Annotated in this window: 53 protein-coding genes (1 of these 53 cut by a window edge); 31 read left to right on the forward strand and 22 right to left on the reverse strand. The window is 52.7% G+C overall.

Features of this window, described 5'->3' with window-relative positions; genetic code table 11:
* Window positions 1–119: 119 nt before the first annotated feature.
* Window positions 120–356 (reverse strand): DUF1435 domain-containing protein, encoded by a 237-nt coding sequence (locus OGV98_RS20585; RefSeq protein ID WP_003845617.1) that lies wholly within the window; start codon window positions 354–356, stop codon window positions 120–122.
* A gap of 255 nt (window positions 357–611) precedes the next feature.
* Between OGV98_RS20585 and OGV98_RS20590 the strand changes: the two genes are divergently transcribed.
* Both OGV98_RS20590 and fhuF read left to right on the forward strand, forming a co-directional pair.
* On the forward strand, window positions 612–1,688 hold the full coding sequence (locus tag OGV98_RS20590) for a GGDEF domain-containing protein (protein ID WP_003845616.1): 1,077 nt from the start codon (window positions 612–614) through the stop codon (window positions 1,686–1,688).
* 108 nt (window positions 1,689–1,796) lie between these two features.
* Window positions 1,797–2,585 (forward strand): siderophore-iron reductase FhuF, encoded by a 789-nt coding sequence (gene fhuF, locus OGV98_RS20595; protein ID WP_003837247.1) that lies wholly within the window; start codon window positions 1,797–1,799, stop codon window positions 2,583–2,585.
* A 29-nt stretch (window positions 2,586–2,614) separates the two neighbouring features.
* On the opposite strand, the gene OGV98_RS20600 is transcribed toward fhuF, so the two are convergent.
* Complete coding sequence (locus OGV98_RS20600) at window positions 2,615–3,958, reverse strand: PTS sugar transporter subunit IIC (RefSeq protein ID WP_164563149.1); 1,344 nt, start codon at window positions 3,956–3,958, stop codon at window positions 2,615–2,617.
* Window positions 3,959–4,324: 366 nt separating this feature from the next.
* On the opposite strand from OGV98_RS20600, the gene OGV98_RS20605 reads away from it, so the two are divergent.
* Window positions 4,325–4,783: a YbaK/EbsC family protein gene (locus OGV98_RS20605; RefSeq protein WP_003019114.1), complete on the forward strand. Its 459-nt coding sequence runs from the start codon at window positions 4,325–4,327 to the stop codon at window positions 4,781–4,783.
* Window positions 4,784–4,840: 57 nt separating this feature from the next.
* Here OGV98_RS20605 and bglJ read toward each other — a convergent pair whose 3' ends face one another.
* Together bglJ and OGV98_RS20615 are read right to left on the reverse strand one after the other, a co-directional pair.
* Entirely contained in the window at window positions 4,841–5,518 is a 678-nt protein-coding gene (gene bglJ / locus OGV98_RS20610) for a DNA-binding transcriptional activator BglJ (protein ID WP_048997871.1), read from the reverse strand.
* The gene (locus OGV98_RS20615) at window positions 5,479–6,204 is read right to left on the reverse strand and encodes a helix-turn-helix transcriptional regulator (RefSeq protein ID WP_003837239.1); all 726 of its coding nucleotides are present in this window, start codon (window positions 6,202–6,204) and stop codon (window positions 5,479–5,481) included. Before OGV98_RS20615 ends, bglJ begins: the two co-directional genes overlap by 40 nt.
* A 462-nt stretch (window positions 6,205–6,666) precedes the next feature.
* On the opposite strand from OGV98_RS20615, the gene OGV98_RS20620 reads away from it, so the two are divergent.
* The 6 genes from OGV98_RS20620 (at window position 6,667) to opgB (ending at window position 12,395) form a co-directional block, all read left to right on the forward strand.
* Window positions 6,667–7,443, forward strand: coding sequence for a threonine/serine exporter family protein (locus tag OGV98_RS20620; RefSeq protein WP_003019122.1), 777 nt, complete (start codon window positions 6,667–6,669; stop codon window positions 7,441–7,443).
* Window positions 7,434–7,907 carry a threonine/serine exporter gene (locus tag OGV98_RS20625; RefSeq protein WP_003019127.1) on the forward strand — a complete coding sequence of 158 codons (474 nt, stop codon included), beginning with the start codon at window positions 7,434–7,436 and terminating at the stop codon, window positions 7,905–7,907. Before OGV98_RS20620 ends, OGV98_RS20625 begins: the two co-directional genes overlap by 10 nt.
* A 123-nt stretch (window positions 7,908–8,030) precedes the next feature.
* Window positions 8,031–8,570, forward strand: a complete 540-nt coding sequence (dnaT, locus tag OGV98_RS20630; RefSeq protein ID WP_003019130.1) for a primosomal protein DnaT — start codon at window positions 8,031–8,033, stop codon at window positions 8,568–8,570.
* A 2-nt stretch (window positions 8,571–8,572) separates the two neighbouring features.
* Window positions 8,573–9,310, forward strand: a complete 738-nt coding sequence (gene dnaC / locus OGV98_RS20635; protein ID WP_003019133.1) for a replicative helicase loader DnaC — start codon at window positions 8,573–8,575, stop codon at window positions 9,308–9,310.
* A 70-nt stretch (window positions 9,311–9,380) separates the two neighbouring features.
* The gene (locus OGV98_RS20640) at window positions 9,381–9,872 is read left to right on the forward strand and encodes a YjjA family protein (RefSeq protein WP_003830016.1); all 492 of its coding nucleotides are present in this window, start codon (window positions 9,381–9,383) and stop codon (window positions 9,870–9,872) included.
* A gap of 231 nt (window positions 9,873–10,103) precedes the next feature.
* A complete protein-coding gene (gene opgB, locus OGV98_RS20645) occupies window positions 10,104–12,395 on the forward strand; it encodes a phosphatidylglycerol--membrane-oligosaccharide glycerophosphotransferase (protein ID WP_138828165.1) in 2,292 nt (763 codons plus the stop codon).
* Window positions 12,396–12,438: 43 nt separating this feature from the next.
* On the opposite strand, the gene OGV98_RS20650 is transcribed toward opgB, so the two are convergent.
* Both OGV98_RS20650 and OGV98_RS20655 read right to left on the reverse strand, forming a co-directional pair.
* Window positions 12,439–13,884, reverse strand: a complete 1,446-nt coding sequence (locus OGV98_RS20650; protein WP_202580796.1) for a tagaturonate reductase — start codon at window positions 13,882–13,884, stop codon at window positions 12,439–12,441.
* A gap of 13 nt (window positions 13,885–13,897) precedes the next feature.
* Window positions 13,898–14,920 carry a zinc-binding alcohol dehydrogenase family protein gene (locus OGV98_RS20655; RefSeq protein ID WP_003837229.1) on the reverse strand — a complete coding sequence of 341 codons (1,023 nt, stop codon included), beginning with the start codon at window positions 14,918–14,920 and terminating at the stop codon, window positions 13,898–13,900.
* A gap of 136 nt (window positions 14,921–15,056) precedes the next feature.
* Between OGV98_RS20655 and OGV98_RS20660 the strand changes: the two genes are divergently transcribed.
* The 3 genes from OGV98_RS20660 to OGV98_RS20670 all read left to right on the forward strand — a co-directional run bounded on the left by OGV98_RS20660 (window position 15,057) and on the right by OGV98_RS20670 (window position 18,113).
* Window positions 15,057–15,971: a GntR family transcriptional regulator gene (locus OGV98_RS20660; RefSeq protein WP_003019148.1), complete on the forward strand. Its 915-nt coding sequence runs from the start codon at window positions 15,057–15,059 to the stop codon at window positions 15,969–15,971.
* 212 nt (window positions 15,972–16,183) lie between these two features.
* Window positions 16,184–17,545: an MFS transporter gene (locus tag OGV98_RS20665; protein ID WP_003845612.1), complete on the forward strand. Its 1,362-nt coding sequence runs from the start codon at window positions 16,184–16,186 to the stop codon at window positions 17,543–17,545.
* 52 nt (window positions 17,546–17,597) lie between these two features.
* Window positions 17,598–18,113 carry a GNAT family N-acetyltransferase gene (locus OGV98_RS20670; RefSeq protein WP_202580797.1) on the forward strand — a complete coding sequence of 172 codons (516 nt, stop codon included), beginning with the start codon at window positions 17,598–17,600 and terminating at the stop codon, window positions 18,111–18,113.
* On the opposite strand, the gene tsr is transcribed toward OGV98_RS20670, so the two are convergent.
* A complete protein-coding gene (gene tsr, locus OGV98_RS20675) occupies window positions 18,110–19,771 on the reverse strand; it encodes a methyl-accepting chemotaxis protein (protein WP_048227144.1) in 1,662 nt (553 codons plus the stop codon). The two genes, OGV98_RS20670 and tsr, sit on opposite strands and share 4 nt — an antisense overlap.
* 248 nt (window positions 19,772–20,019) lie before the next feature.
* Between tsr and OGV98_RS20680 the strand changes: the two genes are divergently transcribed.
* The 9 genes from OGV98_RS20680 (at window position 20,020) to symE (ending at window position 31,772) form a co-directional block, all read left to right on the forward strand.
* On the forward strand, window positions 20,020–20,568 hold the full coding sequence (locus OGV98_RS20680) for a hypothetical protein (protein ID WP_003845610.1): 549 nt from the start codon (window positions 20,020–20,022) through the stop codon (window positions 20,566–20,568).
* A 242-nt stretch (window positions 20,569–20,810) separates the two neighbouring features.
* Window positions 20,811–22,961, forward strand: coding sequence for a pyruvate/proton symporter BtsT (gene btsT, locus OGV98_RS20685; protein ID WP_003845609.1), 2,151 nt, complete (start codon window positions 20,811–20,813; stop codon window positions 22,959–22,961).
* A gap of 110 nt (window positions 22,962–23,071) precedes the next feature.
* The gene (locus tag OGV98_RS20690) at window positions 23,072–23,266 is read left to right on the forward strand and encodes a YbdD/YjiX family protein (protein ID WP_003830038.1); all 195 of its coding nucleotides are present in this window, start codon (window positions 23,072–23,074) and stop codon (window positions 23,264–23,266) included.
* A gap of 12 nt (window positions 23,267–23,278) precedes the next feature.
* A complete protein-coding gene (gene yjiA / locus OGV98_RS20695; protein ID WP_003837219.1) occupies window positions 23,279–24,235 on the forward strand; it encodes a GTPase in 957 nt (318 codons plus the stop codon).
* 132 nt (window positions 24,236–24,367) lie between these two features.
* Complete coding sequence (locus OGV98_RS20700; RefSeq protein ID WP_115455105.1) at window positions 24,368–25,534, forward strand: restriction endonuclease; 1,167 nt, start codon at window positions 24,368–24,370, stop codon at window positions 25,532–25,534.
* A gap of 95 nt (window positions 25,535–25,629) precedes the next feature.
* A complete protein-coding gene (gene hsdR, locus OGV98_RS20705) occupies window positions 25,630–28,059 on the forward strand; it encodes an EcoAI/FtnUII family type I restriction enzme subunit R (RefSeq protein WP_202580798.1) in 2,430 nt (809 codons plus the stop codon).
* Between the two features lie 74 nt (window positions 28,060–28,133).
* Window positions 28,134–29,603: an N-6 DNA methylase gene (locus OGV98_RS20710; protein ID WP_202580799.1), complete on the forward strand. Its 1,470-nt coding sequence runs from the start codon at window positions 28,134–28,136 to the stop codon at window positions 29,601–29,603.
* Window positions 29,603–31,213, forward strand: a complete 1,611-nt coding sequence (locus OGV98_RS20715; protein ID WP_286552023.1) for a restriction endonuclease subunit S — start codon at window positions 29,603–29,605, stop codon at window positions 31,211–31,213. Before OGV98_RS20710 ends, OGV98_RS20715 begins: the two co-directional genes overlap by 1 nt.
* 214 nt (window positions 31,214–31,427) lie before the next feature.
* Window positions 31,428–31,772, forward strand: coding sequence for an endoribonuclease SymE (symE, locus tag OGV98_RS20720; RefSeq protein WP_202580801.1), 345 nt, complete (start codon window positions 31,428–31,430; stop codon window positions 31,770–31,772).
* An 86-nt stretch (window positions 31,773–31,858) separates the two neighbouring features.
* Here symE and OGV98_RS20725 read toward each other — a convergent pair whose 3' ends face one another.
* From OGV98_RS20725 to OGV98_RS20740, 4 genes are all read right to left on the reverse strand, one after another.
* A complete protein-coding gene (locus OGV98_RS20725) occupies window positions 31,859–32,923 on the reverse strand; it encodes a DUF2955 domain-containing protein (RefSeq protein WP_130715195.1) in 1,065 nt (354 codons plus the stop codon).
* The gene (locus OGV98_RS20730) at window positions 32,913–33,980 is read right to left on the reverse strand and encodes an HlyD family secretion protein (RefSeq protein WP_003837201.1); all 1,068 of its coding nucleotides are present in this window, start codon (window positions 33,978–33,980) and stop codon (window positions 32,913–32,915) included. The genes OGV98_RS20725 and OGV98_RS20730 overlap by 11 nt, the downstream gene beginning before the upstream one ends.
* Window positions 33,981–33,986: 6 nt before the next feature.
* Window positions 33,987–34,451, reverse strand: coding sequence for a MarR family winged helix-turn-helix transcriptional regulator (locus tag OGV98_RS20735; protein ID WP_049016537.1), 465 nt, complete (start codon window positions 34,449–34,451; stop codon window positions 33,987–33,989).
* Between the two features lie 145 nt (window positions 34,452–34,596).
* Complete coding sequence (locus OGV98_RS20740; protein ID WP_003019180.1) at window positions 34,597–34,761, reverse strand: DUF1127 domain-containing protein; 165 nt, start codon at window positions 34,759–34,761, stop codon at window positions 34,597–34,599.
* A gap of 177 nt (window positions 34,762–34,938) precedes the next feature.
* On the opposite strand from OGV98_RS20740, the gene OGV98_RS20745 reads away from it, so the two are divergent.
* Window positions 34,939–36,351 (forward strand): aminotransferase-like domain-containing protein, encoded by a 1,413-nt coding sequence (locus tag OGV98_RS20745; RefSeq protein WP_003019183.1) that lies wholly within the window; start codon window positions 34,939–34,941, stop codon window positions 36,349–36,351.
* Between the two features lie 51 nt (window positions 36,352–36,402).
* Here OGV98_RS20745 and OGV98_RS20750 read toward each other — a convergent pair whose 3' ends face one another.
* Window positions 36,403–37,353, reverse strand: coding sequence for an Rpn family recombination-promoting nuclease/putative transposase (locus OGV98_RS20750; protein WP_202580802.1), 951 nt, complete (start codon window positions 37,351–37,353; stop codon window positions 36,403–36,405).
* 230 nt (window positions 37,354–37,583) lie between these two features.
* Between OGV98_RS20750 and OGV98_RS20755 the strand changes: the two genes are divergently transcribed.
* The 3 genes from OGV98_RS20755 to mdtM all read left to right on the forward strand — a co-directional run bounded on the left by OGV98_RS20755 (window position 37,584) and on the right by mdtM (window position 40,665).
* Window positions 37,584–38,399: a helix-turn-helix domain-containing protein gene (locus OGV98_RS20755; RefSeq protein ID WP_202580803.1), complete on the forward strand. Its 816-nt coding sequence runs from the start codon at window positions 37,584–37,586 to the stop codon at window positions 38,397–38,399.
* Between the two features lie 48 nt (window positions 38,400–38,447).
* Window positions 38,448–39,098: a LysE family translocator gene (locus OGV98_RS20760; RefSeq protein WP_200082714.1), complete on the forward strand. Its 651-nt coding sequence runs from the start codon at window positions 38,448–38,450 to the stop codon at window positions 39,096–39,098.
* Window positions 39,099–39,423: 325 nt separating this feature from the next.
* On the forward strand, window positions 39,424–40,665 hold the full coding sequence (gene mdtM, locus OGV98_RS20765) for a multidrug efflux MFS transporter MdtM (protein ID WP_096878602.1): 1,242 nt from the start codon (window positions 39,424–39,426) through the stop codon (window positions 40,663–40,665).
* An 80-nt stretch (window positions 40,666–40,745) separates the two neighbouring features.
* Here mdtM and metC read toward each other — a convergent pair whose 3' ends face one another.
* Entirely contained in the window at window positions 40,746–41,936 is a 1,191-nt protein-coding gene (gene metC / locus OGV98_RS20770) for a cystathionine beta-lyase (RefSeq protein ID WP_003019195.1), read from the reverse strand.
* Between the two features lie 30 nt (window positions 41,937–41,966).
* Window positions 41,967–43,199 (reverse strand): dicarboxylate/amino acid:cation symporter, encoded by a 1,233-nt coding sequence (locus OGV98_RS20775; RefSeq protein WP_202580804.1) that lies wholly within the window; start codon window positions 43,197–43,199, stop codon window positions 41,967–41,969.
* Window positions 43,200–43,418: 219 nt separating this feature from the next.
* Here OGV98_RS20775 and OGV98_RS20780 point away from each other — a divergent pair, with 219 nt between their 5' ends.
* The 5 genes from OGV98_RS20780 to OGV98_RS20800 all read left to right on the forward strand — a co-directional run bounded on the left by OGV98_RS20780 (window position 43,419) and on the right by OGV98_RS20800 (window position 48,055).
* Window positions 43,419–44,345 (forward strand): LysR family transcriptional regulator, encoded by a 927-nt coding sequence (locus OGV98_RS20780; protein ID WP_003845596.1) that lies wholly within the window; start codon window positions 43,419–43,421, stop codon window positions 44,343–44,345.
* A gap of 75 nt (window positions 44,346–44,420) precedes the next feature.
* Window positions 44,421–45,701 (forward strand): DUF445 domain-containing protein, encoded by a 1,281-nt coding sequence (locus OGV98_RS20785; RefSeq protein ID WP_048233973.1) that lies wholly within the window; start codon window positions 44,421–44,423, stop codon window positions 45,699–45,701.
* Window positions 45,702–45,714: 13 nt separating this feature from the next.
* Window positions 45,715–46,179, forward strand: coding sequence for a GNAT family N-acetyltransferase (locus OGV98_RS20790; protein WP_202580805.1), 465 nt, complete (start codon window positions 45,715–45,717; stop codon window positions 46,177–46,179).
* 97 nt (window positions 46,180–46,276) lie between these two features.
* Window positions 46,277–47,464, forward strand: coding sequence for an MFS transporter (locus OGV98_RS20795; RefSeq protein WP_202580806.1), 1,188 nt, complete (start codon window positions 46,277–46,279; stop codon window positions 47,462–47,464).
* 228 nt (window positions 47,465–47,692) lie between these two features.
* On the forward strand, window positions 47,693–48,055 hold the full coding sequence (locus tag OGV98_RS20800; RefSeq protein ID WP_237665906.1) for a hypothetical protein: 363 nt from the start codon (window positions 47,693–47,695) through the stop codon (window positions 48,053–48,055).
* Window positions 48,056–48,117: 62 nt separating this feature from the next.
* On the opposite strand, the gene OGV98_RS20805 is transcribed toward OGV98_RS20800, so the two are convergent.
* From OGV98_RS20805 to uxuA, 5 genes are all read right to left on the reverse strand, one after another.
* Entirely contained in the window at window positions 48,118–49,125 is a 1,008-nt protein-coding gene (locus OGV98_RS20805) for a porin (RefSeq protein WP_202580807.1), read from the reverse strand.
* Between the two features lie 192 nt (window positions 49,126–49,317).
* On the reverse strand, window positions 49,318–49,521 hold the full coding sequence (locus tag OGV98_RS20810; RefSeq protein ID WP_008322159.1) for a hypothetical protein: 204 nt from the start codon (window positions 49,519–49,521) through the stop codon (window positions 49,318–49,320).
* A 648-nt stretch (window positions 49,522–50,169) separates the two neighbouring features.
* On the reverse strand, window positions 50,170–50,943 hold the full coding sequence (gene uxuR / locus OGV98_RS20815; protein ID WP_003033268.1) for a Uxu operon transcriptional regulator: 774 nt from the start codon (window positions 50,941–50,943) through the stop codon (window positions 50,170–50,172).
* A gap of 132 nt (window positions 50,944–51,075) precedes the next feature.
* The gene (locus OGV98_RS20820; protein ID WP_003837172.1) at window positions 51,076–52,551 is read right to left on the reverse strand and encodes a fructuronate reductase; all 1,476 of its coding nucleotides are present in this window, start codon (window positions 52,549–52,551) and stop codon (window positions 51,076–51,078) included.
* Window positions 52,552–52,629: 78 nt separating this feature from the next.
* Window positions 52,630–53,814: a mannonate dehydratase gene (uxuA, locus tag OGV98_RS20825; RefSeq protein ID WP_003837169.1), complete on the reverse strand. Its 1,185-nt coding sequence runs from the start codon at window positions 53,812–53,814 to the stop codon at window positions 52,630–52,632.
* A gap of 259 nt (window positions 53,815–54,073) precedes the next feature.
* Between uxuA and gntP the strand changes: the two genes are divergently transcribed.
* Window positions 54,074–55,417 carry a gluconate permease GntP gene (gene gntP / locus OGV98_RS20830; RefSeq protein ID WP_003033260.1) on the forward strand — a complete coding sequence of 448 codons (1,344 nt, stop codon included), beginning with the start codon at window positions 54,074–54,076 and terminating at the stop codon, window positions 55,415–55,417.
* Window positions 55,418–55,471: 54 nt separating this feature from the next.
* On the opposite strand, the gene OGV98_RS20835 is transcribed toward gntP, so the two are convergent.
* The 3 genes in view from OGV98_RS20835 to OGV98_RS20845 are tightly spaced (at most 10 nt apart) and all read right to left on the reverse strand, a layout consistent with a single transcriptional unit that may run on beyond the window.
* A complete protein-coding gene (locus OGV98_RS20835) occupies window positions 55,472–56,167 on the reverse strand; it encodes a LutC/YkgG family protein (RefSeq protein WP_003837166.1) in 696 nt (231 codons plus the stop codon).
* Window positions 56,160–57,587: a LutB/LldF family L-lactate oxidation iron-sulfur protein gene (locus OGV98_RS20840; RefSeq protein ID WP_202580808.1), complete on the reverse strand. Its 1,428-nt coding sequence runs from the start codon at window positions 57,585–57,587 to the stop codon at window positions 56,160–56,162. The genes OGV98_RS20835 and OGV98_RS20840 overlap by 8 nt, the downstream gene beginning before the upstream one ends.
* A gap of 10 nt (window positions 57,588–57,597) precedes the next feature.
* Window positions 57,598–57,671, reverse strand: the 3' end of a protein-coding gene (locus OGV98_RS20845) for a (Fe-S)-binding protein (RefSeq protein WP_003845579.1). The gene runs 646 nt beyond the window's last position; the window shows 74 of its 720 coding nt (coding positions 647–720); its start codon lies off the right edge, out of view — the gene reads right to left on this strand; its stop codon occupies window positions 57,598–57,600.

Below are 57,671 nucleotides of genomic sequence, written 5' to 3' on the forward strand. Positions count from 1 at the left end.
TGGCGGAATTGGTAGACGCGCTAGCTTCAGGTGTTAGTGTCCTTAGGATGTGGGGGTTCGAGTCCCCCCCCTCGCACCAATTATCTTATTTCCCTCTCGATTTCCTTCTCTAGTTTTGTTCATCCCTGATTCCAGTTCATTATTACCAGAACAATGCCACCAATCAGCGCCGCGCATGAAGGTAACAAAACAAAGTGCCGTAAACGCTTGTGGTACAACATGAGCGAAGTCAGTAGTAATCCTAATACAATCATCACCTTCCATACGTAGACCGACAGGTCGCTATATGCCATCCCGGCAATCAGCATTCCCGGCAGCAGAACACCCCATCCACTGCCCAGCGTACGTTGCAACATGATTCCACCTATGACACTGATAATGATAACCAATATCATATGATAAAACTTCTCATTTGTCAGCCGTGAAGCACTATCAATTATATGAGTTTTACTTAACGATTGATGACATGAATAACCCAAGGTGATAAATTGCTCACCGGTTAGCTCTTCAACTAAAAACAATAAAAACCTCTGCGAATGATACCCCGTTCGTTATTTGTTTTATTTACCAACACACCTTCGTACATTGCAGATAACTAACAATATTTACCTATGACAGTACAATCCTGGCGAACTCTGCGCACCAAAAAATACCAACTCTCTTTACGACTGTTTCTGCTGCTCAACGCAGTCTCCGCGCTGTTTACGCTTTTTTTCCCACTGTTTGCGGTCAAAGCCTTATCAGTATCGGCGTTGCTGATACTGGTGATGAGTACACTGCTGCTGGTATGGCATGGGAAATACGCAGATAAAAGAATTAATCTCCCTTTTATTTCAATCGTTTTTGGCTTGTTATGGGCGTTACACATATTATTGAAATATAATGCTTTAGGTCAGAATGATTATTATTTCCTGTTAATAGCGCTTCTCAGCGTACTGTTTATTGGCTCTATCGCTTTTGCCAATAATATCATCGCGTTTACGCTCCACTCACTCCCCTCCGTCGCCGTTTGTTTATGGCTTAACGGCAGCGAGCATGGTTTGCGGATTTTCTATTTTATGGCGCTGCCTATGGCCGGTATCGCCATCCAGCATGTGATACAAAAGCGCTACGATGGGTTCGCTCAGCAACTGATGTACAAACTGCTGGAAGAACGAGAAACCCTGAACGGGCTCAGCATGCTCGACCCGCTAACCGGTTTGTATAATCGCCGGGGGCTGCAACACCGGCTCGATACGCTGTTGGCCCTAAGTAATTCGAGACACTTCGTTCTGCTGCTGGATATCGACCATTTCAAATCCTATAACGATCATTACGGACATATGATGGGCGACCAGGCGTTGATCCGTGTTTCTGCCGCCATCCGAGACTCCGTCCGCTCCAGGGATGTGGTGGCGCGTTTTGGCGGTGAAGAGTTTATGATTTTGCTGACCGCAGTCGATCCACAGCAGGCCCAGGCTGCCGCCGAACGTATCCGCCAGAAAGTGTACGACCTTAAAATCCCTCACATGTTTAATGAGAGCGTGGCAACCAACGTAACCGTCAGTATCGGCATTGCACCTCTGGTCGAACAGGATATTGATGCTGCTATTGCCAAAGCGGATAAAGCCCTTTACGAGGCCAAGAATCTTGGGCGTAACAATACTCTGGTCAGCGATGAGCTACGGGTAAACTGCCCTTCTACCTGAGCTTTCTGTGCGGTGCCACCCGAGATGGCGACAAAGATCTTGCTATCGCCTAACACCAATTATAGGATTAGCAATCATTATCATTAAGATTAACATCCTTATATCGACATGGCTTATCGTTCCGCACCGATCGTTGAAGATGTCATCTGGCGTAGCCATCTCCCCTCAGAGATGCCCTCGCTGGCTGCTGCCGTACGCGCAACGATAGCCAAAACTCGCGAGCACTTGCTGGACTTCATTCGTCTTGACGAAACGCCTGTGCCAGGTGCAATGACGCTGCATGAATGGACGCAACCGACGACGCTAAGTTCATTGCTCGCTGTTTATTCAGACCATATCTATCGCAACCAGCCCACGCTGCCCCGCGAAAATAAGCCCCTGATATCTCTTTGGGCGCAATGGTATATCGGCCTGATGATGCCTCCGTTAATGGTGGCCCTGCTGACGCAAAAAGAGGCTATAGACGTCTCTCCTGAACACATGCACGTAGAATTCCACGAAACGGGCCGAGCAGCCTGCTTCTGGATCGATGTCCATCAGGATCATCTGGCTACAGCCCTGTCTCCTCAACAACGCATGGAAACACTGATTCTCTCAGCGCTAACGCCGGTTGTGCAGGCGCTGGAAGCAACGGGTGAGATCAACGCAAAGCTTATCTGGAGCAACACCGGATACTTAATTCACTGGTATTTAACGGAAATGAAGCCGTTGTTAGGTGAAGAACTGCTGACCACGCTGCGCCAGACCTGCTTTTTTGAGAAACAACTTTCCTGCGGTCAGGATAATCCTCTATGGCGTACCGTTGTTCCGCGTGAAGGGCTGTTAGTGCGCAGAACCTGCTGCCAACGCTATCGCCTGCCTGACGTTCAGCAATGCGGAGACTGCACGCTGAAGTAAGCGAGGAGCCGTAGCCCCTCGCCAGATATTTATGCAACCTGCTGGTTTTCCTCTTCCATACGCTGCGCTTCTTCTTTTTCCTGCGCTAATAACTGCTTTTCGTAGACCTTAAAGAACGGGAAGTAGATAACGGCCGATACCAGCGCCAACAGCACCACCAGGATAGCCGCACGATAATCCCAACCTAACGCCCATGCGGCGCCAACCGGTGCCGGGGCCGTCCATGGAACCACTGAAATTACCCGCCCAATTAAATCCAGTTTCATCGCCGCCCACGCCAGTACCGCATTCACCATCGGAGCCAGCAGGAAGGGGATAAAAAACACCGGGTTCATGACAATCGGCGTACCAAATATCACCGGTTCGTTAATATTAAAAATGCTGGGGACCACGCTCAGACGCCCAATCGAGCGTAGATGAGCTGAACGACTCCGCAGATAGCAAATCACCAACCCCATCGTCGCGCCGGAACCACCAACCACAATGAAGAACGTCCAGAACGCTTCCATAAAGATATGCGGTAACGGCACACCCTGCGCCAGCGCCGACTGGTTCATCCCGAGATTGGTGAGCCAGAACATTTGCAGCATTCCCGACACAATAGCCGCGCCGTGAATACCGGCAAACCACAGCAGATGGCCGATCAATACCGCCAGCAGGATCGCCGGGAGAGAATCTGCAGCCGACACCAGTGGTTTGAAAATGGCCATAATGGCCTGCGGGATCAGCATGTCAAACTGCGACTGTATCACCAGGCTTAGCGGGTACAGCGTTAGCACCACCACCAGCACCGGGATCAGCAGATCGAAAGAGTTTTTGATCATCGGCGGCACCTGATCGGGTAAACGGATGCCAATGTTGTGCGCCTTCAGGAAGCGCATCATTTCAACGCAGTAAATGGCTACCAGGATGGCGGTGAAAATCCCCGTTCCTCCCAGACTATCAACCGGCATCGTGCCTTTGGTTTTTGGCGCGGCAATCAGCAAAAAAGCCATGATTGATAGCATCGCACACATAAACGGATCTAACTGATGCGACTTCACATAGTGCTTGCCCAGGTTATAAGCAATAGCCGCACATATGTAGACCGACATGATCCCCATCGTCATATCAAACGGTGTGAGGATTTGGCCTTCAAACTGTTTTGCCAAATCCAGCCACGCACGGGCGAATCCCCAGGTGGTATCCGGAGAAAATGGCGGATAGGCAAAAACCAGCAGAAAAGAGCCTACAATCATAAAAGGCATCGCCGAAATAAAACCGTCACGAATAGCCATGACATGACGTTGTGAAGAGATGCGCCCGGCAACAGGGCTAACATAGTTTTCAACAAAGCGGAAAATCACGTTAAAGACAGCATGGTTAGTAGACATAGCCGTTCTCCCGTTGTGCAAAACCTTGCAACCGTGTTGGCATCAACACCACCACGTAAATCCCATTACCACTTTTCGCAACCGTGCCGGGGGGAACACCAGCACTACCGCTATTCGAGTTAAGTTTCATAGATGGCTCTTATTATGTGATACAGAGGAAGTGACAACTTCAGTATTAATCGTCATTTCAGCATTCTGCAACCGGTTACTGTAACCGGTTTCTTTGATTGTGAAGACGATCGAAAAACTGCTAATGTTGCTATATTGTTACAATAAAATATTTACAGTGCGGTTGCCCCTATGACAAATTACATCCTGCATGTTTTCTGCTGTGCAGGGTTATCTGTAAGCGATAGGGAGAGAAGAATGAGTTTGCAATCAGTACGTCAATTCCTGGCGCAACATGCACCAGATATTGAGATTATCGAATTAGATCAGAGCACAGCAACCGTTGATCTGGCAGCAAAAGCCCATAACGTTGAACCTGGCCAGATAGCGAAAACACTTTCGCTAAAGGTGAAGAACGACATCATCCTGGTCGTGGCAAAAGGTGATGCCCGACTGGATAATAAAAAGCTAAAGAGTACGTTCGGTGCCAAAGCCCGTATGTTGAGTAGCGATGAGGTCGTGAGCGCGACGGGGCATCCCGTTGGCGGCGTTTGCCCCTTCGGATTAGAAACACCGATTTCAGTGTACTGTGATGTTTCTCTGAAGCACTACGCTGAAGTGTTGCCTGCCGCAGGTGCCATCCACAGCGCGGTTCGCATCACGCCTGAGAGGATGGCTGAACTGACTTCTGCCACCTGGGTTGACGTGTGTCAGTAATGCTTCACGCGCCAAATCGGCGACCAAACCCGGCACAAAGCACGTCAACGTTGCCTGTCACGAAGCCGCCTGCATAAAAGGCGCTGGCTCGCCAGCACGCAGGTACAGCAGGATATCGGCAGCATCCAGTAACCCGGCATCTGAGCTTACTCCCAGTTTGGACATCACATTAAATTTGTGTGCCCGAATGGTTTTAATGTTCCGTTCAAGCTGAGCGGCAATCTGTGGCATCGAATAGCCATTTGACATAAAGCGCAGTATTTCTCGTTCTGTCGGACTGAGCATGCGGCTTTGATTAATATACCAATGGTTTTTCGTGCTTTCGGTTCCTCGGCTTGGGCTGCTTAACGCCGTTAATAAAGCGTCCTGTAGCACCGTTAACGAAGAAGCTTTACTCACAACGCCATCCAGCGGCAAGGGGGACAAGGAGCCAATTAAACGCGCTTCAGCGTCATCATCGGCAATCACCACGCGGCGAATCCGTGGAAAATTTATCGCCAGTTCCGTTAAATAGGCCAACCCAGCTCTGCGATCGCTTCTGATTGCAGAGAGAGAAAAAATAACTGCCGAAAACGACATCTTTAACATTGCCTGACTAAAAGTGGGCTGGCTAGAAAAGAGATGAAGTTTATATTGGTCATCTGGCATGGTATTAAATAAACTATTAATACCTACACTGCTCATTGTACACTTTTCTACCAGTGCAACGTTTCTTTTGATGATTCTGCTTTCCATTCCGTGGTTTCTCCATAAACTGAAGGTAAATTAAGTTCTCGCGATCCTTGAGAACTATTTATCCAGGCATACATTTCTGCATTGCTATTTATCGACAAGCGACGCATAGCGCTATTCTTTTGGGCACTGATTGTTTTATTGCTTTTCTTCAGCAACATCGCAATCTGATTAATTCCCCAGCCTTTCCCAAGGAGGCGCAGCACTTTCCTTTCAGAGAGAGTGAGGACTATTGAGCGCGCGCTATGATCTAACAATTGCGGCATAGCAGGTGGAGAAAGTAGTGTCTTACTTATTCTTTCTGCTCGCGCATTTCCTGCGTGAATGACGCTCACTAAACTTTCTATCGGCTCTGCATCAGAGAGCAGCGAACTGACAGGACACATCAGTAGCTCAATAGCCAAAGGATAGAAAATACGAGAGACGAGAAAGACCCAGTGAATATCACGGTATTGAGATAATAAAGAATAATATTGTTCGCAGACTGAACGAGGATAATTGCAGTCTCCAGTTAAATCAGCAATCACCAAATCAGCGTACCGTAGTTGTAATAATGTTAGTTCTTCAACAGAACAACAGTATGTAAGTTCGTAATCGGCAAACTGCGCCTGTATTATACCTTTAAGCCCGGTCTGTATAATCGGCGATTTACTAATAATAATTGCGTTTTTGCAGCGTCCTTGCAACATATCCCCTCCACACTCACCAGTCCGTAATCGTACTTAATTCAGTTCTCCCGAATAAATTAATAGCCATTAATTCACGGGAAAATACTCCGAACAATAAACGGGGTGAATTGCTTATCCTTGGCGTTTATTAAAATAAAAGTATTGGCACTACAATCCAGATAAAGCCAAACTGTCAAGCTATTATTACATGATTACGCATAAATACGTTATTTGTAAAATTAAAATAACTACAATAGATCGTTAGCATGGCTTATGTATTTGCCATCCGGGTAAATAACGCTACATTACAGTCATGCGCCCTCTCATACCTCGGCGAGTGGGGAGTGTTAATATGCCATAACCGTATCGTCGGTGTCTTTTTTCGACACAAAGATTGATCTTAGCCAGAGCCAGCGGGCTCATGCTTCATGATAAAAGTAAACATTCGTCACTCAAAGAGATCCTTATCAGTCAGAGCGAACCATGCAAACAGAGCAGTCGTCACAGCGAACGGTTACACGGTTATGTATTCAATGCGGTCTTTTTTTACTTCAGCATGGGGCAGAAAGCGCGCTGGTTGACGAGCTATCCACCCGCCTCGGGCTGGCGCTTGGCATGGATAGTGTAGAAAGCGCTATCTCCTCTAACGCTATCGTCCTGACCACCATTAAAGACGGGCAATGCCTGACATCAACGCGAAAAAATCAGGATCGCGGCATTAATATGCACGTCGTGACGGAAGTGCAGCACATTGTCATTTTGGCGGAACATAAACTGCTGGATGTTAAAGGCGTAGAGAAACGCTTTAGCCAGATTAAACCACTGCGCTATCCAAGATGGCTGGTCGCCCTGATGGTCGGTTTATCCTGCGCCTGTTTTTGTAAACTCAATAACGGCGGATGGGATGGTGCGGTGATCACCTTTTTTGCCAGCATGGTGGCGATGTATATCCGCCAGATACTGGCATCCCGGCATTTACATCCGCAAATAAATTTTTGCATCACCGCCTTTGTGGCGACCACCATTTCAGGTTTGCTGCTGACGTTGCCGACCTTTAGCAATACTCCGACTATCGCTATGGCCGCCAGCGTGCTACTGCTGGTTCCGGGCTTTCCGTTGATCAACTCCGTCGCGGATATGTTTAAGGGACACATTAATACCGGACTCGCTCGCTGGGCTATTGCCAGTCTGCTTACGTTGGCGACCTGTATTGGCGTGATCGTGTCGATGACCTTATGGGGGCTGCGCGGATGGGCGTGATCGATTTCATACTGGCGCTGATGCAGGATATGATCCTGTCGGCGATCCCGGCGCTTGGCTTTGCCATGGTATTCAATGTCCCCCATCGGGCGCTCCCATGGTGCGCATTACTCGGCGCACTCGGTCACGGCTCACGAATGGTGATGATGACCGCAGGGTTTAATATTGAATGGTCAACATTTATGGCGTCGCTGCTGGTCGGCTGCATTGGGATCCAGTGGTCGCGCTGGTATCTGGCGCATCCGAAAGTCTTCACCGTCGCGGCAGTGATCCCCATGTTTCCCGGGATCTCCGCCTACACCGCCATGATCTCAGCAGTAAAAATCGGCCATTTCGGTTACAGCGAAGTGCTGATGATTACCCTACTGACCAACTTCCTGAAAGCCTCATCGATTGTCGGTGCGCTCTCCATCGGTCTGTCCGTGCCAGGATTATGGCTGTATCGCAAACGTCCACGCGTTTAACGGTGTACTTTCTTTAATACCGTGCAGAGAGGGGAATCTCCCCTCACCTGCTGCTCTCCTTCTTCTCTGTGTTACTATAAAAGCAGTCCCCTTCTCGGTTGTTGTTCAGTATTGAGAAACATTATGCCCTGCAAAATTTTGACGCCAGACGTCACGAGCATTGACGCCTTACTACACGATCACCACGCTGTGCTGGCCAAGTCTGCGGGTGGCGCCGTAGCCGTATTCGCTAACAATGCACCAGCGTTTTACGCGGTGACGCCTGCGAGACTGGCTGAGCTTTTGGCGCTTGAGGAGAAACTGTCACGCCCGGGAAGCGATGTGACATTGGATGATCAATTTTATGAAGAGCCGCAAACCGCTCCCGTTGCCGTGCCAATGGGGAAATTTGCGATGTACGCGGCCTGGCAGCCTGATGCCGACTTTCAGCGTCAGGCCGCTTTATGGGGCGTAGCGTTGCGAGAGCCGGTTACTGCTGAAGAACTGGCCTCATTTGTTGCCTACTGGCAGGCTGAAGGCAAAGTCTTTCACCATATTCAGTGGCAGCAAAAACTGGCGCGCAGCATTCAGATTGGACGGGCCAGCAATGGCGGAATGCCAAAGCGCGATGTGAACAGCGTCAGTGAACCTGACAGCCACATTCCACCGGGTTTTAGAGGATAACGATGAAAAACGTTGGCGACCTGATGAAACGTCTGCAAAAAATGATGCCACCTAATGTCGAGCCCGCCTTTAAAACGGGCGAGGAGCTGCTGGCATGGCAAAAAGAGCAAGGTGAAATTCGTGCCGCAGCGCTGGCCCGCGAAAACCGGGCCATGAAAATGCAGCGCACATTCAACCGATCCGGTATCCGTCCGCTGCATCAGAACTGTTCGTTCGAAAACTATCGGGTAGAGTGCGAAGGTCAGATGAACGCCCTGAGCAAAGCCCGCCAATACGTTGAAGAGTTTGACGGCAACATCGCCAGCTTTATCTTCTCCGGCAAACCCGGCACCGGCAAAAACCATCTGGCCGCCGCCATCTGCAACGAACTGCTATTGCGCGGCAAGTCGGTACTGATCATTACCGTGGCCGATATCATGTCGGCGATGAAAGAAACGTTCAGCAATCGTGAAACCAGCGAAGAACAGCTACTCAACGATCTGAGCAATGTGGATCTGCTGGTGATCGACGAGATCGGCATGCAGACCGAATCCCGCTATGAAAAAGTGATTATTAATCAAATTGTCGATCGCCGTTCATCCTCAAAACGTCCGACCGGCATGTTAACTAACAGCAATATGGATGAAATGAACAAGCTGTTGGGCGAGCGCGTGATGGATCGTATGCGCCTTGGCAACAGTCTGTGGGTCATTTTTAACTGGGAAAGCTACCGTAGTCGGGTCACCGGTAAAGAGTATTAACGTATTAGGACCACTCCTAAGACTGCCAGCGCTATACTGCGCTGAAAAGGCATAACACGAGTTGCATATAATGATGAAAACTACCAAACGTCTGCTGTGCTGTGCGCTTGCCGCCAGCACGCTCATCTCCACCAGCGTTTTTGCCGCCTCCTGGCAGGATTCGCTCTCCAGCGCAGCCAGTGAGCTAAGCAAACAAAGCTCCGGCTCGCAAAGCAGCTCGTCGCTCTCTTCCCTGACCAGCCTGCTGAATGGCAGCAATCAGTCGTTGACCTCCAGCAGCATGAATAACGCCGCCGGGATCCTGGAATATTGCGCGAAACAGAAGCTGGCCTCGGTCACCGACACGCAAAACGTCAAAAACCAAGTGCTGGATAAACTGGGGCTCAGTGCTCCTGAGCAGAAGCAAGACACCAACTATATGGACGGGATTCAGGGTCTGCTCAACGCCAAAGATGGTCAACAGCTGGACCTGAACACGATTGGCAACAGCTCGCTGGCGAAACAGGTTAAAACCAAGGCCTGCGATCTGGTGTTAAAACAGGGCATGAACTTCATTTCCTGACGCACGACACGCCGCGTATAACCTGCGCGGCATCTATTTATTTCCGTCAATGCATTCACATTTCAAATAAATAGTAATTCCCCACAAAAACGCGCATATCTAAACCAATTCTGAATAACAACGTAATTTAATGTCACTACAATTGCAGCAATGTAACAACGCTATTACATTGTGCTTTCCCCCTAATGATTAGCCTGCCAGGCATGTGCCCGGTTTACTGAGGATCGACCGTTGTCAGAATTAATCTCCATCACTCTGTTTCTCGCTTCAGTGCTGATTTACGCCTGGAAAGCGGGTCGCAACACCTGGTGGTTTGCCGCCACGTTATCGGTGCTGGGGATTTTTATTGTTCTGAATATCACGCTGTACGCCAGTGACTATTTCACCGGCGACGGGATCAATGACGCGGTACTCTACACGCTGACCAACAGTCTGACCGGCGCGGGGATTGGAAAATATATTTTGCCGGGGGTCGGCATCGCGCTGGCGCTGACGACGGTTTTTGTCGCGCTCGGCTGGATCCTGCGCCGCCGTCGCCATCACCCGCATCATGTGGGTTACAGTCTGCTGGCCCTGCTGCTGGCGCTGGCCTCCGTTGACGCAAGCCCGGCGTTTCACCAGATAACCGAACTGGTGAAGTCGCAGTCGCGCGATGGCGATCCGGATTTCCCGACGTATTATAAAGAGCCATCGAAAACCATTCCCAACCCGAAGCTGAACCTGGTGTATATCTACGGCGAGAGCCTCGAGCGCACCTATTTTAATAATGACGCGTTCCCGGAGCTGACCCCGGAACTCGGCGCGTTAAAAAATGAAGGTCTGGATTTCAGCAATACCATGCAACTACCGGGTACTGATTACACCATCGCTGGCATGGTCGCCTCCCAGTGCGGTATTCCGCTGTTTGCGCCATTTGAAGGCAACGCCTCGGCGTCGGTCTCAAGTTTCTTCCCTAACAATATCTGTCTGGGCGATATCCTGAAAAACTCCGGCTATCAGAACTACTTTGTGCAGGGTGCCAACCTGCGCTTTGCCGGCAAAGACGTGTTCCTGAAATCTCACGGCTTTGACCATCTGTACGGTGCGGAAGAGTTAAAAAGCGTGGTGGCGGACCCGGCCTATCGTAACGACTGGGGCTTCTACGACGATACCGTGCTGGACGAAGCATGGAAAAAATTCGAAGAGCTTTCGCGCTCGGGCCAGCGTTTTTCACTGTTTACCCTGACCGTGGACACCCATCATCCGGATGGATTTATCTCACGTAGCTGCAACCGTAAACGTTATGACATCGACGGGAAGGCCAACCAGTCGTTCAGCGCGGTCAGCTGCAGCCAGGAAAACATTGCCGAATTTATCAATAAAATCAAAGCATCACCGTGGTTTAAAGATACCGTTATCGTGGTTTCTTCCGATCATCTGGCGATGAACAACACCGCATGGAAGTATCTGAACAAGCAGGATCGTAACAACCTGTTCTTCGTGCTGCGCGGCGACCAACCGCAACAGGACACGCTGGCGGTAAAACGTAATACGATGGATAACGGCGCAACGGTACTGGATATTCTCGGCGGCGATAACTTTATCGGTCTTGGCCGTAGCAGCTTGTCTAGCGAATCCGTGTCGGAAGTATTCCTGAACATTAAAGAAAAAATGCTGGCGTGGAAGCCCGATATCATTCGTCTGTGGAATTTCCCGAAAGAGATGAAAGAGTTCACCGTCGACCAGGACAAAAATATGATCTCCTTCTCCGGCAGCCATTTCCGCCTGCCATTGCTGCTGCGTGTATCGGACAAACGCGTAGAGCCGCTGCCGGAAAGCGAATACTCGGCCCCGCTGCGCTTCCAGCTGGCGGATTTCGCCCCGCGCGATAACTTTGTCTGGGTCGATCGCTGCTACAAAATGGCGCAACTGTGGGCGCCGGAGCTGGCGCTTTCTACCGACTGGTGCGTTTCACAGGGTCAGTTAGGCGGGCAGCAAATTGTGCAGCACGTCGACAAAGCCAAATGGAAAAGTAAAACCGTATTTAAAGATACGGTGATCGACATGGAGCGCTACAAAGGTAACGTCGATACGCTGAAAATTGTCGATAACGACATTCGCTACAAAGCAGATAGCTTCGTTTTCAACGTGGCGGGCGCGCCGGAAGAGGTGAAACAATTTAGCGGTATTTCACGCCCCGAATCCTGGGGACGCTGGTCCAATGCGCAGCTCAGCGAAGAAGTAACGATTGAGTACAAAGCCCCGCTACCGAAGAAATTCGATCTGGTCATTACCGCGAAAGCCTTCGGCGACAACGCTAATCGCCCTATTCCCGTGCGCGTTGGCAACGAGGAACAGACGCTGGTGTTAGGCCATGACGTCACCACCACCACCTTACATTTTGATAACCCGGCGGACGCCGATACGCTGGTTATTGTTCCACCCGATCCGGTCGCCACCAACGAGGGCAATATTCTCGGTCACTCGCCGCGTAAGCTGGGGATCGGGATGGTTGAAATCAAAATAGTGGCTGCTCAGGGATAAAAAAAACAGCGCCCAACACCACACCGGGCGCTGCATGGCAACCTTATTCCAGACCGTTCACCGCCTGGCGCATACCCTGCACCAGAATCATCTCCAGGTTGGCCGTCACCTGCCCGGCAAGCCCAGGTAACAACGTCAAATCCTCTCCCCAGTGCGCCGCATCGCCAAGCACTGCATCCACCAGTTCACGCAGCGTTAAATCATTGCCAACTCGCGGCCACAGGCTGGCATAGAGTCTTACCCACTGCTCATCATCCTGTATCGGATAGCGTTCCCCGTTACGCTCTGCGCGATAAAACGCCAGCAGCGCAGCGAGGGCAAACGTTAACCGCACTGGCCAGCGTCCATTTTGCTCACCCGCCAACAGCTGCGGCAAAATTCGGGTGCGGAATTTAGTCATTCCGTTAAGCGCAATGGAAAGCAACTGGTGGCGAATGTAGGGGTTCTGAAAACGCCCGCTCACCGCGTCGGCAAATTCTCGCAGTTCGTCCGCCGGGAGATCCAACACCGGAATAATCTCCTCACTAATCGCCCGCTCGACAAAGCGGCGGATATCAGCATCCTGCATCGCCTCGCCAACGGTCTCCAACCCGCACAGCCACGCCACCGGCACCAGCGCCGTATGCGCGCCATTGAGAATAGCGACTTTGCGCTCTTTGTACGGTTTGATATCGCTCACTACACGGATATTCAGCGGACACTGCGCCAGCTTCAGCTCCTCTGCCAGCCACTGCGGCCCCTGGATCACAAACAGGTAAAAATGCTCCGCGGTATCGAGAAACGCATCGTGATAGCCAAGTGTAGCCTCCAGCGCAGCGGCTTCTTCGCGCGGGTAGCCGGTGACAATACGGTCAACCAGCGTGGAACAGAACGTGTTTGCCGTCTCCACCCAGTCGGCAAATGCCGGAGGAAGCTGCCACTCCTGCGCATACCGCAGCACCAGGGTTTTGAGCGCCTCACCGTTATAGTCGATAAGCTCGCACGGAATAATTACCCAGCCCTTATCCACCGCGCCCTCAAAGTGGTTAAAGCGCTCCATCAGCAGGCGCGTCAGTTTGGCCGGAAAGCTCACCGGCGGCGCATCATCCACACAGTCTGCCGCGTGATAGCTAATTCCGGCTTCGGTAGTATTTGAAAACACAAAACGGATATCCGCATTGTGCGCCAGCGTCAGATACGCCGCGAAATCCTGGTACGGGTTGATTTCGTTATTCACCGACCGGATAAGCCGCGCCTCACTCACCGCCTCACCCTGCTCGTTTAGCCCGCGAATAAGCGTGGTATACAGCCCGTCCTGGGTATTCAGCGACGGCGGGAAATCGGTATTAATTGGCCGAACGATGGTCACGCCAGCGTTCAGATCGGTATGCTCGTTGAGGATATCCAGTTGCCAGTCGACAAACGCCCGCAGAAAGTTACCTTCTCCAAACTGGATCACACGCGTTGGGTAGCTGGCTCCCGGAAAATCACGTCGATTCAATGTTTTCATCCTGTTTTCCCTCTCAGAACGTGATCACGCCTTTAATCAGTTCACGGTTGTTGATCACATCCCGCTCGTAGATTTCAGCCAGTGTGGCAAACGCGTAACGGTGCGTAAGCATCATGTCGGCGGTCAATTTGCCTTCCGACATCAGGCGGCCCACTTTGGCGAAATCTTCCGGCGTGGCGTTGCGACTGCCCATCATGGTGGTCTCTTTCTTGTGGAACTCAGGGTCAGAGAACTGCAAATCGCCTTTAAACAACCCAACGAAAACGATGCTGCCGCCATGACGAATCAAATTCACCGTGTTATTCATCGCATGTTGATTCCCCGTGGCATCAATGACCTTTTGCGCCAGCGAACCGCCAAACTGAGCGCGCAGCTGCGCATCAAAATCTTCAGCGGATGGGTCGATAACCGGAAGTCCCAGGCGGGAAACCACATGGTCTCGGCGTGCGGGACTGGTATCGGCGACCACCACCTGTGCGCCATCGGCTTTGGCAATCGCTGCAGCCCCCAGGCCAATCGGACCAGCGCCGACCACCAGCACCTGCTCACCCGGCGCCACCGCCGCCCGGCGTACCGCATGCGCGCTGATGGCATAAGGCTCAATCAGCGCCGCCGCCTGCGGGTCAATCCCCTGCGCATCCAGCAGGTTGGTCACCGGAACGGACAAATATTCACTGAAACCGCCATCCTGGTGCACGCCAATTACTGAAATCTTCTCGCAGCAGTTGGTGCGCCCGCTCAGGCATGCCGGACACTGCTGGCAGGCCACGTAAGGAATAACCGCCACCTGCTGACCATTTTTCAGATTCTGTATATTCTTACCCAGCCCGACAATTTCCCCACATATTTCATGCCCTAATACACGTGGGTAGCTGAAAAAAGGTTGATTGCCACCCCAGGCATGAATATCGGTACCACAAATCCCTACCGATTTAATTTTTATTAATGCTTCGCTCTCACCCGGAATAGGTATTTCGCGTTCTTTCCAGACTAATTTTTTAGGTTCCTGGCAAATCAACGTATTCATCGTAGACATGATTCTGCTCTCCTGTTTTTTGTTGCCTCAGATATCAACGAAAATAAAAAAGACGGAGAAAGCAGAAACACAATCTGTGAATCCCAGCGCATAAAAATGTTTTAAATCGGGTTTTAATAGATAAAAAGGAGAAGCCATGAGCCGTTCGCAGAACTTACGCCACAATGTGATTAACCAGATTATCGATGATATGGCGCGTGGTCATATCCCTTCCCCTCTCCCGTCGCAAAGCGCACTAGCGGAGATGTACAACATCAGCCGCACCACCGTGCGTCATATGCTGAGCCACTTAGGCGAGTGCGGCGTGCTGACCCAGGTCGGCAGCCACTATGTTATCGTGCGTAAACCCGACCATGACGACGGTTTTGCCTGCACCACCGCCTCCATGACCGAGCAAAACCGGATTTTTGAGCAGGCTTTTTTCACCATGATCAACCAGCGCCAGCTGCGTGCAGGCGAGAGCTTCTCCGAACTGCAGCTTGCCAGAGCCGCGGGCGTCAGTCCGGTAGTCGTACGGGAATATCTTTTAAAATTCGAACGTTACAACCTGATCAAAAACGAAAAACGCGGTCAGTGGAGCATGAAGCAGTTCGATCAGGCCTATGCGGAGCAGCTGTTTGAACTCAGAGAAATGCTGGAAACCCATTCCCTGCAGCATTTTCTCAATCTGCCCGACGATGACCCACGCTGGCTGCAGGCGAAAACGCTGCTGGAACGCCACCGGATCCTGCGCGACAGCATCGGCAGCAGCTTTCGTATGTTCTCGCAGTTAGACCGTGAGTTTCATGCCTTGCTGCTCTCTGCTGCCGATAATATATTTTTCAATCAATCACTTGAAATCATCTCCGTGATTTTCCACTTCCACTATCAGTGGGATGAGAGCGACCTCAAACAACGCAACATCATTGCCATCGATGAGCATATGACCATCCTCAGCGCGCTGATCTGCCGCAGCGACCTGGATGCCACCCTGGCGCTTTGTAACCATTTGAATTCAGCCAAACAATCAATGATTCGTTCCATCAACCAGAGTCATAGCGCCGCCCATTAAGTACCGATAAAAAACAGCAAATCATTACCGGGAGCACGATTTTATAAAAATAAAAACGCCTGAAAAATACCTCTTGCCTATGCTCACGCTAAGTCGACTGCATTAAAACTTTTGTGAGCGGTGATGAGCAAATTGATTCATCACCGGTATTTTTTCAATACTGCACAGTCCTGCTGTGTGAAAAATAAATTATTGAGGTTCAGGAGTCCGGCGTGGAAAAAAATAATATTACCCTCGACCCGAGTTCTTCGTTTGGCACGTCATCATCTGCGGATATTAATGTTCCGCCTGAGGGCATGGTGCAACGCAGTAGCCGAATAAAACGTATTCAGACCACGGCAATGATTTTATTATTTTTTGCTGCGGTTATTAATTACCTCGACCGCAGTTCTCTGTCGGTCGCCAACTTAACGATTCGTGAAGAACTGGGGCTGAGCGCCACGCAAATCGGCGTGCTGCTGTCGGTATTTTCTCTCGCTTATGGTATTGCGCAATTGCCCTGCGGCCCGCTGCTGGATCGCAAAGGTCCGCGCATTATGCTGGGGCTGGGGATGTTCTTCTGGTCGCTGTTTCAGGCGATGTCCGGCATGGTACACAGCTTCACCCAGTTTGTGTTGGTTCGTATCGGGATGGGGATCGGCGAAGCGCCAATGAACCCGTGCGGCGTAAAGGTCATCAACGACTGGTTTAACATCAAAGAGCGCGGCCGCCCGATGGGATTATTCAACGCCGCCTCCACCATCGGGGTTGCCATTAGCCCGCCGATTCTGGCTGCCATGATGCTGGTAATGGGCTGGCGCTGGATGTTCATCACCATTGGCGTGCTGGGTATTTTCCTCGCCATCGGCTGGTACATGCTGTATCGCAACCGCGAGCAAATTGAGCTGAGCGCCACGGAACAAGCGTACCTGAACGCTGGTAGCGTCAATGCCCGCCGCGATCCGCTGAGCTTTGCCGAATGGCGCAGCCTGTTTCGCAACCGTACCATGTGGGGCATGATGCTGGGCTTTAGCGGCATCAACTATACCGCATGGTTATACCTGGCCTGGCTGCCGGGCTACCTGCAAACCTCCTACAACCTGGATTTAAAAAGCACCGGATTAATGGCGGCGATCCCGTTCCTGTTTGGCGCAGCCGGCATGTTGATTAACGGTTTTGTCACCGACTGGCTGGTGAAGGGCGGTATGGCGCCGATTAAGAGCCGTAAGATTTGTATAATCGCCGGGATGTTCTGCTCTGCAGCCTTCACCTTCGTTGTGCCGCAGGCCACAACGTCAATGGCCGCCGTGTTACTGATCGGTATGGCGTTGTTCTGTATCCACTTCGCCGGTACCTCGTGCTGGGGCCTGATCCACGTCGCCGTCGCCTCACGCATGACCGCTTCCGTGGGCAGTATCCAGAACTTTGCCAGCTTTATCTGCGCGTCGTTTGCGCCGATCGTCACCGGATTTATTGTTGATACCACCAACTCTTTCCGCCTGGCGCTGATCATCTGCGGCTGCGTCACCATGGTGGGGGCCCTTGCCTACATCTTCCTGGTTCGCCAGCCCATTAGCGATCCACGTAAAGATTAATCCTCCAGATGCCCGATAACACCGTGCTTATCGGGCATGTTATGCTCCTCGTATGAACATCACCTTACGCGCCACTACTCTGGCAGATACAGCCGCTCTTCCCGCCATCGAACGATCTGCGGGGCAACGTTTTTTACAGATCCCGGAACTGGCGTGGATTGCTGATGACCAGATTATATCGGCTGCTCAGCATCAGGCATTTGCCGCCACTGGCTTGAGCTGGCTGGTGCTGGCCGATGAGCATCCGGTCGGCTTTTTAGTCGCCGAAACGCTGGATTCATCGCTGTTTATTGCGGAACTGTCGCTGCATCAGGCGTGGCAGGGAAAAGGCATTGGCCGCAGATTGCTTAGCTATGTTGCCGGGCAGGCGCGTGCGAAAGGTTATACGTCGCTCACGCTGACCACCTTCCGCGATGTGCCGTGGAATGCGCCATTGTACGCGCGACTGGGTTTTGAGCTACTGGCTGATGAGACGCTTCCTGTATTACTGCGCCAGAAAAGAGAAGAGGAAGCGGCGCATGGCCTGGCGTATGAATCACGCTGCGCCATGCGCCTGATGCTTACTTAGAACGTTTCCCAGTTATCCCCGGCATCCGTTACCGCAGCTTTACGCGGCTGGACCGTTGACACCGGCTTAGCCGCGGCAACGTCACGTGCGCGTTGCTGGTCATGCTGAATACGGAACACGGCAACGGCCTGAGTCAGGCGGCTGGCCTGCTCTTCCAGCGCGGCAGCGGCAGCGGCGGATTCTTCCACAAGCGAGGCGTTCTGCTGCGTCACACGATCCATCTCGGCAACGGCCAGACCAACCTGATCAATACCGCGGCTCTGTTCATCAGAAGCAGAGGCGATTTCACCCATGATATCGGTCACGCGGGTTACCGCATTGACGATCTCATCCATGGTTTCACCGGCGCTTTCAACCAGCGTTGAACCAACATCCACACGGCTGACCGAGTCTTCAATCAGGCTCTTAATCTCGCGCGCGGCCTGCGCACTACGCTGGGCCAGGTTACGCACTTCACCCGCAACCACCGCAAATCCACGGCCCTGCTCGCCCGCACGTGCGGCTTCTACCGCGGCGTTGAGTGCCAGAATATTGGTCTGGAAGGCAATGCCGTCGATGACGCTAATAATGTCGGCGATCTTCTGCGAACTGGAAGCGATATCACGCATGGTTTGCACCACGTTGTCCACCACTTTGCCGCCTTTCTGCGCGGTTTCCGACGCACTCAGCGCCAGATGGCTGGCCTGACGCGCGTTTTCGGCGTTCTGCTTCACGGTTGCCGTCAGCTGTTCCATGCTGGCTGCGGTTTCTTCCAGAGAGGCCGCCTGCTGTTCGGTACGGGAGGAGAGATCGTTATTGCCCATCGCAATCTCGCTGGCCCCGCTGTAAATCGCGTTGGCGCCGTTACGCACGTCACCCACGGTATTCATCAGCTCACCCTGCATGTGACGCAGGCTTTCCGCCAGTTGCCCAATCTCGTTGGAACCTTCCACTTCAATGCGCTTCACCAGATCGCCACTGGCGATATGACGAATGCTGTCAATCAGACGGTTCATTGGGGAGATAAGGGTCAGTTTGATACCAAACCACACCGCAATAATCGCCGCCAGTACGGTAATCAGCACGCAGATCAGCACCCACATCGCCTGGCTGTAAGAACTGTTGTTATCTTCCACCGCGATGTCATACAGGCGATCGTTCTGCTGCATGTAACTCATATACTGCTTCTCAAAGCCATCCTGATAGCTCTGCGTCGGTTGATCAAAGAACGCGTTGATCTTCCCGTCACCCAGTAACTGGATCAGCTCCGCCAGCGCACCGTGATAGATGTCATAGGTGCGGTTGATCTCCTGGAAAGCGGCTTCGCTTTGGCGCGGATCGCGCGGGAGCGACTCGTAAATCGCCCAGTTTTTTTCCGTCAGCTTCAGCGCCGTACTCGCCACCTGCATCAGCTCGGCAACGGTCGCGCCGCTGCCGATATTGCTCTGATCCATCATGTAGCGAATGCCCGCCCGGTTCAGGGTGTTACGCGTTTGCAGCAGCTCAACCCAGGTAGCGTTCAGCGCAGACTGTTGCTGGCGAATGGTTTGCAGAACGGTAAAGTTCTCTTTGTCATTCTTAAGTGAGTTAAAAAACAAGCCGCCCGAGGCGAGCTGTAAAAGGCCAAACAGCGCCAATACCAGCAGTAAGCTGGTAACAATCTTCATACGTTTTAACATGTTTTCTCTTTCCGCTAGACAGATGTCAGAATTTTCGGCCTGGAAAGGGAAAACTTTATGGATATCGTTCGAAAAGCCGGTGTTCTGGCAATATCTCTCGCTGAAAAAAGCAGCAAACACACTCGGCACATACCACGCAAAAGTTGCCGTAGTGGCTTCCCCACCTTTTCAGAGGGCTTTTCATTTATACGCACTTCGATTACCAATGGAAGTCCTGTCACCCGCCTCTAAAACAAGGAAGTCCCTCTGTGAAAAAGAAATTTTTCGATTTATTATCTAATGCTGCTCCCTTCTTACTGCTGGGAGGCATTTTAGGATTAATGACCCCCATAGTGCCAAAGCTCCTTATCCCGGAGATTTCAGGCATCTTAATGGAGAGCATCGCACCTAAAAGCATCATGTTTCTGCTCATTATAGATGCGTTATTTACTGTAATTTTACTCAGGCTATGTGGTGTATTCGATTCAAAAAAAGAAAAATCTGCTTTTATCTATGAAAGATTTTTATTTAAATTCAATGAATTGGGAAAATCCATTACCGCAGCCACGTTTGGTACACTTTTCGGGCTTACGCTGGCAATGCTTCCCTATAGCGAATTTCGCATGGCGGGAGTCGGCCTATATTTTTCTGCGATGTTGATCGTGATATGGGCCCTATTTGACTTCCTGAGCCACATGAGTAAAAACGCGGTTGGCAAAACTGAACGATGTACCTTTTATACCGTGGTTATCGCCATTTTCGCCTACTACCTCTACCTTATAGCCACTCAAATACAGGCGTCCACTCCCGTCGCGTGAACCTCATACCGGTAATTATGTGATTTTAATCACATAATTACCGGTCTACCCCCCATATTAAAACCGCTCGCTGACACTTGGGACCGCTTAAGCTGACATACAACCGCTCACTTATTTACCTTACTTTACGCGCATAATTCTCTGGCAAGATCCCCCCAACATAGCAGTCAAATAACCTCCTCAAACACAAGATCAAACCCACGCGGCTTCGGCCAATTATTAATTAGATACCAGGTTTTACTATGGATACGAAAAAGATATTCAAGCACATACCCTGGGTGATTCTCGGAATCATCGGTGCATTCTGCCTCTCGGTAGTGGCATTACGTCGGGGTGAGCACATCAGTGCCCTGTGGATCGTGGTCGCCTCAGTTTCTGTTTATCTGGTGGCTTATCGTTACTACAGTTTGTACATCGCCCAAAAGGTGATGAAACTTGACCCGACGCGCGCCACGCCGGCGGTCATCAATAATGACGGTCTGAACTACGTTCCAACCAACCGTAACGTCTTGTTTGGTCACCACTTTGCTGCTATCGCAGGTGCAGGTCCGCTGGTTGGGCCGGTACTGGCCGCGCAGATGGGCTACCTGCCTGGTACGCTGTGGCTGCTGGCGGGCGTAGTGTTGGCCGGTGCGGTACAGGACTTCATGGTGCTGTTTATCTCTTCTCGCCGTAACGGCGCATCTCTGGGTGAGATGATCAAAGAAGAGATGGGCCCGGTGCCGGGAACCATTGCGCTGTTCGGCTGCTTCTTAATCATGATCATCATCCTCGCGGTACTGGCGTTGATCGTGGTGAAAGCACTGGCTGAAAGCCCGTGGGGTGTGTTCACCGTCTGCTCAACCGTACCTATCGCGCTGTTCATGGGGATCTACATGCGATTCCTGCGCCCAGGACGCGTGGGCGAAGTGTCGGTGATTGGTATTGTGTTGCTGGTTGCCTCCATCTACTTCGGCGGCGTGATTGCGCACGACCCGTACTGGGGCCCGGCGCTGACCTTTAAAGACACCACCATTACCTTCACCCTGATCGGTTACGCGTTTATCTCCGCGCTGCTGCCGGTATGGCTGATCCTTGCCCCGCGCGACTATCTGGCTACCTTCCTGAAAATCGGCGTTATCGTCGGTCTGGCGGTGGGGATTGTTATTCTCAACCCGGAACTGAAAATGCCGGCGATGACCCAGTACGTTGATGGTACTGGCCCGCTGTGGAAAGGCGCTCTGTTCCCGTTCCTGTTCATCACCATCGCGTGTGGTGCGGTATCTGGCTTCCACGCGCTGATCGCTTCCGGTACTACACCGAAGCTGCTGGCCTGTGAAACCGACGCGCGTTTCATTGGTTACGGCGCGATGCTGATGGAATCCTTCGTGGCGATTATGGCGCTGGTTGCTGCGTCCATCATCGAACCGGGTCTGTACTTCGCAATGAACACCCCGCCTGCTGGCCTTGGCATCACCATGCCGAACCTGCATGAAATGAGCGGTGAGAACGCCCCGCTGATTATGGCGCAGTTGAAAGACGTTACCGCACACGCAGCGGCAACCGTCAGCTCCTGGGGCTTTGTGATTTCGCCTGAGCAGATCCTGCAAACCGCGAAAGACATCGGCGAGCCGTCTGTTCTGAACCGCGCAGGTGGCGCACCGACGCTGGCCGTTGGTATCGCCCACGTGTTCCATAAAGTGCTGCCGATGGCTGACATGGGCTTCTGGTACCACTTCGGTATCCTGTTCGAAGCGCTGTTCATCCTGACCGCACTGGACGCCGGTACCCGTTCTGGCCGCTTTATGCTGCAAGATTTACTGGGTAACTTCGTTCCGTTCCTGAAGAAAACCGACTCTCTGGTTGCGGGTATCATTGGTACTGCGGGCTGCGTAGGCCTGTGGGGTTACCTGCTGTATCAAGGTGTTGTTGACCCGCTGGGCGGCGTTAAGAGCCTGTGGCCGCTGTTCGGTATCTCTAACCAGATGCTGGCTGCCGTGGCGCTGGTTCTCGGCACCGTGGTGCTGGTTAAAATGCAACGCACCAAATACATCTGGGTTACCGTGGTTCCGGCAGTATGGCTGCTTATCTGCACCACCTGGGCGCTGGGTCTGAAACTGTTCAGCACCAACCCGCAGATGGAAGGCTTCTTCTTCATGGCGAATCAGTACAAAGAGAAGATTGCTAACGGCGGCGAACTCACCGCACAGCAGATTGCCAATATGAACCATATCGTCATCAACAACTACACCAACGCAGGCCTGAGTATTCTGTTCCTGGTGGTGGTGTACAGCATCATTTTCTACGGGTTCCGTACCTGGCAGAAAGCCCGTACCATCAACGGTCGCTCTGATAAAGAGACACCGTATGTACCGGTGCCGGAAGGCGGCGTGAAAACCTCTTCACATCATTAAGCCGTAATTGCCGGATGGCGCTGCGCTCATCCGGCCTACAAAATGTGCAGTATGTAGGCCGGATAAGGCGCAAGCCGCCATCCGGCTTTATTCATTAACAGGACGGCAGAATGTTTGGTACTTTAGGTCAGGCAAAAAAATATCTCGGTCAGGCGGCAAAGATGCTGATTGGCATTCCGGACTACGACAACTACGTCGAGCACATGAAGACCAACCATCCCGATAAGCCGTACATGACCTACGAAGAATTCTTCCGCGAGCGCCAGGAAGCCCGCTACGGTAGCGGCGGAAGCAGTTGCTGTTAGAAGGAGAAGTGAATGACCCCGATTGCAGTTACCCTACTCACCGGTTTTCTTGGCGCGGGTAAAACTACCCTGCTGCGCCATATTCTTAACGAGCAGCACGGTTACAAGATTGCCGTTATCGAAAACGAATTCGGCGAAGTCTCGGTAGACGATCAGCTGATTGGCGATCGCGCAACACAGATCAAAACCCTGACCAACGGCTGCATCTGCTGCACCCGTTCGAGCGAACTGGAAGACGCGTTGCTCGATCTGCTCGACAACCTCGACAAAGGCACCATCAATTTCGACCGTCTGGTGATCGAATGCACCGGCATGGCCGATCCCGGCCCGATTATTCAGACCTTTTTCTCCCATGAAGTAATTTGCGAACGCTACCTGCTGGACGGTGTGATTGCGCTGGTTGACGCGGTGCATGCCGACGAGCAGATGAACCAGTTCACCATTGCCCAGTCGCAGGTAGGCTACGCCGACCGCATCCTGCTGACCAAAACCGACGTAGCAGGTGAAAGCGAAAAACTGCGTGAGCGCCTGGCGCGCATCAACGCCCGCGCCCCGGTGTATACCGTCACGCATGGCGATATCGACCTATCCCTGCTGTTCGACACCAACGGTTTCATGCTGGAAGAAAACGTGGTCAGCGCCAAACCGCGCTTCCACTTTATCGCCGACAAGCAAAACGATATCTCCTCGATCGTCGTCGAGCTGGATTACCCGGTGAACATCAGCGACGTGTCCCGAGTGATGGAAAATCTGCTGCTGGAATCCGCTGAGAAGCTGCTGCGCTACAAAGGTATGCTGTGGATTGAAGGCGAGCCAAATCGCCTACTGTTCCAGGGCGTCCAGCGCCTGTACAGCGCCGACTGGGACCGCCCGTGGGGCGACGAACAACCGTACAGCCAACTGGTGTTTATCGGTATTAATCTGCCGGAAGACGAGATCAGAGCCGCGTTTGCGGGGTTGAAGAAGTAGATGTTTTGTAGGCCGGATAAGGCGCAGCCGCCGTCCGGCACTGGCAGTTTTCATTCCGATAAGTGATTCATCCCATGGAATTTTTCACCTGGTGTGGCAAGCTATTGTCATTGCACTCGTTAAGGGACCAACGTGAAAAATTACAAAGTGATTACCCCGCTTTTTCCGACCTACGCCCAGGTAAAAGCGATGATGAAAGCCGTTTCAGGCTATTCCCTGAAAGCCGTGCGGGATATGATTACCGCCATCCACGAGCAAACGGGCACACCGCAACAACCCGTTGACTGGTCAGAACCAGATCTGTGGATCAGCGAGCGCTTGTCAGGTGAAGATGCCGAAATCGCCCGCCGCATCTGGGATACCGATAACCATATTCTGAACCCACGCCACAGCTACGGCTGCTATTTATTCCTCAACTACCCGCAGTTCGACCTGATGAAAAGCACGCCAGATGATGCCTGGCAACCCACTCCTCGTGGGCAACAATTTCTGCATGATGACGAAAAGACATTGCGTTCGCTTGACGATCAGGAAGGCATCCTGCAGCTTCTGGAACTACTGGCAGGCCGGGAAATGTCGCGTCGCGCGGATTTACTTCCCGAATGGCAGGCCTTTTTGCACCAGCACTCCAAATTCGCCTCTGCCAGTTCCGTTAAGAGCACGCTCTACTCTCGCCTCAATAACCTGATCGACCGCGAAATGGTTAACCGCGAAGGCATGAGCTATCGCATCACCGATGCCGGGCGAGCCTGGCTTGGCAAAGCGCTGCCGGCCCGAAAAAGCGATCCGCGTAAAGAACTTTTGGACGCCGTGAAGCGCTATAACGAACAACAAAAAGAGCTGCTACGCGAGCAAATCAGCACCATGAATCCGTACAAGTTTGAGCATCTGGTTGGGCAATTGCTGGAAGCGATGGGCTACGAGCAGGTTGAAGTGACCAAAGCCTCCGGCGATAAAGGCGTGGACGTGATTGGTCAGGTTCAGGTGGGCATCACCACCATCACCGAAGTCGTACAGGTGAAGAGGATGCAAAATACCATTACTCGCCCATACATCGATCAGTTGCGCGGCGCGCTTCCCTATCACAAAGCCATTCGCGGCACGCTGATCACCACCGGCAAGTTTGCCGCCAAATGCGCGGAAGCAGCGCTGTTTCCGGGGGCTGCCCCTATCACGCTGATTGACGGCGACCGCCTGCTGGAAATGTTGATTGAAAATAACGTTGGGATTCGACGCAGCAATGCGGTCGAGCTGCTGGATGTGGATTTGCAGCTGTTTGATGAGCTGGAGATTGAGTAACGTGCATAACGCAGTAGCAAAGCCATTTCTGTTCATGGCTTGCATAACAATATTGTGTAAAATCAGAGCAATCCCATTATCGGTAGAGAACGGACATGGCTGACCTGAACCTGAGTACCCTGACGGAAGCAGACATCATCACCAAATGCGTTATGCCCGCCATCCTTGATGCTGGCTGGAACGACACAACGCAAATCAGACAAGAGGTCAAACTCCGGGACGGCAAGGTCATCGTGCGCGGCAAAGTCGCAGCGCGCAGAACGGTGAAATCCGCCGATATCGTGCTGTATTACAAGCCGGGCATTCCGCTGGCGGTCATTGAAGCCAAAGCCAACAAACACGAAATCGGCAAAGGAATGCAACAGGGGATCGAGTACGCACGCCTGCTGGATGTTCCTTTCGTCTTTGCTACCAACGGCGATGGCTTTATCTTCCGCGATGCCACGGTTGCTGACGGCGAACTAATGGAAAAGCCGATTACCCTCGGCGAATTCCCTTCTCCCTCGGAACTGTGGCAAAAATTGTGCTTATCAAAAGGCTACACCGAAGCTCAACTTCCGGTGATTACTCAGGACTACTACGACGACGGCAGCGGCAAAGCACCGCGTTATTACCAGCTACAGGCCATCAACAAAACCATTGAAGCCGTCTCCGCCGGGCAGAATCGTGTTCTGCTGGTGATGGCGACCGGAACGGGGAAAACCTATACCGCCTTCCAGATAATCTGGCGCTTATGGAAAGCGAAAAGTAAGAAGCGGATCCTGTTCCTCGCCGATCGCAATATTCTGGTCGATCAGACCAAAAATAACGACTTCCTGCCGTTTGGCACGGCAATGACCAAGGTCACCGGGCGCACCATCGACCCGGCATTTGAAATCCACCTCGCGTTGTACCAGGCCATCACCGGCCCGGAAGAAGATCAAAAAGCCTTTAAACAGGTAGCGCCGGATTTCTTTGACCTGATTGTGATTGACGAATGCCATCGCGGCAGCGCTTCGGAAGACAGCGCGTGGCGCGAAATCCTCGACTACTTCAGCGCCGCCACGCAGATTGGCTTAACCGCCACGCCGAAAGAGACCCATGAAGTCTCCAGCACCGATTACTTCGGCGACCCGGTGTATATCTACTCGCTGAAAGAAGGTATCGAAGACGGCTTCCTTGCCCCATACAAAGTAGTGCGCGTCGACATCGACGTCGATCTCCAGGGCTGGCGCCCGACCAAAGGCCAGACGGATAAAAACGGCGAGCTGATCGACGACCGCATCTACAACCAGAAAGATTTTGACCGCACGATGGTGATTGATGAACGCACCGAACTGGTAGCGAAAACCATTACCGATTACCTCAAGCGCACCAACCCGATGGATAAAACTATCATCTTCTGTAACGACATCGATCACGCGGAGCGGATGCGCCGCGCGCTGGTCAATCTCAACCCGGAGCAGGTCAAGAAGAACGACAAGTACGTGATGAAAATCACCGGCGATGACGACATCGGCAAAGCCCAACTGGATAACTTTATTAATCCCAAAAAGGCCTATCCGGTTATCGCTACTACTTCCGAGCTGATGACCACCGGCGTCGACGCCAAAACCTGCAAACTGGTGGTGCTGGACCAAAACATTCAGTCGATGACCAAATTCAAGCAGATCATCGGCCGCGGCACCCGTATCGATGAACGCTACGGCAAGCTATGGTTCACCATCCTCGATTTCAAAAAGGCCACCGAGCTGTTCGCCGACGAGCGCTTCGACGGTATCCCGGAAAAGGTGATGGACACCACGCCGGAAGATATCGCCGATCCGGACTCCGATTTTGAAGAGCAGTTCGATGAGCACGACGAAGAAGTTGAGGACGTTGTTACCGGTGCCGATGAAGATCCCGCGCCGTATACCGTCACCGGTACAGACGATGTCGGCCCGCTGCCGGAAGACGACGAGAACAAAGTGCGCAAGTTCCACGTCAACGGCGTGGCTGTCGGCGTGATCGCCCAGCGCGTGCAGTATTACGACGCTGACGGCAAGCTGGTCACCGAATCCTTCAAAGACTACACCCGCAAAACGCTGCTCAAAGAGTACGCCTCGCTGGATGATTTCACCCGCAAGTGGCAGGACGCCGAGCGCAAAGAGGCCATCATCAAGGAGCTGGAGCAGCAGGGGATCATCTGGGAAGTGCTGGCGGAAGAGGTCGGTAAAGAGCTCGACCCGTTCGACATGCTGTGCCACGTGGTGTATGGTCAGCCGCCGTTAACCCGCAAAGAGCGGGCGGAGAACGTGCGTAAGCGCAACTACTTTACCAAATACTCCGACGCCGCGCAGGCGGTGCTGAATACGCTGCTGGATAAATACGCCGACGCGGGCGTGCAGGAGATAGAGAGTATTCAGGTGCTGAAGCTCAAGCCATTCGACAGCATGGGTACGCTGCCGGAGATCATTAAAAGCGGATTCGGCGACCGTAACGGGTATAATCAGGCCATCAGCGAGCTGGAGAGCGAAATCTACCACTTACCGCCCCGCTCCGCGTAACCACTCCCCTTTTGCGCCCTCTGCTACCACCGCGTAGCAGAGGGCCTTATTGTTAATGAAACATGGAACACATCATGTCAATCAGCTCAGTTATCAAATCATTACAGGACATTATGCGCAAAGACGCCGGTGTGGACGGCGATGCGCAGCGCCTCGGCCAGCTTTCCTGGCTGCTGTTTCTGAAAATCTTTGACGCCCAGGAAGAGGCGCTGGAACTGGAGCAGGATAACTATCAGTACCCTATTCCGCAGCGCTACCTGTGGCGCACCTGGGCGGCGAACGCCGAGGGCATTACCGGCGATTCCCTGCTGGAGTTCGTCAACGACGATCTGTTCCCGGCGCTGAAAAACCTCACCGCACCTATCGACAAAAACCCGCGCGGCTTTGTAGTCAGACAGGCGTTCAGCGATGCCTATAACTACATGAAAAACGGCACTCTGCTGCGTCAGGTGATCAACAAGCTGAACGAAATCGACTTCACCAGCGCCAGCGAACGCCACCTGTTCGGCGACATTTACGAACAGATCCTCAAAGATCTGCAATCGGCGGGCAATGCCGGTGAGTTTTATACCCCGCGCGCCGTCACCCGCTTTATGGTCGATCGCGTCGATCCGAAGCTCGGCGAGTCGATTATGGACCCGGCCTGCGGCACCGGCGGCTTCCTCGCCTGCGCGTTCGATCACGTAAAAAACAACTACGTGCAGAGCGTGGCCGATCACCAGACGCTGCAACAGCAAATCCACGGCGTGGAGAAAAAGCAGCTCCCGCACCTGCTGGCGACCACCAATATGCTGCTGCACGGCATCGAAGTGCCGGTGCAGATCCGTCACGACAACACCCTCAACAAGCCGCTGTCGTCGTGGGATGAACAGCTGGATGTGATCGTCACCAACCCGCCGTTCGGCGGCACCGAAGAAGACGGCATTGAGAAGAACTTCCCGGCAGAGATGCAGACCCGCGAGACAGCGGACCTGTTCCTGCAGCTGATCATTGAAGTGCTGGCGAAAAACGGTCGTGCGGCGGTGGTGCTGCCGGACGGCACGCTGTTTGGCGAAGGCGTGAAAACCAAAATTAAAAAGCTGCTCACCGAGGAGTGCAACCTGCACACCATCGTGCGTCTGCCGAACGGCGTGTTTAACCCGTACACCGGGATCAAAACCAACCTGCTGTTCTTTACCAAAGGCCAGCCGACCCAAGAGATCTGGTTCTACGAGCACCCGTACCCGGCGGGCGTGAAGAACTACAGCAAAACCAAGCCGATGAAGTTTGAAGAGTTCCAGGCCGATATCGACTGGTGGGGCAACGAGGCCGACGGCTTCGCCAGCCGCGTCGAGAACGAGCAGGCGTGGAAGGTCAGCATCGACGAGGTGATTGCCCGCAACTTTAACCTCGATATCAAGAACCCGCACCAGGCGGAAGCCGTCAGCCACGACCCGGATGAACTGCTGGCGCAGTATGCGCAGCAGCAGGAAGAAATCCAGACCCTGCGCCACCAGCTGTGCGATATCCTCGGCGCGGCGCTCTCCGGTAAGGAGGCCAACTGATGGCGGTGGAAAAACTGATTGTCGACCATATCGACACCTGGACCACGGCGCTGCAAACCCGCTCCACGGCCGGGCGTGGCAGCTCGGGCAAGATTGACCTGTACGGCATCAAGAAGCTGCGCGAGCTGATTCTTGAGCTGGCGGTGCGCGGCAAGCTAGTGCCGCAGGATCCGAACGACGAACCGGCGTCAGTACTGCTGGAGCGTATTGCGGCGGAAAAGGCCGAGCTGGTGAAGCAGGGGAAAATTAAAAAGCCCAAGCCGCTGCCGGAGATTAGCGAGGAGGAGAAACCGTTTGAGCTGCCGGGGGGGTGGGAATGGGCTAGATTTGAAACAGCTCTAGATTTCAGCGGAGGGAGTCAACCACCGAAATCATTTTTTATTGAAGAGCCAAAAGAAGGCTATGTTCAACTGATTCAAATCAGAGATTTGGGGGAATACCCACAACCTGTTTATGTCCCTATAAATAAAGTAACTAAACTTTGCACTTCAGAAGATATATTGATTGGCCGCTATGGTGCATCTGTTGGTAAAGTTTTCTGGGGAAAAAATGGGGCATATAATGTTGCATTAATCAAAATAGATAATTCTTACAATCTTTATAATAATCAATTTCTGTTTTGGTTATTAAAAAGTCCATTGGGCCAAAGTTTATTTTCCGGAATATCTCGTTCCGCGCAGGATGGTTTTAATAAATCAGACATTGCCGAAAAGTTACTCCCTGTTTTATCAAAGAAAGAACAATCTAAAATTGTTGTTAGAATAAACGATCTCATGTCCCTCTGCGACCAACTGGAACAGCACTCCCTGTCCAGTCTGGACGCCCATCAACAGCTAGTTGAAACCCTGCTAACCACGCTAACCGACAGCCAGAACGCCGATGAACTGGCCGAAAGCTGGGCGCGTATCAGCGAGCATTTCGACACGCTGTTTACCACCGAAGCCAGCATTGATGCCTTAAAACAGACCATTCTGCAACTGGCGGTGATGGGCAAGCTGGTTCAAAGCTCTGATATTGTCGAACATAAAAAGCTAAAAACGTTTCTTTCTTTTGGCCCAAGAAATGGGTTTTCTCCTGTAGAATCAAAAAAAAACACTCAGATAAAAGTCTTAAAACTTGGTGCAACTTCTTATGGAGAACTAAATATACAAGAATCCAAGTTTGTAGATATTGACATCGATAATAACAGTCATCTTTATATTAAAGAGGGTGATATTTTAATTCAAAGGGGAAACTCTGCAAATTTTGTTGGCTGTAATGTTTTGGTGAAAGAAAATCACAAGAATATCATTTACCCAGATCTCATGATGAAAATAAGAACAAATGAAGATCTCTTACCCGAATATGCTTCTATTTGGCTATCATCACCTTTAGCCAGGGGATTTATGTGGGACAGAATGACCGGAACATCGGGAACAATGCCTAAAATCAGTAAGAAAGTAGTCGAAGAAATTCCGATTATAGTCCCATCTATTGCTACCCAGCAAAAATGCATAGCATTCGTGAATCTGGCTATCAAGATTTGCTCCGATCTTAAAATTCGTCTGCAAACCAGCCAACAAACCCAGTTCCACCTGGCCGACGCCCTCACCGACGCCGCCATAAATTAACCCTCCCGCAGAAACCAATAAAGCGGCTAAATAGCCGCTTTATTCCCATCACCAGAAATAATCCATCCCCGCATCTACGTCGTTATTTTCATTCATTTTCAGCTGGACTTTCCTTCTATTCCCTGATGATATGTACAGGTATTTTTCGCAAGACGCCCGTGCTGCAACACGAGCGCCTCGCTAATCACAATCACTATTTTAGGGAATAGCCATCATGACTACCGTCCATTCTATTTCAGATCCGTGCGATCCAGAAGTCTCCCCGGCAAATAATCGCCTGGGTACCGTCAGCTATGCGAGCCGTTATCCGGATTACACGCATGTTCCGGCAATTATTATGAAAGGCCAGTGGCTGGCCGCCGCCGGTTTTACCACCGGAACCCCATTCGATGTCAGAGTGATGCCAGGCTGCATTGTACTGACGGCAAAACTGCCGGAGCCGGAAGAACCGGCGTTATTGCAGTCGCTGCGTCGGGTGTGCAAGCTGTCCGCGCGTAAGCTACAGCAGGTGCAGGAGTTTATCGACGTAATTTCAGCCAAGACACGCAGACAGGGATAATCCCCGCGCGCTGCGCTTACCGGGCCTACAAACCTTCTTCTGTAGGCCGGATAAGGCGCAGCCGCCATCCGGCACTGGCCCCCCACTCACTCGGTGATCACAAATCGTGTCGCCGCAAAGCAGTTCAAAACGCGGTGCACCAGAAATACCATCGTTAACGTGGCCAGCAGCGCGACGGTAACGGAAGTGATGCGATAGAGATCGCTGAACACCAGGTCCTGATCCGGATGCAGGTTCTGGCCGAACATAATGCCGATGGTGGTGATACTGGCAAAACCCACGCCCGCACCGACTTTTTCCATCACGTGCAGGCGGGCGCTGAACGCCAGTCCAAGGCCAATCAGCGGCATCATCAACAGCATATGGTTGCTGAAATCATACACCAGCAGTTGCACCAGCAGAATGTACAGGCAAGCCAGAACCACGCCGACCACGCGCCAGAGAGAGCTCAACACCGCGCCGCGATAATGCATCGGAAACAGGATCAAAATGCCCGCCATCAGCGCCGACAGCGAATCACTCAAGTCACAAATCTGGAAGACCACAAAAATCATTGTCGCCACCGAACCGGAAAGCAGCGACTCGTGGCGAACCCGGGCGTCATCTTTCTCAATGCGCGGCGGCGGCTGGCGGGGTTCCACGTCCGGGATCAGATAATGCAGCAGCGCGCTCAGCGCCACCGCCATGACGCAGGCCTCCATATTGGAGAACATCAGCGTATGCCAGTTGGTGGTGGGATAGCTCATAAAGTTGAGCATCGTGCTCTGGCACACCACGCCCATTGAACCGAACAGAAACAGCGGTCCTTTGCTCATCAAACGAAAACGCATCACGTACAGGCCAAATACCACCAGCGTCATAATCAGCGGCCATTGTGAGAGATAGCCGACAATCAGCACCATTTCGACGCAATTCACCGCCGCGCTGAACACAAACTGTTTGGCCACATGGCGGTTGAACACCGGTACCAGCGACAGCAGCATCAGCGGATAAACCACAAAGAACACGCCGTACTGCACGTTATAAAAGGTCGAGATACTCAGCGCGATTGTCCCGGCAACCGAGATACGCAGGGTCTGGCGAAAATCATTGGCGGTGTAGACAATATTCCCGTGCGGCGTAAAGACGTGAGCCAGGGTGTTAATAGACATAATGCAGCCAGCTAACGAGGTGGATCTGCGCTCCGGCAAAGGTGCGGGCGAACATCCCCTCGCTGTTGTACAGCTGTACCGTGGCGCGTGCCCCGGTCGGCAACGGCGTGTCGAGCGGTTCGTTCAGCGCGACGTGAATACGCATACGCTGGGCATCGCGCACCCAGCGGGTAGACTGTTCCGGTTGCGACAGCTGGCCGTTAACCTGCTCCTGTCCTGCCAAAATACCGGCATCGCTGCTGGTGACGCGGGCAGAGAAAACCTTGCCCGGCATGGCGTCGAACACTACGGCGGCATCGGTATCAACGCGAGTGTGGCGCAGGCTTTTCTCGCGAAAGTCGGCCACGATATCGGTCTGGTGGCTGACCAGCGCCAGTAGCGGCGTGGCGGCAGTGGCGTAAAGTCCGGGGCTAAGCTGGAGGTTGCTCACCGTGCCGTCGGTCTGTGCATATACTTTGCTCCAGCCGAGGTTCAGTTGCGCCTCTTCCAGCGCGTTACGGTATTTTTGCAGCGTCACGTTGCGGTTTTCATCGCGCTCGCCACGTTGGATCAGCAGGTTCTGAATACTGGCATTGAGCGCCGACACCGACTGCTCGCTGGTTTGCCAGGCGGTGCGCACCTTGTCGAGATCGGCTTGCGACACGTTCTGCATGGCGCTCAGGCGCTGATAGCGGTCAAAGGTGGTCTTGTCGTTCCGGGCGTTGAATTGCGCGGTGCGCAGGTTGGCACGCACAGAGGCGATCTGCGCATCCAACTGTTGGTTGCTCAGCTTTGCCTGCTCAAGGGCGATTTGCGCAGCCTCGACCTTATTGATAAATGGCGTCGGATCCAGTTCGTACAGCAAGTCGCCCTTTTTCACCTGGCTATTGTTATGTACATGCACCTGCGAGACGTAGCCGGATACGCGTGAGGAAACAGGCGTTACCACACGCATCACCGTGGAGTCCGGTGTTAGCGGGATCCAGATATCGGCAACGATAAACCAGGCGAATATAACCAGGAAAGCGGCAATACTCACCCTTACCCAACGGGCAAATTTTTGTTCTGGGGTCATCATAGTTTTTTAGTTTTGATTGTCTTCTTCGCGGATTGTCCGCAAATTGCAGGCGAGTTGATTTAAGGTCGAGCTGAAGGCGGCAAGCTCCGCTTCGGGGATGGTACACGTGACGCGATGTTGGTAGTTCTCAATCACCCGGTTTAGTTCTTCCAGCCTTGCGCGGCCTTGCTCGGTCAGCGTGAGCAGGCGAATGCGTTTGTCATAAGGCGATGTGGAACGCAACAGATAGCCGTGCTTTTCCAGCTGTGAGAGAGTGCGCATCAGCGGCGGCAGTTCAATACCCTGCACCTCCGCCAGTTCACTGACCGAGACGTTGTCTCCCAGTTGATACAGCTGCATCAGTACCGTCCAGCTTGACTGCGTCAGGCCAGTGTCGGTAATGGCTGCATCAATAATGGCCCGCCACTGGCGCACCACCATTGCCATGCGCATCCCCATCGGACGGCGGGCAAACAGTTCATCTTCAGTCATGTATCCTTCCCCTCATCGCTGAGAAGAAAATAATACTTATCAGGGTAAGTATCAAGAAACACTGCATTCAGAAGCATGAATTGATAAATCTCATGAATACAAAAGAGGCCGGGCGATAACCCCAGCCTCTGTCGATGAAAGAAAATCACTCCACCTGATCGCGTCGCAGTCCGACGTCCCGCAGCCGCTCGTCGCTCATCTGTTGCAATAGGCGCCGCGTTTGCGCTCGCAGCCGCCACGCCTTGTATGCCCGCCAGATCAGTACAAACCCAATAAACGGCTGTTTTGCTTTATTCTCGTGAAATTCCATACCTTGCCTCCCCGCCTTGCCAGAGGCTTTATCTTCACGGATTTGGCCCAAAACAATACAGACTCACAAAGTACTTTTATTTAACATACAGATTGGTTAAAAAGAGTTCTGCATCGCTTTTTTCACGCCAATCTGTACCGGTTTGTTAATCTGTATGGTACCCATGAGGGATACAGCATGACGCGTTACCAACATCTGGCCAATCTGCTGGCCGAACGCATTGAGCAAGGTCTGTATCGCCATGGCGAAAAACTGCCTTCGGTACGCAGCCTGAGCCAGGAGCACGGGGTCAGCATCAGCACCGTCCAGCAGGCATATCAGACGCTGGAACAACTACGGCTGATCACGCCGCAGCCGCGTTCCGGTTATTTTGTCGCACCACAAAAAGCACAGCCGCCGGTGCCGCTGATGTCGCGCCCGGTCCAACGTCCAGTCGAGATAACCCAGTGGGATCAGGTGCTGGACATGCTTGCAGGTCATGCAGACAAATCGATAATCCCTTTTAGCAGTGGCGTGCCCGATATCAATCAACCCAGCCTGAAACCGCTCTGGCGCGAGCTAAGCCGCGTGGCGCAGCATAATCTCAAGGCGGTTCTGGGCTACGATGAATTACCAGGCTGTCGCGAATTGCGTCAACAGATTGCCCGGCTCATGCTGGACGGAGGTTCGGTCATCAATGCGGATGATATTGTGATCACCAGCGGGAGTCAGAGCGGGATGTCACTGGCGCTGCTGGCAGTCTGCCAGCCAGGAGATATCGTCGCCGTAGAATCGCCCGCCTATTACGGCACGATGCAGCTGCTACGCGGATTAGGGATCAAAGTTATAGAGATCCCAACCGATCCGGATACAGGGATCAGCATTGAAGCGCTGGAACTGGCGCTGGATCAGTGGCCGATTAAAGGGGTGATTCTGGTTCCTAACTGCAATAATCCCCTCGGATTTATTATGCCGGATGCACGTAAGCGGGCGGTCCTCGCCCTCGCCCAGCAGCACGATATTGTTATTTTTGAAGATGATGTGTACGGAGAGCTTGCCACGGAATATCCCCGTCCGCGCACAATACACTCCTGGGACAGCGATGGTCGGGTGCTACTGTGCAGTTCATTTACCAAATCCGTGGCGCCGGGGTTGCGCGTCGGTTGGGTTATTCCCGGTCGTTATCACGATAAATTTCTGCATATGAAATATGCCGTCATCGGCACTAACGTTCCTGCTACGCAGCTGGCGGCCGCCGCTTTCGTGCGCGAGGGGCATTATCATCGGCATGTTCGCCGTATGCGTCAGATCTACCAGCGGAATATGGAGATCTACACCTGTTGGGTACGGGAATACTTCCCCTGCGGGATCTGCGTCACCCGACCGAAAGGCGGCTTTATGCTGTGGGTCGAGCTGCCGCACCAGGTCGATATGGTCTGTGTCGCTAAGCAGCTCTGTCGCCTCAAAATCCAGGTTGCGCCGGGTTCGCTGTTCTCCGCATCAGGAAAGTATCGCAACTGCGTACGCATCAATTGCGCGTTGCCGCCAAACGAGAAGCATCGGGAAGTGATGCAAAAACTCGGGGAAGCAGTAAAGGTGGCGATAGAGTAAATCAGACCACCCGGTGCTACCGGGCTGGCGATTGTACGGATTAAGTTATTTCTAATGGCTTACGCCCTGAATATCTTCAACGGAAAGTCGGGTAATTTTTTGCACCGTGCTGAGATCAGTACCGTCGGCCAGCATGGTGCGGGCAATACGCAGCGCCTCGGTGCGTTGCCCCTCAATTAAACCTTCTTGTTTACCTTCCTGCTTACCTTTTTGCTGGCCTTCGAGCCACCCTTTTTGAAATCCAGCCTCATGCAATCTGTCTGCGATCGTCATTAAATGCTCCTTATGCTGTGGTGAACGTTCAGCAACCCCACGAATAAACTCACTGAAGCGAGGTGCATCGCCAGTTTGCAAAATATAATTAAACAGCGTCTTTATCTGGCTGTCATTAGTCACTCCCGTAAGTAGCAGGGAAACAATTTGCTCAACAAGCCCCATAAGATCGCGCTGACGGATATGTTTTTGGATTAACTCCAACAGCGCCATGCGTCGATGCTGCACAATTTCGTCATCTGGGATAACCGTAATATCCACCAGCGGAAACGCCGCAGCATACACCTGACGTGCCAGCTTCGGGTTGGCAAACTCGTCCAGCCAACATAGCGAATAAGGGTACGGACTTTTAGCGCCGTGATAGAACAGCATCGGCACCACCAGCGGCAACTGCTGATGTCCGGCATCCAGATGTTTCTGCATGGCCGCAACTGCATAGCGCATCAGTCTGAATGCCATATGCGCATCCGGTGTACTTTGGTGTTCAATCACCACATAAATATATCCATCCCCTTCTGTCGTATTCACCGACCACAGCACATCGGAATAGTACGCACGTAAATCCTCTTCAATGAAACTGTCTGACTCGAGTTTCAGCGTCTGAAGATCGCAAAGTTCACGTAGAGAGGCAGGAAGATGTATTTGCAGAAAATCCCGTGCAGTCTCAGGGTGACGTAAAAATGTTTTAAAAACCGCATCATGCGGTGTGGAAGTCGGCGCTTTGTTCATGGCGATCCGTCACCTGGAAATAAGATGCCGTAACTGTAGCGCCGGAAAACTGCCCCCTCACCTGCAACTTTCTCTGTTTGCGAGACGATTTCCGGGATAAAAACGTCCCTATGTAACTTCTGCATTTGTCTGGAACCCGTCACGCAGAATCGCTATCTCAATGCACATTCCCACTTTTTCACCACTCGGCCTGTGCTATAACGAATCATTACTTTCAGGGAGGACACGATGTGACGCACACCCGGGATATTCCACAATCGTTCTGGCGTGATGAACTGCTCCCGTGGCTGGAACTGCGCAGCACCTGGCAAAGCCAGCAGGCCTATAAGCGGCATCACCACTCTCAGCTCTCGATTGGAGCAATTCTCGAGGGGGAAACGTGCTGCCTGTGCGATGGCAAGGAATACCATCTGCAGGTGGGCGATCTGATTGTGATCCCGCCACTGGCACCCCACAGCTGCAACCCCGTTAACGGGCAGTTTCGCAGCTATCACATGCTTTATCTTGATGCCCGATGGTGCCTTGCCCATCTGCCTGCGCAGAACAACAATCAGCGGCTTTGCACGCGCGATCCCGTTATCCGCGATCGGCAATTGTTCCAGCACTATGTAAACCTCGTGGCACTTATGCAGCAACGGCAAACGACGCGGGTAACGGATGCCGCGCAAGCATTGCTGCGTTCGCTGCCATTGCAATCGGTAGCACCGGAAAACCTAAGCGCCGCCAGCCAGTATCTGCGCGAACGGTTGCAGTCCAACCTGCAGGCTCCGCCCTCACTCGATGAGCTGGCACATGAGTGTCACATGCGCAAAGAAACGCTGATCCGTACCTTTAAGCAGGACACCGGGCTGACGCCAGGAAGTTATCTGAACATCATACGGATTGACTATGCCCGCCAGCGGCTGCGGGCCGGGGACGAAATTGCCGATGTCGGCTATCAGAGCGGGTTTGCCGACCAGAGTCATTTCCATCGCACCTTTGTTCGCTACACCGCCGCCACACCGCGCCAGTACGCGTTGGGGCGATCAATATCAGACAATAATTAGCGCTGCGTCAGGCGTACGGTGATCTCAGATTCATTGTCTGAGGTCGCTATGTCGCTGCTTTCTGTACTTTTTCCGTCTGCTTTTCCCGCGCTGGCGCTGGCACATTTTGTCGCACTACTCAGCCCCGGTCCGGACTTCTTTTTACTGGCCGGTTATGCCGTACGATATCGGATGCGCGGCAGCACCGGGCTGTGCGTGGGGATCGCTATCGGCAACGGGCTGTATATCCTGCTGGCAATTATCGGTTGGGGGATCCTGCGCCAGCTTCCCCTGCTGTTTACCATTATTGAGCTGCTGGGCGCGCTCTATTTATTGTGGATAGGCAGCCTGCTGATACGCAGCCGCCCGCAAACTCTGACCGGAGCAGATGCCCGGTCTACCTGCCCAGGATTTGGTAAACAGCTGCTGCTGGGATTGGGTTCGTCACTGCTTAACCCAAAAAATGCACTGTTCTATCTGGCGCTAATGACCGCCCTGCTCGGCCCGTCGGTGACGCTGCTACAACAAACCATGAGCGGGATCTGGATGACCAGCGTGGTGCTGTGCTGGGATCTGCTGATCGTGATGTTCATCGGTTTACCGCAGATCCAGCGGCGGTTAACCAGAGGGATCTTGTGGGTAGAGCGTATCGCTGGCGGTGTATTGATTATCTTCGGCTGTGCTATCGCGCTGCGGTTTTTGCAGAGCATCGTAGTCTGATTTGCGGTGCGATTTTCTACACATAAACAGGATAAACTCGTTTAATTAATATCCAATCCGCATTACACTGCGGATGGTTATTACCCGTTCAACTTACTCTTCCTGAGGTGCGATGTGCTGATTGTTACCTGTAATCGTTACGTTTTCTGACCCCGCGTTAGTGAGCGTTTCTCCTGTTTGCGCTTCACGCAGGCAGAGTTTTTGATTACATGAAATTCAGTACATTTGCAGTCTGCTTTTATTCTGTCATCGGCCTGACGTCTCAAAGACGGTATTGAATTTCGCTATTCCCGTTGAGGGTTTTCTCCCGACAAGGAGCTGTTTTATGCAACGGATTCTCGCGTTTTTCTCCCAACGCGCCACGACGCTATTTTTTCCTATTGCGTTGATTTTGTATGATTTCGCCGCCTATCTGTCGACGGACTTGATTCAGCCCGGCATCATTAATGTCGTACGCGATTTCAACGCCGACGTCAGCCTGGCGCCCGCTGCGGTGAGCCTCTATCTGGCAGGCGGCATGGCGCTGCAATGGCTGCTGGGGCCGCTTTCCGACCGGATTGGCCGCCGACCGGTGCTGATTGCGGGGGCGTTAATCTTTACCCTCGCCTGCGCTGCCACACTGTTTACTACTTCAATGACGCAATTTCTGATCGCCCGATTTGTGCAGGGCACCAGCATTTGCTTTATCGCGACCGTTGGCTATGTCACGGTGCAGGAGGCGTTTGGGCAAACGAAGGCCATTAAGTTAATGGCGATAATCACTTCCATTGTGTTGGTTGCACCGGTTATCGGCCCGCTCTCCGGAGCGGCGCTAATGCACTTTGTACACTGGAAGATCCTGTTTGCCATCATTGCCGTCATGGGGATTATCGCCCTGATTGGGTTAATGCTAGCCATGCCGGAAACCGTCCAGCGCGGCGCGGTACCGTTCAGTGCACGCGGCGTACTGCGTGATTTCCGCGACGTTTTCCGCAACCGGGTATTCCTGTTTGGCGCAGCCACGCTATCGCTAAGCTATATCCCGATGATGAGCTGGGTGGCGGTCTCACCGGTGATACTGATTGATGCGGGCGGCATGACTACATCGCAGTTTGCCTGGGCACAGGCCCCGGTGTTTGGCGCAGTGATCGTCGCCAATATGGTGGTAGTTCGTTTCGTGAAAGATCCGACCCGACCACGCTTTATCTGGCGGGCCGCACCTATACAACTGAGCGGGCTGACGGTGCTGATTGTCGGCAATTTACTGTGGCCGCACGTCTGGCTGTGGTCGGTGCTGGGAACCAGCCTGTATGCGTTTGGTATTGGGATGATCTTCCCGACGCTGTTCCGCTTTACACTTTTTTCCAACAACTTACCTAAAGGAACGGTCTCGGCATCGCTGAATATGGTGATCCTGACGGTGATGGCGGTTTCTGTCGAAATTGGACGCTGGCTATGGTTTAACGGTGGCAGGATTTCGTTTCATCTGCTGGCGGTTGCGGCGGGGCTCGCTGTCGTGTTCACGCTGGCAGGCTTACTCAAACGGGTGCGTCAGCATGAGGCAACGACGTTAGTCACTGAAAACTAACCTGCCCGTTTATTCGGCCTACGACAACTATGTAGGCCGGATAAGGCGCTTGCGCCGCATCCGGCTACGCTCACATCACCTTACGCAATGCGTGCAAATCCCGCTTCGAGATCGGCAATCAGGTCGCCAATATCCTCCAGGCCAATATGCACCCTGACCAGCGTGCCGCTGAAATCCACCTCTCCAGCCGGGCGGATGCTGTTCAGCTCTTCCGGCTGGTTCGCCAGAATGAGCGACTCAAATCCACCCCACGAATAGGCCATATGGAACAGCGAGAAATTATCAAGGAAATTCGCCATCTGTTCGTCGGTCAGTCTCTTTTTCAGCACAAATGAGAACAGGCCTGAGCTTCCGGTAAAATCACGCTGAAAATACTCATGGCCCGGACATTCCGGTAACGCCGGATGGTTCACCCGCGCCACTTCCGGTCTTGCCGACAGCCAGCGAGCAATATGGATACTGCTCTCCTGATGCTGCTTAAGGCGTACCGCCAGGGTACGCAATCCGCGGCTGCCGTTGTAGGCGGTATCGGCATCCAGCGTTTGCCCCATCAGATAGGAGTTCTCGCGCAGACGATCCCAACAACGAGCGTTAGATACCGCCGTGCCCAGCATGCCGTCCGAATGACCGATGGTGTACTTCGTTCCCGCCTGAATGGAAATATCCACGCCATAATCCAGCGCTTTGAACAGCACGCCCGCCGCCCAGGTGTTGTCGATCATAATGACAATCTCCGGATTCACCGCGCGGATAGCCTTCACCATCCCCGGCACGTCCTGGACTTCCATAGTGATAGAACTTGGTGACTCAAGGAATACAACCTTCGTTTCCGGACGCAGAAGATCGACGATACCTGCACCAATCAGCGGATCGTAATACGTTGTTTCCACATTGAATTTACTCAGGATCTTATTGCAAAAATCCTGGGTTGGCTCGTAGGCCGCACCGGTCATCAGGATATGATCGCCACCCTGAACAAACGCCAGAATCGCATTGGTCACCGCCGCAGCACCACATGGATACAGCGCGCAGCCAACGCCGCCTTCCAGTTCGCTCATTGCCTTCTGGAAGGCAAAGTGGGTATAGGTTCCGCGACGACCGTAAAACAGCTCACCGTTTGCGCGATTGGCGGTGGCAAATTTCTTGTCCTTCACGGTATCAAATACCAGTGAAGAGGCACGTTGGATAACCGGATTCACCGCTCCCTGGGTGTAGCGTTTGTCACGACCAGCAACAACCAGTTGCGTCTCAAGCTTCATTGCGTCTTTCATAACATCTCCTGTTCTTAATCCGTGTGAAACCTATACCACCGCAGCAGTAGAGTTTATTTTAGTGTTGGTCTGCTTTTTTCCAGCGAACCGTTCAACAATCTGCGCCGCATTCAAATCATGGATAACGTTAATCAGTGTGGCCGGCGCATCGGTAATGGTGCCCAGCACCACCAGCATCGGGATTGCTTCCATCGGCAGGCCCAGCGTGGTGACGATAAAGATTTCACCGAGGAACGCCCCGCCCGGCACGCCACCAACGATAATGGCGGAGAGCACCGCAATCAGCATCGTCAGGAAGAAGGTTTCGGTGGTGAATTCCATGCCCAGCACGGAATAGATAAAGACGATTTTCAGCGCGGCAATCATCGCCACACCGCCTTTGTTCAGGTTAACCAGCAGCGGAATGGAAACATCAACGATTTCCGGGTTAATCCCCATCGCCTTACCGGCACGCAGCGTCACCGGGAGCGTCCCCAGCGAAGAGCAGGTCCCCAGCGCAGTTGCAGACGGTTCAATCGCGTTACGCCAGAATGCTTTGACCGCCGGAATACCGCCGCCAATATACGAATAGAGAATCGAGCCAAAAACAAAATAGACCAGCGTGGCAACCATAAACAGGCCAATGGCGCGGGCAAAGGTTAACAGTAGTGCAGAGTCCTGACTGGCCATGGTGGCGGCGAAGTAGCAGCCCAGACCAATCGGCGCGACCTTCATAATGATCGAAACGATCTTCATGATCACAGTATTGGCGTCTTCCAGCAGCGACGCAATACGTTTACCGGCCTGATCCGACTGGCCAATCGCCACACCGGCGATGATCGCCATTACGATCAGTGCCAGAATATTGGACTTAGAGAACAGCCCAATAAAGTCGCTGGTGGTGATCATGCTGACAAAATCCATCTTGCCGCTGCCCGCCTGCACCGACTGCGAGAGATCGATAGTGACGCCCTGCGCCGGGTTATACCAGAGCGCCAGCGCGACGATCCCGGCCGCCGGAATAAAGGCCATCGCGATCGAAACAATAAAGATAATCGCCATAATACGCCCCAACCTTTTCAGGTCGGTCATACTGGCGATCGAAGACATGACGCTGATCCCCACCAGCGGCACAATAATCATAAATAACAGGTTTAAGAATATCTGACCTATTGGCTGGAGTTTACTTGCAAACGATGGGGCATAAATACCTAATAAGCCGCCAATCACCAGAGCAACTAATAAAATAATCGACGATCTGTAGGGTTCGAGTCGTGACCACATAATCGGTACCTTTAGAATAATAATTAATGAGATTAAATTCACAATGTGATGAGTTTCCGTTTCGCCTCCTTTTAATTTGTGACGTAACTCACCTAAGTTGTTATTTTTTCATTTTGCCAGCAAGTTGTTTCCTGTGATTCAATAGTTGCATGTTTAAAAGGCGAATGTAACGGCCTATTCGTACCGTTTTTGCAAATCACTTGTGAATTAAAGGAAACTATGAGTACGCCGATTTCACTCAAGCATCTGGAGTTTTTTACTAAAATCGTCGACTGCGGAGGATTGTCAGAAGCCGCGGCGCAGCTCAACGTCTCGCCGTCTGCGGTCAGCAAAAGCCTGGCAGCGATGGAAGATACGTTAGGCACGACATTAATTAAACGCACCACCCGCAGTATTACCCTGACCGACGCCGGACAATATCTCTTCAACCGCGCTAATAAGCTGTTGAAAGAGTTCGATGAAACGCTGAATACCACCTCCGGTTATTACCACAGCCCGCAGGGTGAATTACGCATAACCTGCTCAATTGCGTTTGGTTATTCCCGGCTGGTGAACCTGGTGGATAAATACCGCTCCCAGTTCCCGGATGTGAATCTGTATATCGATCTCAACGATAACTTCGTCAATCTGAACGAAACGGATTTCGACATTGCCCTGCGAATTTCCACCGCGCCGCCGCAAAACTATGCGATGCGCAAACTGGTGCCCGTTCGCTGGGCGTACTGTGCCTCACCCGGCTACCTCGCCAAAAAAGGCATGCCCCAGCGTCGCAGCGATCTGGTAGATCATGATTGCCTGGTTTACCCGGGCCTCACGCCGGTACTGAAGGTGGCAGATGAACAGGATCGACTGCATCAGTTGAAACTACATATGCCGATCCAGGCCAACAGCAGTCTGGTGCTGTTGAAGTCGGTGTTAGAAGATCAGGGGGTGGCATATTTGCCCACTTATTTGATTGGCGATCATATTCAAAAAGAGGAGATCACGCCGCTGATGCTCGACGGCACCATCACCTGTGAAACTCATGCCCTGTATGCGCTGTACTTTCCCAGCAAGTACAGCAATCCGAAGGTGCGATCGTTTATCGATTTTCTGGTCGCAGAACTTGGTCCCTTACCGGCGTGGGATAACTGGATCCCGGAGTAAACCCAGCTCACCTGAAAATGGGAGGCGCACCACATTTTTTGCGCGATCCCCCCGTCTGGCTCTATCCTTAAGCCTATGAATAAAATTGCTGAACTCAAACGTGCCAAGCGACTGGCGCTCTCTCTGCTGCTGATCGCTGCCGCGACCTTCGTCATCACGCTGTTTTTGCCGCCTAACTTCTGGGTACTCGGGATCAAAGCGATTGCCGAAGCGGCGATGGTGGGCGCGCTGGCGGACTGGTTTGCCGTGGTGGCGCTTTTTCGCCGGGTGCCGATCCCGTTTATCTCGCAACACACGGCTATTATCCCGCGCAATAAGGATCGGATCGGCGAAAATCTTGGTCAGTTTGTACAAGAGAAATTCCTCGATACCCAGTCGCTGATAGCCCTGATCCGCCGCCATGAACCGGCGCTGTTGATCGGCAACTGGTTCAGCCAGCCGGAAAACGCCCAGCGCATCGGCCAGCATCTGTTGCAGATCATGAGCGGTTTTCTCGAACTGACCGACGACTCGCGCATTCAGCGGCTGATCAAGCGGGCGGTGCACAAGGCTATCGACAAGGTCGATCTCTCCGGAACCAGCGCGCTGATGCTGGAAAGCATGACCAAAAACAATCGCCATCAGGTGCTGCTCGATACGCTGATCGCCCAACTGATCGCCCTGCTCCAGCGCGACAGCTCACGAGCGTTTATCGCCAGACAAGTAGTGCACTGGCTGGAAACCGAACATCCGCTGAAAGCGAAGATCCTGCCAACCGAATGGCTGGGCGAGCACAGCGCCGAGCTGGTGTCTGATGCCGTTAACTCCTTGCTGGATGACATCAGCCACGATCGCGCGCATCAGATCCGCCATGCCTTCGATCGCGCTACATTTAAGCTCATCGATAAGCTCAAACACGATCCGGAAATGGCCGCGCGGGCCGAAAGCCTGAAAAGCTATCTGAAGGAAGATGAAGCCTTCAACCGTTATCTTGGCGAGCTGTGGGCAGACCTGCGTCAGTGGGTGAAAACTGACATTAACGCAGATGATTCCCGCGTGAAGCAGCGCATCGCCAGCGCCGGCCAGTGGTTCGGCGAAACGCTGGTAGCCGACAGCGCCCTGCGTGCCTCACTAAATGGGCATCTGGAGCAGGCCGCGCATAAGGTAGCGCCAGAGTTCGCCACCTTCCTGACGCGCCATATTAGCGACACGGTGAAAAGTTGGGATGCACGCGATATGTCGCAGCAAATTGAGTTAAACATCGGTAAAGATTTGCAGTTTATTCGCGTCAACGGCACGTTGGTTGGCGGTTCAATCGGGCTGGTGTTATATCTGTTGTCGCAAATTCCGTCCCTGCTGACGCTGGCGAATTTTTAAGGAGAAAGATTCAATGACGATGAACATCCGCATTTTTTCCCTGCGCGAAACACCTGAAAAGCTGCACGAGATCACCGCTTACTTTCAGCAGCAATGGGCCTCAGAAGACTCCATGGCGGTATACGAGGATGCATTGCGCCGTTGTATTGGCGCAAAGAATCCGCTACCGCAGTGGTACTGGCTACAGGATGGTGGCAGCATTGTTGGCTGTGCTGGATTGATCACCAATGATTTTATTAGTCGCGGCGAACTGTGGCCGTGGCTATGCGCGCTCTATATCGATCCTCGCTATCGTGGTCACGGTCTGGCGTTTCGCCTGATCGAACATATTGCACAGCAGGCCAGACAGCTGGGTTTTACGCAGCTCCATCTGTGTACTGACCTGGAAGGTTTATACGAGAAAGTAGGGTTTTACTTCAACGGGCCGGGCTATCATCCGTGGGGAGAAGCCTCGCGGGTCTACAGCCGTAACCTTTGATGGCATTCAGCGTTACGCGGTTTTATTTTTACTTTTCATTATCATTTACGCATGTAATATAACAATTATCAGCTAACAGCGCGAAATGAGAGTCCGTATGCCCCAGGGAAGCCCAGATTCAAATCGCCATGCCATCAGTGTCGCGCTCTTTGGCATGCTGGTCTTAACGCTGGGCATGGGGATTGGGCGCTTTCTGTATACGCCAATGCTGCCGGTACTGCTGTCAGAAGGTCAATTTACGTTTGACCAACTCTCGTGGATTGCCAGCGCCAACTACGCCGGGTATCTGGCGGGAAGCCTGCTCTTCTCCTTTGGGCTCTTTCATCTCCCCTCACGCTTACGTCCAATGTTGCTAACGTCCGCGCTCGCTACCGCAGGGCTGATTCTGGCGATGGCCAGCTTAACGCAGCCCGCGCTGGTGATGCTGATCCGCTTTCTGGCGGGCGTCGCCAGTGCCGGTATGATGATCTTTGGCTCGATGATCGTTCTGCATCATACCCGGCATCCCTTCGTGATCGCGGCGTTGTTCTCCGGCGTTGGCGCAGGCATTTTGCTGGGCAATGAATATGTCATTAGCGGTCTGCATTTTGCGCTGTCCTCGCACACGCTCTGGCTGGGCGCGGCGGCAACCTCGGCTCTGTTCTTTGTGCTACTGGTTATACTCCTGCCATCTCGCGACCACGTGCTCCCCGCCGCGGCCCCGGTAAAAACAGAGCATCAGCCTATGTCCTGGTGGCTGCTGGCGCTGCTGTACGGGCTGGCCGGATTTGGCTACATCATTGTCGCCACCTACCTGCCGCTAATGGCGAAAAGTGCCGGCTCGCCGCTGTTGACTGCCCATCTCTGGTCGCTGGTCGGCATATCGATAATTCCGGGGTGTTTCGCCTGGCTGTGGGCCGCCCGACGCTGGGGAGTATTGCAATGCCTGACGGCGAATTTGCTGATTCAAAGCGCCTGCGTGCTCATGACGCTCGCCAGCGGCTCTTTGCCGCTGCTGGTGATAAGCAGCATGGGTTTTGGCGCAACGTTTATGGGAACCACTTCACTGGTGATGCCGCTTGCCCGACAACTTAGCGTACCGCGCAATATTAATCTGCTGGGCCTGGTCACTCTGACTTACGGCATTGGGCAAATACTTGGTCCGCTATTAACCAGCCTGCTGGGAAGCGGCGCACTGGCGATCGTTAACGCCACGGTGTGCGGCGCCGTCGCGTTGTTTATTGCGGCACTTATCAGCCTCACGCAATTATACAAACAGCGTTTCGCCTCGCCAAAAAGGGTATAACCGGCAACCTTCTAAAGAAGGTATATTCGGATTAGTCCGCAATTAAATGTCAACATTTAATAAACCTAAAATAATCGGTAATTACCCGCCAGACAATTTATAATTCCCGTCCGTTCATTTATAAACTCAATTTAAAATGCGTAAAAATGGACATGTTAATTCAACATCAACACTATCTTCGGGAAAATACATGTCGTGGTTTAAAAAATATTACTGGGGTTGATTATTTTGGCGGGTTTAATTGGCACGCTAAAGGATTATAAAGACTTTGGCCTGTTTGGCGCACTGGGATTGTTTATTATCTTCCTGTTATCAACAACATTTTTATGGCAATGGGCCTCTGGCAGGTTACCGGAGATAACAAAGTTACATGCCATACTTATTTTACTGGCCAGCGCGATAGCCTCTATTTTTGTTATCAATATGGCCGTTGCCGGAAATTTGCATGTGGATTTAATGGAGGTCATGCGCGTTACCATTACGCATAATCCACTTTTTTATCTGATTCTCTGCGTGGTTGCATGGGTAAAAGTGGGCATCTGGCAATGGCTGTTAAGCGGTGTACAGCAGGAAGATAGTCAGCCGGTTTAAACGCTGGCAGATATAAAAAAGGCGTCTTAACCAGGACGCCTTTTTCATAACAGAACAAAAAGTTAGAACTGATAGGTCAGACCCGCAGCAACCTGGTTATCGCTGTCTTTACCTTCGAGCAGGTTAATTTTATAACCTACATCAGCCACGATGTTTTTGTTGAAGTAGTAGTCTGTACCCAGCGCGACGTATTCGGTCAGGTCATTATTGTTGTTATCACGCGCGTGGACGTAAGCCACGTTCGGACGCAGACCAAAATCAAACACATACGCGGCCATCGCTTCAAAGTGCTCAGCTTTGTCCGCATCCTGAATCAGGTTGTGGGACTCTCCGTACATAGTCGCTACATAGATAGCATTAGCATCATATTTCAGACCCGCGCCCCAGAACTCTGCGTTTTCGCCATTCCAACCTTTTTGTTTCTGCTGAGCAGTCACAGAACTGTTGGTATAGGCCGCAATTGCAGATATGCCAGAATCCGCAATGTTGTCATAACCCAGGGAGAAGCCGTAGCCATTGCCGTGTTGTTTCGTCGGATCCTTATTGGTATCGTCCTGACCCTGATATTGCGCGCCAACATTCAGACCATCAACGGCACCGAACAGATTTTTGGTGCGAAGTGTTGCAACGCCAGAAGTGCGTGTAGTAAGGAAGCGGTCAGTATTTTCAAAGGAGTCACCGCCGAACTCTGAGAGAGTATCAGTATAAGCTCCCACATCGTAAGCGATACCATAGTTACGACCATAGTCAAAACTGACGTCATGACCATAATCCAGGCCAGCAAACGCCAGACGTGTATTAACGCCATTCTGCGAACCTTCTGCTTTAGCGGCATCAAACTGACTTTCAAATTGCCCGTAACCGGTCAGTTGATCGTTGATTTGCGTCTCACCGCGAAAACCCAGACGTGCGTAGGTTTCATCAGCATTAGTACCATCAGTCCAGGAATGGGCTGCTTTTACTTTGCCGTAGAGATCCAGCTTGTTGCCATCTTTATTATAAATTTCCGCTGCATGAACGGAGGTTACCCCTAATGCCATTACAGCTAATGCCACTACTGACTTTTTCATGTTATTACTCACTTTTAATTGTGAATTTGGCTATCAACTTTGTTATGCAGGCAGAATACCTGCATAAAAAAGTCCCCTATGGATTAAGGGGCAATACCAATAACACACCAAAAAAAATACCAATGAAGGTAATAATGAAGTGGCAAGACATAATTCATTTTTGGATTTTCAATCAAAACCGGACAGCGATAATTACTCGAGACTTTCACTCTCATTAACTGAGCGATGCAACATTAATGCTTCAGCAATAATATCTTGTTTACTTTTACGGGTTTCAAATGCCAGCGTTCGCACATATTCCCACAAAGAGGTATCGACACGGGCACTTAAAAGAACCATATCTTTTGATCGGGTCCCTCTGGGTTTTCGAATATCGGGATAGTCTCGAGATGGCATTTTCAACTCCTGAACGTAATAACACGCTTATGGCGATGAAATATGCAGTTAGTGTAAAAACATGTCAACGGTAAAATACAGTCATAATAGTAATGAAAGTGTTAATAAACCAATGAAGAATGGAACGATATTTCAAATGAAAGATAACTTGTTTATGGAATAATGTGTAATGCTAGCTTTACGAATATTGGCTTTTATTCATTTGATTAAAAAAGCATGAAACATTCACATCAACTATATCACCAATCAAAACATCATTACGACCAATAAGTTACGCACCGTTATTAATGTCTACATTTACGCGAACCGCTTGTTTTTATGTGTAGTTATGCCGGTAAACCTTATCCTGATTACTGCAGAGATCGCGTTGATTCTCACTTAACCCAGACCCGTTTTGTCTAAAAATAAGCACGGAAAGGTAAAAATAAGGTAAATAACACATTTTTTCGCATGCGAAAATAAGTTGTTTTTAATTGATTTAAATCAATTTGCACCGCACAAAGGGGACGAAAAAATGTTCATCCGAGGCGATGGAAACAATTTTTTACGTGACTTTCAGAACGTGAAAAGCGGCCCTGCCGGGCAATGAATGAGGATGCGGAAAACGCGGTGCGGGCCGCAATAGCCCGCGTATGAGAGGAAGGGAAATCAGGCGTTAACTTTATCCAGCGGCCAGGAATCAAACAGATAACCATCAAAATCAATGTCATCGACATTTGAAAACTCCAGCAGACGCTGTTTGACGTTTTCCAGATGCTGCCACATGGCCAGCTTGGCCGCGCGGGCATCTTTTTTGATTAATGCAGCCAGGATCTGTTTATGGTCGCCCATCCACTCTTTCCGGTAGTGGGTATCGTCGAGGTGGCTATGGAGCTGGATCCACATCGGGTTGTTCTCACGCCACTGCCATGACTGGCGAAACAGCTCCACCAGCATGCTGTTATGCGTGGCTTCAGCTATGGCGAGATGGAACTGCATGTCGCCGCTTTCAGAACCGTTCGGCTCGCTGGAAGCCAGCTCCCGCTCTTCCAGTTGCAACGCCTGGCGCATTTTGACGATATCTTCGCGGGTAGCCTGCAGCGCGGCAAATTCGGCAATGTTGCTTTCCAGCAGCTGTCGCGCCTGCAACAGTTCAAACGGGCCCGCATCATTGCAATGATTTGCATCCGTACTGTCGATAGTCTGCGCATCCGCATTGTCGAGCACGTAGATCCCGGCTCCGCGGCGCACGTCCACCAGGCCTTTAATTTCCAGCATGATTAACGCTTCGCGAACCACCGTGCGAGTGACATTGAGCATCTCGGCAATTTCACGCTCTGGCGGCAAGCGTTCACCGGGCTGGTACGGCGTCTGGACAATCAGATCGCGGATCATGGCACCCACTTCCTGGTAGGGTCTTTGCTGAGAAGTGTTCGATTTCATCGTGTTATGTCCGTCAGATGCGTGTAATCAGATACGGGGAATAGGTATCGAACTATAGCATTTGCGGGAAGGCAAAAACAGAAAACGGGTCAACCAAACCAATATTTTGATTGACCCGTCATAGTTCGGAAGTTATGCGTCAGCGCTTAATGCCGCAACGCACTCACGTGCGCCGTGTTCACATAGCTGTTGATACGTCGCGATAATGGTCTCCACAAAGCCGGCGTTTTCCGCCAGGTCATGACCAAAAATGCCAGACAGCCCCAGCAGCGCCGTCACGCGCTCGGCGCCCTGGTACTGTTGGTTAATGTGCTGGAATTCAGCCAGCATAGGGTCGACAACATCAATGGCCTGCCCTTGCTCATCCACACCGTGGGTGTAGCGCATCCAGCCCGCCACGCCCAGCGCCAGGTGACGCCAGCCGCTGGCGTTTTGCAGGTGCAGACGCACCGGATCCAGCAGGCGCTGCGGCAGTTTCTGGCTGCCGTCCATCGCAATCTGCCAGGTACGGTGGCGCAGAGACGGGTTGCTGAAACGCTCGATCAGCAGTGTCGCGTAGGCGTTGAGATCGGTGCCTTCCGGCATCGAGAGCGTCGGCGCCTGCTCCTGCATCATCAGCGCAAACGCAGCTTTGCGGTACGCCGGATTGGTCATGGTATCGGCGATGGTTTCATAGCCGCCGAGATAGCCCAGATATGCGAGGAAAGAGTGGCTGCCGTTGAGCATGCGCAGTTTCATCATTTCAAACGGCACCACGTCGGCCACGAACTGTGCGCCAACCTTGTCCCAGTCAGGACGACCGTTGACAAAATTGTCTTCAATTACCCACTGACGGAACGGCTCACAGGCGATAGCACATGGATCGTAAACGCCCAACTGGTCGGCAATCTCCTGCAACGTTTCCGGCGTCGCCGCCGGAACAATGCGGTCGACCATAGTGCACGGGAAAGTCGCATTAGCTTCAATCCACTGCGCCAGCTGCGGGTCGCGCGCCTGCGCCAGCCCCAGTACTGCGACTTTCGCCACATGCCCATTTTCACGCACGTTATCGCAGGACATCACGGTAAAAGCCGCCAGCCCCTGCTCACGGCGCAGGTACAGCGCTTGTACGATGTAACCAATCGCCGATTTCGGCGCGGTCGGATTCGCCAGATCGTGTTTAATCAGCGGGTTATTGAGATCTAACTGACCGCTGGCCGCATCGGTGCAGTAGCCTTTTTCGGTGACCGTCAGCGAAACAATTGCCGTCTGCGGGCGCGCCATCGCCTGTAAAATACCGTCACAGCCGTCAAGATCCGGGTGCAGCGCTTCTTTCATTGACCCGATCACTTTCAGCACGGTGTTGTCCGCGCCTTTTTCCGCCACGGTATACAGCAGTTGCTGCTTGCGCAGATTTTCAATCAGTACGCAGTCGTTACCCGGCATCAGGTTAACTTCACAGATCCCCCAGTCGCTGTCAGTGGTTTCCAGCAAATGATGGGTGTACAGCGCCTGATGCGCGCGGTGAAAAGCGCCACATCCCAGGTGAACAATGCGGGATTGCAAGCGCGAGCGGTCCCATGCAGGGCGCGCAACCGGCAGGTCGCTATTGGCAATTGTCGTTGTCATCGTGAACTCCAGAACCCGTTGAAAGGCCAACGGATGAGAAAAGAAAAAGCCGGCCAGACAGGTGGCCGGCAACTCGCTTTAGCGGCTGAAGAAAGCGCGCTGGATAGCCATCTCAACGCCGCGCACTTCCGCCAGCCCTTTCAGGCGACCAATCGCGGAGTAGCCTGGGTTGGTTTTCTTTTTCAGATCGTCCAGCATCTGGTGGCCATGGTCCGGACGCATCGGGATCAGATCCTCTTTACCCTCGGCTTTACGGCGTTGTTCTTCTTCAACGATCGCTTTCACCACCTCGTACATGTCGACATCGCCATTAAGATGCGCCGCCTCATGGAAGGTTTTCGGGTTATCTTCACGCAGCGTGGAGCGCAGATGGGTGAAGTAAATGCGTGGGCCAAACTGTTTGATCATGTCGACCAGATCGTTGTCCGCCCGCACGCCATAGGAGCCGGTGCACATGGTGAAACCGTTCGCCATGCTGTTGACCGTATCGACCATCCACTGCATATCTTCCACGGTGGAAACAATGCGCGGCAGGCCAAGGATCGGGCGCGGCGGATCGTCCGGGTGTACCGCCATGCGTACGCCAGCTTCTTCCGCCACCGGAATAATCGCCTTCAGGAAGACGGCGAAATTCTCACGCAGCGCGGCTTTGTCGATATCTTTGTAGCGCGCAAGATGCTGGCGGAACTGGTCGAGGGTGTAGCCCTCTTCCGCACCCGGCAGACCGGCGATGATGTTGCGGGTCAGACGCGCTTTGTCTTCATCGCTCATGGTGGCGAAGCGTTCATTTGCCTGAGCAATCTCTTCGGCGGTGTAGTCCGCTTCCGCGCCCGGACGCTGGAGGATATGCAGCTCAAAGGCGGCAAACTCAATCTGGTCAAAACGCAGCGCTTTGGAGCCGTCCGGCAGAACGTATTCCAGGTCGGTACGGGTCCAGTCGAGAACCGGCATGAAGTTGTAGCACACGGTACGAATACCGCACTGAGCCAGGTTACGCAGGCTTTGCTGGTAGTTGGCGATCCACTGCAGATAGTTGCCGGAACGGGTTTTAATGTCTTCGTGGATCGGCACGCTTTCGACGACCGACCAGACCAGGCCCGCCTGCTCAATAATGGCTTTGCGTTTTAGGATCTCATCAACCGTCCACACTTCCCCGTTCGGGATATGGTGCAAGGCGGTGACAACGCCTGTGGCACCCGCCTGACGTACATCCGCTAAGGTGACCGGATCGTTAGGACCATACCAGCGCCATGTCTGTTCCATGTTTTATTCCTCGTTACGTTATGGACTCGACGATATGGCACATAAATTCCTCCTTTTGGTATGACATGTCAACCTGAAGCTTAAAATTGGTTAACCAAATCACGATTTATTCTATTGAGATCGCCATTTTACGGCCCTGTTGCTCAGTAATAACGTAAACATGTAACGCAATGTGACATTCATCGCATCAATGGTTAACCAATATATGTAACATCTCAACCAAAATCATAATAGTTCAACCAATAAAGGTAGACGTTATATGCACGTTCTCAATATTCTGTGGGTCGTATTCGGCATCGGTCTGATGCTGGTGCTCAATCTAAGATTCAAAATAAACTCGATGGTCGCCCTGCTGCTGGCGGCGCTCTCGGTCGGTATGCTGGCGGGTATGGATTTAATGGAGCTGCTGCACACCATGAAATCCGGCTTTGGCAGCACGCTGGGTGAACTGGCGATTATCGTGGTATTCGGGGCGGTCATCGGTAAGCTGATGGTTGATTCCGGGGCGGCGCATCAGATTGCCCATACGCTGCTGGCGCGCCTCGGCCTGCGCTATGTGCAGCTGTCGGTAATCATTATTGGTCTGATCTTCGGCCTGGCGATGTTCTATGAAGTGGCATTTATTATGCTGGCGCCGCTGGTGATCGTCATTGCAGCAGAAGCGAAGATCCCGTTCCTCAAGCTGGCGATTCCTGCCGTAGCCGCCGCCACCACCGCCCACTCGCTGTTCCCACCACAGCCGGGTCCGGTGGCGCTGGTTAACGCCTACGGCGCGGACATGGGCATGGTCTACATCTACGGTATTCTGGTGACTATTCCGAGTGTGATCTGCGCCGGGCTTATCCTGCCGAAGTTCCTCGGCAACCTCGATCGCCCAACGCCGTCATTCATGAAGGCCGACGTACCGGTTGACCAGAATAACCTGCCATCCTTCGGTGTTTCTATCCTGGTGCCGCTGATCCCGGCGATCATCATGATCTCCACCACCATCGCCAACATCTGGCTGGTGAAAGGGACGCAGGCGTGGGAAGTGGTCAACTTCTTAGGCTCTTCACCGATTGCAATGTTTATCGCCATGGTTGTCGCCTTCGTGCTGTTTGGTACCGCGCGTGGTCACGACATGCAGTGGGTGATGAATGCCTTTGAAAACGCGGTGAAAAGCATCGCCATGGTGATCCTGATCATCGGCGCGGGCGGCGTACTGAAGCAGACCATTATTGATACCGGCATTGGCGATACCATCGGCATGCTGATGTCACACGGCAATATCTCTCCGTACATCATGGCGTGGTTGATAACCGTGCTGATTCGTCTGGCAACGGGTCAGGGCGTAGTCTCAGCCATGACGGCTGCAGGGATTATTAGCGCCGCCATTCTCGACCCGGCAACCGGCCAACTGGTGGGCGTCGATCCGGCGTTACTGGTACTGGCAACGGCGGCGGGCTCCAACACCCTGACCCATATCAACGATGCCTCGTTCTGGCTGTTCAAAGGCTACTTTGACCTGTCGGTGAAGGATACGCTGAAAACCTGGGGTCTGCTGGAGCTGGTGAACTCCGTGGTTGGCCTGATTATCGTATTGATCATCAGCATGATTGCATAACGTCGATACCGCTCTGGCCCGCAGCGCCAGAGCGGTTATCCATCCTATCCTGCCTCAACAATCCTCAATAATCAGATACACCGCCTTCACCGGGCCATGCACTCCAACCACCTTGATAAGCTCAATATCCGCCGTCGAGCTGGGTCCACTGATGATGTTAATGCACGATGGCATACGCTCACCGGCCTGCGCCTTCTGATGCAGTTTTTCTGCCAGTTGCGCCACGCGCGGCAGGATAGTGCTTTTACGCAGCACGAAAATTGAGGATTCCGGCAACAGGCTCAGGGAACGCCCGCGCTCCGGCGCGGAAAACAGCACCACGCCGCCGGACTCGGTCAGGCCATACTCAGCATACACCACGCCCACTTTCGCCTTTTCAGCCTGGGTAATATTTTCGCTGCCACGCGCCGGATCCCAGACCACGGCGTTGCATTCCTGTTGCAAGCGTTCGGTAATGCCCAGTGCCGCCAGCCGGCTGTCGCCGCTCAGCACCACCGGCTGCTGACCCAATTCTTCGCACAGACGGAGCGCCGCGTCTGCGGCCTGATCTTCGCGAGTCAGCTCACAGCGAGCCAGCATCACTTCACTGGCAAACTGGACAAACGCATCGCAGCGCTGCTGCGGGCTAAGTTCGGTCAGGCGCTCGTTAGCATAGTTGTTAACCGGCGCGACATCCGCTTGCGGTTCGAAGCGCAGCGGGCGACCCAGCGCCTGGGCGATGGTATTTAAAAACGCGGTACGGTTATCCATTCTTTTTCTCCTGCGCCTGATGTTTCTTAAACCAGCTACGGAAGCTCTCGCCGTCGGCATCAGGCAGATCGCGCGCCTCCATCCAGTCACCAATCGCGCCAACCTTGAGCGGCGTTTTGCCGCCATTGATAAACCAGCTCGCCGCATGTGCGCCCGCCATCATCCCGACTTTCCACAGCCCCGGATGGCTATTGGCGAAGGCGAACATTTTGATCGCCCGTCGCTCGGCTTTCGGCGTAATGCCCTCCTCGACCATCACCCGGCGATGACGCAGGATCAGTTTTGACAGCGGAATCTTAACCGGACAAACGCTGTCACAGGCCGTGCATAATGAACAGGCGTATGGCAGATCTTTAAAATCTTTATAGCCGCCGAGCAGCGGAGAGATCACCGCGCCGATAGGGCCGGGATAGATAGAACCATAACCGTGTCCGCCAATGTGGCGGTACGCCGGGCAGGTGTTCATACAAGCCCCGCAGCGGATGCAGCGCAGCACATCGCGAAACTCTGAGCCCAGCACCTGCGAGCGGCCGTTATCGACAATCACCAGATGGAACTCTTCCGGGCCGTCGACGTTATCCGCCTCGCGTGGGCCGGTCAGCCAGGTGTTGTAGCCCGTCAGACGTGCGCCCACAGCGCTGCGCGCCAGCATGGTGATCAGCACATCCACCTCGGCAAAGGTCGGCGCGATACGCTCCATGCCCATCACCGCAATGTGCGTTTTCGGCAGCGTGGTACACATGCGCGCGTTGCCTTCGTTGGTCACCAGGCAAACAGAGCCGGTTTCCGCCACGGCAAAGTTACAGCCGGTAATACCGATTTCGGCACTGAGGAAATCCTCGCGGATCTTTTGGCGAATGAATAAGGTCATCGCCTCTGGCGTTTCCGGGCCGTCATAACCCAGACGTTCGTTCAGCACGCGGCGGATCTGGTACCGATCTTTATGAATAGCCGGGACCACGACGTGCGAAGGCGGATCCTGATCCAACTGCAGGATATATTCTCCGAGATCGGTTTCGATCACCTGAATTCCCGCATCCTGCAGCACATGGTTGACGCCGATCTCTTCGGTCACCATCGACTTGGACTTCACCACCTTCTTCGCATTTTTACTCTGCGCAACCTGCAAAATGTAGCGGGTGGCGTCTTCTTTGGTTTTGGCGAAATAGACGTGCCCGCCGTTTTCCGTCACTTTCTCGGAGAGTTGATACAGGTAAGCATCGAGGTTGCTCAGAACGTGATCGCGGATCTGGCTGGCACGATCGCGCCAGTCTTCCCAGTGGCCTAGCTCATCAACCATTTTCTGCCGATTCGCACCAATACGCTCCTGCGCGTTGGCCACGGCTTTGCGCATGATCGGATCTTCGATCTGCTGACGAATGCGCAGTTTAAATTCTACATCGCTGGTTTTTATCGACATCTCTTTCCCCTCAGCGGCTCATCAGCACTTCAGCAATATGCATCACTTTGACCGGCTGGCCTTCGCGTTGCAGTCGGCCGCCAA

The sequence above is a fragment of the Citrobacter sp. Cf136 genome, assembly GCF_030333815.1.
GTDB classification, from domain to species: domain Bacteria; phylum Pseudomonadota; class Gammaproteobacteria; order Enterobacterales; family Enterobacteriaceae; genus Citrobacter; species Citrobacter freundii.

What these genes read in the sequence shown, in the direction of transcription:
- OGV98_RS20775 (WP_202580804.1), bottom strand. Translation starts at nt 43,199, where the DNA reads ATGTGGTCACGACTCGAACCCTACAGATCGTCGATTATTTTATTAGTT.
- gntP (WP_003033260.1), top strand. Translation starts at nt 54,074, where the DNA reads ATGCACGTTCTCAATATTCTGTGGGTCGTATTCGGCATCGGTCTGATG.
- OGV98_RS20795 (WP_202580806.1), top strand. Translation starts at nt 46,277, where the DNA reads ATGCCCCAGGGAAGCCCAGATTCAAATCGCCATGCCATCAGTGTCGCG.
- OGV98_RS20585 (WP_003845617.1), bottom strand. Translation starts at nt 356, where the DNA reads ATGTTGCAACGTACGCTGGGCAGTGGATGGGGTGTTCTGCTGCCGGGA.
- OGV98_RS20835 (WP_003837166.1), bottom strand. Translation starts at nt 56,167, where the DNA reads ATGGATAACCGTACCGCGTTTTTAAATACCATCGCCCAGGCGCTGGGT.
- bglJ (WP_048997871.1), bottom strand. Translation starts at nt 5,518, where the DNA reads ATGGAAAGCAGAATCATCAAAAGAAACGTTGCACTGGTAGAAAAGTGT.
- OGV98_RS20790 (WP_202580805.1), top strand. Translation starts at nt 45,715, where the DNA reads ATGACGATGAACATCCGCATTTTTTCCCTGCGCGAAACACCTGAAAAG.
- OGV98_RS20590 (WP_003845616.1), top strand. Translation starts at nt 612, where the DNA reads ATGACAGTACAATCCTGGCGAACTCTGCGCACCAAAAAATACCAACTC.
- OGV98_RS20730 (WP_003837201.1), bottom strand. Translation starts at nt 33,980, where the DNA reads ATGATGACCCCAGAACAAAAATTTGCCCGTTGGGTAAGGGTGAGTATT.
- OGV98_RS20810 (WP_008322159.1), bottom strand. Translation starts at nt 49,521, where the DNA reads ATGCCATCTCGAGACTATCCCGATATTCGAAAACCCAGAGGGACCCGA.
- OGV98_RS20760 (WP_200082714.1), top strand. Translation starts at nt 38,448, where the DNA reads ATGTCGCTGCTTTCTGTACTTTTTCCGTCTGCTTTTCCCGCGCTGGCG.
- OGV98_RS20725 (WP_130715195.1), bottom strand. Translation starts at nt 32,923, where the DNA reads ATGTCTATTAACACCCTGGCTCACGTCTTTACGCCGCACGGGAATATT.
- OGV98_RS20600 (WP_164563149.1), bottom strand. Translation starts at nt 3,958, where the DNA reads ATGTCTACTAACCATGCTGTCTTTAACGTGATTTTCCGCTTTGTTGAA.
- tsr (WP_048227144.1), bottom strand. Translation starts at nt 19,771, where the DNA reads ATGTTAAAACGTATGAAGATTGTTACCAGCTTACTGCTGGTATTGGCG.
- OGV98_RS20690 (WP_003830038.1), top strand. Translation starts at nt 23,072, where the DNA reads ATGTTTGGTACTTTAGGTCAGGCAAAAAAATATCTCGGTCAGGCGGCA.
- dnaT (WP_003019130.1), top strand. Translation starts at nt 8,031, where the DNA reads ATGCCCTGCAAAATTTTGACGCCAGACGTCACGAGCATTGACGCCTTA.
- OGV98_RS20655 (WP_003837229.1), bottom strand. Translation starts at nt 14,920, where the DNA reads ATGTCTACGATGAATACGTTGATTTGCCAGGAACCTAAAAAATTAGTC.
- OGV98_RS20740 (WP_003019180.1), bottom strand. Translation starts at nt 34,761, where the DNA reads ATGGAATTTCACGAGAATAAAGCAAAACAGCCGTTTATTGGGTTTGTA.
- OGV98_RS20660 (WP_003019148.1), top strand. Translation starts at nt 15,057, where the DNA reads ATGAGCCGTTCGCAGAACTTACGCCACAATGTGATTAACCAGATTATC.
- OGV98_RS20620 (WP_003019122.1), top strand. Translation starts at nt 6,667, where the DNA reads ATGCAAACAGAGCAGTCGTCACAGCGAACGGTTACACGGTTATGTATT.
- OGV98_RS20785 (WP_048233973.1), top strand. Translation starts at nt 44,421, where the DNA reads ATGAATAAAATTGCTGAACTCAAACGTGCCAAGCGACTGGCGCTCTCT.
- dnaC (WP_003019133.1), top strand. Translation starts at nt 8,573, where the DNA reads ATGAAAAACGTTGGCGACCTGATGAAACGTCTGCAAAAAATGATGCCA.
- symE (WP_202580801.1), top strand. Translation starts at nt 31,428, where the DNA reads ATGACTACCGTCCATTCTATTTCAGATCCGTGCGATCCAGAAGTCTCC.
- OGV98_RS20625 (WP_003019127.1), top strand. Translation starts at nt 7,434, where the DNA reads ATGGGCGTGATCGATTTCATACTGGCGCTGATGCAGGATATGATCCTG.
- OGV98_RS20640 (WP_003830016.1), top strand. Translation starts at nt 9,381, where the DNA reads ATGATGAAAACTACCAAACGTCTGCTGTGCTGTGCGCTTGCCGCCAGC.
- OGV98_RS20840 (WP_202580808.1), bottom strand. Translation starts at nt 57,587, where the DNA reads ATGTCGATAAAAACCAGCGATGTAGAATTTAAACTGCGCATTCGTCAG.
- mdtM (WP_096878602.1), top strand. Translation starts at nt 39,424, where the DNA reads ATGCAACGGATTCTCGCGTTTTTCTCCCAACGCGCCACGACGCTATTT.
- fhuF (WP_003837247.1), top strand. Translation starts at nt 1,797, where the DNA reads ATGGCTTATCGTTCCGCACCGATCGTTGAAGATGTCATCTGGCGTAGC.
- OGV98_RS20750 (WP_202580802.1), bottom strand. Translation starts at nt 37,353, where the DNA reads ATGAACAAAGCGCCGACTTCCACACCGCATGATGCGGTTTTTAAAACA.
- yjiA (WP_003837219.1), top strand. Translation starts at nt 23,279, where the DNA reads ATGACCCCGATTGCAGTTACCCTACTCACCGGTTTTCTTGGCGCGGGT.
- OGV98_RS20820 (WP_003837172.1), bottom strand. Translation starts at nt 52,551, where the DNA reads ATGACAACGACAATTGCCAATAGCGACCTGCCGGTTGCGCGCCCTGCA.
- OGV98_RS20780 (WP_003845596.1), top strand. Translation starts at nt 43,419, where the DNA reads ATGAGTACGCCGATTTCACTCAAGCATCTGGAGTTTTTTACTAAAATC.
- OGV98_RS20605 (WP_003019114.1), top strand. Translation starts at nt 4,325, where the DNA reads ATGAGTTTGCAATCAGTACGTCAATTCCTGGCGCAACATGCACCAGAT.
- btsT (WP_003845609.1), top strand. Translation starts at nt 20,811, where the DNA reads ATGGATACGAAAAAGATATTCAAGCACATACCCTGGGTGATTCTCGGA.
- uxuA (WP_003837169.1), bottom strand. Translation starts at nt 53,814, where the DNA reads ATGGAACAGACATGGCGCTGGTATGGTCCTAACGATCCGGTCACCTTA.
- OGV98_RS20615 (WP_003837239.1), bottom strand. Translation starts at nt 6,204, where the DNA reads ATGTTGCAAGGACGCTGCAAAAACGCAATTATTATTAGTAAATCGCCG.
- OGV98_RS20805 (WP_202580807.1), bottom strand. Translation starts at nt 49,125, where the DNA reads ATGAAAAAGTCAGTAGTGGCATTAGCTGTAATGGCATTAGGGGTAACC.
- OGV98_RS20715 (WP_286552023.1), top strand. Translation starts at nt 29,603, where the DNA reads ATGGCGGTGGAAAAACTGATTGTCGACCATATCGACACCTGGACCACG.
- metC (WP_003019195.1), bottom strand. Translation starts at nt 41,936, where the DNA reads ATGAAAGACGCAATGAAGCTTGAGACGCAACTGGTTGTTGCTGGTCGT.
- OGV98_RS20710 (WP_202580799.1), top strand. Translation starts at nt 28,134, where the DNA reads ATGTCAATCAGCTCAGTTATCAAATCATTACAGGACATTATGCGCAAA.
- OGV98_RS20745 (WP_003019183.1), top strand. Translation starts at nt 34,939, where the DNA reads ATGACGCGTTACCAACATCTGGCCAATCTGCTGGCCGAACGCATTGAG.
- uxuR (WP_003033268.1), bottom strand. Translation starts at nt 50,943, where the DNA reads ATGAAATCGAACACTTCTCAGCAAAGACCCTACCAGGAAGTGGGTGCC.
- OGV98_RS20670 (WP_202580797.1), top strand. Translation starts at nt 17,598, where the DNA reads ATGAACATCACCTTACGCGCCACTACTCTGGCAGATACAGCCGCTCTT.
- hsdR (WP_202580798.1), top strand. Translation starts at nt 25,630, where the DNA reads ATGGCTGACCTGAACCTGAGTACCCTGACGGAAGCAGACATCATCACC.
- OGV98_RS20650 (WP_202580796.1), bottom strand. Translation starts at nt 13,884, where the DNA reads ATGAAAACATTGAATCGACGTGATTTTCCGGGAGCCAGCTACCCAACG.
- OGV98_RS20735 (WP_049016537.1), bottom strand. Translation starts at nt 34,451, where the DNA reads ATGACTGAAGATGAACTGTTTGCCCGCCGTCCGATGGGGATGCGCATG.